This window comes from Nocardia heshunensis (assembly GCF_054782115.1).
In genome coordinates this window covers 1,352,434-1,407,248 of record NZ_BAAGTC010000009.1, presented here as the reverse complement: position 1 = coordinate 1,407,248, position 54,815 = coordinate 1,352,434, and the positions used below count along the sequence as shown (strand labels likewise).

58 protein-coding genes and 1 riboswitch (2 of these 59 only partly in view) are annotated in these 54,815 nt (G+C 68.0%); of the genes, 32 read left to right on the top strand and 26 right to left on the bottom strand.

The annotated features are described in order from the left end of the window. Positions 1–2,980: the 3' portion of an ATP-dependent RNA helicase HrpA gene (hrpA, locus tag ACYVN4_RS34750; RefSeq protein WP_460726491.1), read on the top strand. Its footprint begins 1,184 nt before the window's first position; the window shows 2,980 of its 4,164 coding nt (coding positions 1,185–4,164); the start codon falls outside the window, past its left edge; it ends in the stop codon at positions 2,978–2,980. Positions 2,981–3,071: 91 nt separating this feature from the next. On the opposite strand, the gene nrdR is transcribed toward hrpA, so the two are convergent. The 3 genes from nrdR to ACYVN4_RS34735 all read right to left on the bottom strand — a co-directional run bounded on the left by nrdR (position 3,072) and on the right by ACYVN4_RS34735 (position 5,434). Further along, a complete protein-coding gene (gene nrdR, locus ACYVN4_RS34745; protein ID WP_460726489.1) occupies positions 3,072–3,548 on the bottom strand; it encodes a transcriptional regulator NrdR in 477 nt (158 codons plus the stop codon). 102 nt (positions 3,549–3,650) lie between these two features. Further along, a complete protein-coding gene (locus ACYVN4_RS34740; protein WP_460726487.1) occupies positions 3,651–4,874 on the bottom strand; it encodes a hypothetical protein in 1,224 nt (407 codons plus the stop codon). A gap of 155 nt (positions 4,875–5,029) precedes the next feature. Then, complete coding sequence (locus tag ACYVN4_RS34735; RefSeq protein ID WP_460726485.1) at positions 5,030–5,434, bottom strand: hypothetical protein; 405 nt, start codon at positions 5,432–5,434, stop codon at positions 5,030–5,032. A gap of 243 nt (positions 5,435–5,677) precedes the next feature. On the opposite strand from ACYVN4_RS34735, the gene lexA reads away from it, so the two are divergent. After that, positions 5,678–6,469: a transcriptional repressor LexA gene (lexA, locus tag ACYVN4_RS34730; RefSeq protein ID WP_460726483.1), complete on the top strand. Its 792-nt coding sequence runs from the start codon at positions 5,678–5,680 to the stop codon at positions 6,467–6,469. 85 nt (positions 6,470–6,554) lie between these two features. Here the strand turns inward: lexA and ACYVN4_RS34725 are convergent, their stop codons facing one another. The 5 genes from ACYVN4_RS34725 to ACYVN4_RS34705 all read right to left on the bottom strand — a co-directional run bounded on the left by ACYVN4_RS34725 (position 6,555) and on the right by ACYVN4_RS34705 (position 11,671). Continuing rightward, a complete protein-coding gene (locus tag ACYVN4_RS34725) occupies positions 6,555–7,019 on the bottom strand; it encodes a DUF2231 domain-containing protein (RefSeq protein ID WP_460726481.1) in 465 nt (154 codons plus the stop codon). A 137-nt stretch (positions 7,020–7,156) separates the two neighbouring features. Then, positions 7,157–8,200 carry a hypothetical protein gene (locus ACYVN4_RS34720; RefSeq protein ID WP_460726479.1) on the bottom strand — a complete coding sequence of 348 codons (1,044 nt, stop codon included), beginning with the start codon at positions 8,198–8,200 and terminating at the stop codon, positions 7,157–7,159. A gap of 162 nt (positions 8,201–8,362) precedes the next feature. Then, on the bottom strand, positions 8,363–10,036 hold the full coding sequence (locus ACYVN4_RS34715) for an alpha/beta hydrolase (RefSeq protein WP_460726477.1): 1,674 nt from the start codon (positions 10,034–10,036) through the stop codon (positions 8,363–8,365). 257 nt (positions 10,037–10,293) lie between these two features. Next, a complete protein-coding gene (locus ACYVN4_RS34710) occupies positions 10,294–10,602 on the bottom strand; it encodes a hypothetical protein (RefSeq protein WP_460726475.1) in 309 nt (102 codons plus the stop codon). A 130-nt stretch (positions 10,603–10,732) separates the two neighbouring features. Next, entirely contained in the window at positions 10,733–11,671 is a 939-nt protein-coding gene (locus ACYVN4_RS34705) for an acyl-ACP desaturase (RefSeq protein ID WP_460726841.1), read from the bottom strand. A 320-nt stretch (positions 11,672–11,991) separates the two neighbouring features. Between ACYVN4_RS34705 and ACYVN4_RS34700 the strand changes: the two genes are divergently transcribed. After that, positions 11,992–13,029 carry a lysylphosphatidylglycerol synthase domain-containing protein gene (locus ACYVN4_RS34700; RefSeq protein WP_460726473.1) on the top strand — a complete coding sequence of 346 codons (1,038 nt, stop codon included), beginning with the start codon at positions 11,992–11,994 and terminating at the stop codon, positions 13,027–13,029. A 19-nt stretch (positions 13,030–13,048) separates the two neighbouring features. On the opposite strand, the gene ACYVN4_RS34695 is transcribed toward ACYVN4_RS34700, so the two are convergent. After that, on the bottom strand, positions 13,049–13,300 hold the full coding sequence (locus ACYVN4_RS34695; protein WP_460726471.1) for a hypothetical protein: 252 nt from the start codon (positions 13,298–13,300) through the stop codon (positions 13,049–13,051). A gap of 171 nt (positions 13,301–13,471) precedes the next feature. On the opposite strand from ACYVN4_RS34695, the gene ACYVN4_RS34690 reads away from it, so the two are divergent. After that, positions 13,472–13,747 carry a YggT family protein gene (locus ACYVN4_RS34690; protein ID WP_460726469.1) on the top strand — a complete coding sequence of 92 codons (276 nt, stop codon included), beginning with the start codon at positions 13,472–13,474 and terminating at the stop codon, positions 13,745–13,747. Positions 13,748–13,750: 3 nt separating this feature from the next. On the opposite strand, the gene ACYVN4_RS34685 is transcribed toward ACYVN4_RS34690, so the two are convergent. Both ACYVN4_RS34685 and ACYVN4_RS34680 read right to left on the bottom strand, forming a co-directional pair. Further along, on the bottom strand, positions 13,751–14,239 hold the full coding sequence (locus ACYVN4_RS34685) for a hypothetical protein (protein WP_460726467.1): 489 nt from the start codon (positions 14,237–14,239) through the stop codon (positions 13,751–13,753). 5 nt (positions 14,240–14,244) lie between these two features. After that, the gene (locus ACYVN4_RS34680) at positions 14,245–15,525 is read right to left on the bottom strand and encodes an MFS transporter (RefSeq protein ID WP_460726465.1); all 1,281 of its coding nucleotides are present in this window, start codon (positions 15,523–15,525) and stop codon (positions 14,245–14,247) included. Between the two features lie 215 nt (positions 15,526–15,740). Between ACYVN4_RS34680 and ACYVN4_RS34675 the strand changes: the two genes are divergently transcribed. Together ACYVN4_RS34675 and ACYVN4_RS34670 are read left to right on the top strand one after the other, a co-directional pair. Next, entirely contained in the window at positions 15,741–16,262 is a 522-nt protein-coding gene (locus tag ACYVN4_RS34675; RefSeq protein WP_460726463.1) for a mycothiol transferase, read from the top strand. A gap of 75 nt (positions 16,263–16,337) precedes the next feature. After that, on the top strand, positions 16,338–16,742 hold the full coding sequence (locus ACYVN4_RS34670) for a VOC family protein (protein ID WP_460726461.1): 405 nt from the start codon (positions 16,338–16,340) through the stop codon (positions 16,740–16,742). 55 nt (positions 16,743–16,797) lie between these two features. Here the strand turns inward: ACYVN4_RS34670 and ACYVN4_RS34665 are convergent, their stop codons facing one another. Continuing rightward, positions 16,798–17,763 (bottom strand): oxidoreductase, encoded by a 966-nt coding sequence (locus ACYVN4_RS34665; protein WP_460726460.1) that lies wholly within the window; start codon positions 17,761–17,763, stop codon positions 16,798–16,800. Positions 17,764–17,839: 76 nt separating this feature from the next. Between ACYVN4_RS34665 and ACYVN4_RS34660 the strand changes: the two genes are divergently transcribed. From ACYVN4_RS34660 to ACYVN4_RS34650, 3 genes are all read left to right on the top strand, one after another. Further along, the gene (locus ACYVN4_RS34660; RefSeq protein ID WP_460726458.1) at positions 17,840–18,040 is read left to right on the top strand and encodes a hypothetical protein; all 201 of its coding nucleotides are present in this window, start codon (positions 17,840–17,842) and stop codon (positions 18,038–18,040) included. Between the two features lie 27 nt (positions 18,041–18,067). Further along, positions 18,068–18,658, top strand: a complete 591-nt coding sequence (locus ACYVN4_RS34655; protein WP_460726456.1) for an SRPBCC family protein — start codon at positions 18,068–18,070, stop codon at positions 18,656–18,658. 105 nt (positions 18,659–18,763) lie between these two features. Next, on the top strand, positions 18,764–20,014 hold the full coding sequence (locus ACYVN4_RS34650) for a KasA/KasB family beta-ketoacyl-ACP synthase (protein ID WP_460726839.1): 1,251 nt from the start codon (positions 18,764–18,766) through the stop codon (positions 20,012–20,014). Here ACYVN4_RS34650 and ACYVN4_RS34645 read toward each other — a convergent pair. Then, on the bottom strand, positions 20,008–20,835 hold the full coding sequence (locus tag ACYVN4_RS34645; RefSeq protein ID WP_460726454.1) for an SDR family NAD(P)-dependent oxidoreductase: 828 nt from the start codon (positions 20,833–20,835) through the stop codon (positions 20,008–20,010). The two genes, ACYVN4_RS34650 and ACYVN4_RS34645, sit on opposite strands and share 7 nt — an antisense overlap. Before the next feature lie 95 nt (positions 20,836–20,930). On the opposite strand from ACYVN4_RS34645, the gene ACYVN4_RS34640 reads away from it, so the two are divergent. Further along, positions 20,931–21,932 carry an SDR family NAD(P)-dependent oxidoreductase gene (locus ACYVN4_RS34640; RefSeq protein ID WP_460726452.1) on the top strand — a complete coding sequence of 334 codons (1,002 nt, stop codon included), beginning with the start codon at positions 20,931–20,933 and terminating at the stop codon, positions 21,930–21,932. Between the two features lie 146 nt (positions 21,933–22,078). Here the strand turns inward: ACYVN4_RS34640 and ACYVN4_RS34635 are convergent, their stop codons facing one another. Together ACYVN4_RS34635 and ACYVN4_RS34630 are read right to left on the bottom strand one after the other, a co-directional pair. Continuing rightward, positions 22,079–23,416 (bottom strand): ABC1 kinase family protein, encoded by a 1,338-nt coding sequence (locus ACYVN4_RS34635; protein ID WP_460726450.1) that lies wholly within the window; start codon positions 23,414–23,416, stop codon positions 22,079–22,081. Between the two features lie 101 nt (positions 23,417–23,517). Then, positions 23,518–24,294, bottom strand: a complete 777-nt coding sequence (locus ACYVN4_RS34630) for a GntR family transcriptional regulator (protein ID WP_460726448.1) — start codon at positions 24,292–24,294, stop codon at positions 23,518–23,520. Positions 24,295–24,484: 190 nt separating this feature from the next. Here ACYVN4_RS34630 and ACYVN4_RS34625 point away from each other — a divergent pair, with 190 nt between their 5' ends. From ACYVN4_RS34625 to ACYVN4_RS34585, 9 genes are all read left to right on the top strand, one after another. Next, positions 24,485–25,933 (top strand): ABC1 kinase family protein, encoded by a 1,449-nt coding sequence (locus tag ACYVN4_RS34625; protein WP_460726446.1) that lies wholly within the window; start codon positions 24,485–24,487, stop codon positions 25,931–25,933. Between the two features lie 65 nt (positions 25,934–25,998). Further along, the gene (locus ACYVN4_RS34620; protein ID WP_460726444.1) at positions 25,999–26,568 is read left to right on the top strand and encodes a DJ-1/PfpI family protein; all 570 of its coding nucleotides are present in this window, start codon (positions 25,999–26,001) and stop codon (positions 26,566–26,568) included. Between the two features lie 278 nt (positions 26,569–26,846). Then, on the top strand, positions 26,847–27,989 hold the full coding sequence (locus ACYVN4_RS34615; RefSeq protein WP_460726443.1) for a TDT family transporter: 1,143 nt from the start codon (positions 26,847–26,849) through the stop codon (positions 27,987–27,989). Between the two features lie 159 nt (positions 27,990–28,148). After that, positions 28,149–28,721 (top strand): RNA polymerase sigma factor, encoded by a 573-nt coding sequence (locus ACYVN4_RS34610; RefSeq protein WP_460726441.1) that lies wholly within the window; start codon positions 28,149–28,151, stop codon positions 28,719–28,721. Next, positions 28,718–29,413, top strand: coding sequence for a QcrA and Rieske domain-containing protein (locus ACYVN4_RS34605; RefSeq protein ID WP_460726439.1), 696 nt, complete (start codon positions 28,718–28,720; stop codon positions 29,411–29,413). The genes ACYVN4_RS34610 and ACYVN4_RS34605 overlap by 4 nt, the downstream gene beginning before the upstream one ends. A 114-nt stretch (positions 29,414–29,527) precedes the next feature. After that, positions 29,528–30,040 carry a cupredoxin domain-containing protein gene (locus ACYVN4_RS34600; protein ID WP_460726437.1) on the top strand — a complete coding sequence of 171 codons (513 nt, stop codon included), beginning with the start codon at positions 29,528–29,530 and terminating at the stop codon, positions 30,038–30,040. After that, complete coding sequence (locus ACYVN4_RS34595; protein WP_460726435.1) at positions 30,037–30,975, top strand: metallophosphoesterase family protein; 939 nt, start codon at positions 30,037–30,039, stop codon at positions 30,973–30,975. Before ACYVN4_RS34600 ends, ACYVN4_RS34595 begins: the two co-directional genes overlap by 4 nt. A 162-nt stretch (positions 30,976–31,137) precedes the next feature. Continuing rightward, complete coding sequence (locus ACYVN4_RS34590) at positions 31,138–32,358, top strand: L,D-transpeptidase (protein ID WP_460726433.1); 1,221 nt, start codon at positions 31,138–31,140, stop codon at positions 32,356–32,358. A 125-nt stretch (positions 32,359–32,483) separates the two neighbouring features. Beyond that, positions 32,484–32,816: a hypothetical protein gene (locus ACYVN4_RS34585; RefSeq protein ID WP_460726432.1), complete on the top strand. Its 333-nt coding sequence runs from the start codon at positions 32,484–32,486 to the stop codon at positions 32,814–32,816. A gap of 3 nt (positions 32,817–32,819) precedes the next feature. On the opposite strand, the gene ACYVN4_RS34580 is transcribed toward ACYVN4_RS34585, so the two are convergent. After that, the gene (locus tag ACYVN4_RS34580) at positions 32,820–33,788 is read right to left on the bottom strand and encodes an oxygenase MpaB family protein (protein WP_460726430.1); all 969 of its coding nucleotides are present in this window, start codon (positions 33,786–33,788) and stop codon (positions 32,820–32,822) included. 111 nt (positions 33,789–33,899) lie between these two features. On the opposite strand from ACYVN4_RS34580, the gene ACYVN4_RS34575 reads away from it, so the two are divergent. Both ACYVN4_RS34575 and ACYVN4_RS34570 read left to right on the top strand, forming a co-directional pair. After that, positions 33,900–34,565, top strand: coding sequence for a TetR/AcrR family transcriptional regulator (locus ACYVN4_RS34575; RefSeq protein ID WP_460726428.1), 666 nt, complete (start codon positions 33,900–33,902; stop codon positions 34,563–34,565). Between the two features lie 56 nt (positions 34,566–34,621). Further along, positions 34,622–35,635 (top strand): NADP-dependent oxidoreductase, encoded by a 1,014-nt coding sequence (locus ACYVN4_RS34570; protein WP_460726426.1) that lies wholly within the window; start codon positions 34,622–34,624, stop codon positions 35,633–35,635. A 3-nt stretch (positions 35,636–35,638) separates the two neighbouring features. Here the strand turns inward: ACYVN4_RS34570 and ACYVN4_RS34565 are convergent, their stop codons facing one another. After that, positions 35,639–36,295 carry a hypothetical protein gene (locus ACYVN4_RS34565; protein ID WP_460726424.1) on the bottom strand — a complete coding sequence of 219 codons (657 nt, stop codon included), beginning with the start codon at positions 36,293–36,295 and terminating at the stop codon, positions 35,639–35,641. A 71-nt stretch (positions 36,296–36,366) separates the two neighbouring features. Then, the gene (locus tag ACYVN4_RS34560; RefSeq protein ID WP_460726422.1) at positions 36,367–37,023 is read right to left on the bottom strand and encodes a hypothetical protein; all 657 of its coding nucleotides are present in this window, start codon (positions 37,021–37,023) and stop codon (positions 36,367–36,369) included. Between the two features lie 143 nt (positions 37,024–37,166). Here ACYVN4_RS34560 and ACYVN4_RS34555 point away from each other — a divergent pair, with 143 nt between their 5' ends. Next, positions 37,167–37,565, top strand: a complete 399-nt coding sequence (locus ACYVN4_RS34555; RefSeq protein ID WP_460726420.1) for a DoxX family protein — start codon at positions 37,167–37,169, stop codon at positions 37,563–37,565. 21 nt (positions 37,566–37,586) lie between these two features. On the opposite strand, the gene ACYVN4_RS34550 is transcribed toward ACYVN4_RS34555, so the two are convergent. The 6 genes from ACYVN4_RS34550 to ACYVN4_RS34525 form a co-directional block, all read right to left on the bottom strand. Next, complete coding sequence (locus ACYVN4_RS34550) at positions 37,587–38,429, bottom strand: hypothetical protein (RefSeq protein ID WP_460726418.1); 843 nt, start codon at positions 38,427–38,429, stop codon at positions 37,587–37,589. Continuing rightward, on the bottom strand, positions 38,423–39,163 hold the full coding sequence (locus tag ACYVN4_RS34545) for an HAD family hydrolase (RefSeq protein WP_460726416.1): 741 nt from the start codon (positions 39,161–39,163) through the stop codon (positions 38,423–38,425). The genes ACYVN4_RS34550 and ACYVN4_RS34545 overlap by 7 nt, the downstream gene beginning before the upstream one ends. Beyond that, on the bottom strand, positions 39,160–39,945 hold the full coding sequence (locus tag ACYVN4_RS34540; RefSeq protein ID WP_460726413.1) for an AfsA-related hotdog domain-containing protein: 786 nt from the start codon (positions 39,943–39,945) through the stop codon (positions 39,160–39,162). The genes ACYVN4_RS34545 and ACYVN4_RS34540 overlap by 4 nt, the downstream gene beginning before the upstream one ends. A 14-nt stretch (positions 39,946–39,959) precedes the next feature. Further along, positions 39,960–40,071, bottom strand: a riboswitch (SAM riboswitch). 70 nt (positions 40,072–40,141) lie between these two features. Next, on the bottom strand, positions 40,142–41,416 hold the full coding sequence (locus ACYVN4_RS34535; protein WP_460726411.1) for an MFS transporter: 1,275 nt from the start codon (positions 41,414–41,416) through the stop codon (positions 40,142–40,144). Positions 41,417–41,515: 99 nt separating this feature from the next. Continuing rightward, positions 41,516–42,019: an FMN-dependent NADH-azoreductase gene (locus tag ACYVN4_RS34530; RefSeq protein WP_460726409.1), complete on the bottom strand. Its 504-nt coding sequence runs from the start codon at positions 42,017–42,019 to the stop codon at positions 41,516–41,518. Between the two features lie 90 nt (positions 42,020–42,109). Next, entirely contained in the window at positions 42,110–42,676 is a 567-nt protein-coding gene (locus ACYVN4_RS34525; RefSeq protein WP_460726407.1) for a hypothetical protein, read from the bottom strand. A gap of 165 nt (positions 42,677–42,841) precedes the next feature. On the opposite strand from ACYVN4_RS34525, the gene ACYVN4_RS34520 reads away from it, so the two are divergent. Continuing rightward, positions 42,842–43,765: a serine hydrolase gene (locus ACYVN4_RS34520; RefSeq protein WP_460726405.1), complete on the top strand. Its 924-nt coding sequence runs from the start codon at positions 42,842–42,844 to the stop codon at positions 43,763–43,765. Between the two features lie 192 nt (positions 43,766–43,957). On the opposite strand, the gene ACYVN4_RS34515 is transcribed toward ACYVN4_RS34520, so the two are convergent. Beyond that, positions 43,958–44,335 carry a hypothetical protein gene (locus ACYVN4_RS34515; protein WP_460726403.1) on the bottom strand — a complete coding sequence of 126 codons (378 nt, stop codon included), beginning with the start codon at positions 44,333–44,335 and terminating at the stop codon, positions 43,958–43,960. A gap of 402 nt (positions 44,336–44,737) precedes the next feature. On the opposite strand from ACYVN4_RS34515, the gene ACYVN4_RS34510 reads away from it, so the two are divergent. Next, a complete protein-coding gene (locus ACYVN4_RS34510; RefSeq protein ID WP_460726401.1) occupies positions 44,738–46,111 on the top strand; it encodes a chromate transporter in 1,374 nt (457 codons plus the stop codon). Between the two features lie 3 nt (positions 46,112–46,114). On the opposite strand, the gene ACYVN4_RS34505 is transcribed toward ACYVN4_RS34510, so the two are convergent. Further along, a complete protein-coding gene (locus tag ACYVN4_RS34505; protein WP_460726399.1) occupies positions 46,115–46,702 on the bottom strand; it encodes a TetR/AcrR family transcriptional regulator in 588 nt (195 codons plus the stop codon). A gap of 113 nt (positions 46,703–46,815) precedes the next feature. On the opposite strand from ACYVN4_RS34505, the gene ACYVN4_RS34500 reads away from it, so the two are divergent. The 8 genes from ACYVN4_RS34500 to ACYVN4_RS34465 form a co-directional block, all read left to right on the top strand. Beyond that, complete coding sequence (locus tag ACYVN4_RS34500) at positions 46,816–47,985, top strand: hypothetical protein (protein WP_460726397.1); 1,170 nt, start codon at positions 46,816–46,818, stop codon at positions 47,983–47,985. Positions 47,986–48,196: 211 nt separating this feature from the next. After that, positions 48,197–49,606 (top strand): amino acid permease, encoded by a 1,410-nt coding sequence (locus tag ACYVN4_RS34495; protein WP_460726395.1) that lies wholly within the window; start codon positions 48,197–48,199, stop codon positions 49,604–49,606. Beyond that, a complete protein-coding gene (locus ACYVN4_RS34490) occupies positions 49,603–50,700 on the top strand; it encodes an alpha-hydroxy acid oxidase (RefSeq protein ID WP_460726393.1) in 1,098 nt (365 codons plus the stop codon). The genes ACYVN4_RS34495 and ACYVN4_RS34490 overlap by 4 nt, the downstream gene beginning before the upstream one ends. Next, positions 50,697–51,056 (top strand): RidA family protein, encoded by a 360-nt coding sequence (locus ACYVN4_RS34485; protein WP_460726391.1) that lies wholly within the window; start codon positions 50,697–50,699, stop codon positions 51,054–51,056. Before ACYVN4_RS34490 ends, ACYVN4_RS34485 begins: the two co-directional genes overlap by 4 nt. Then, the gene (locus tag ACYVN4_RS34480; RefSeq protein WP_460726389.1) at positions 51,053–52,057 is read left to right on the top strand and encodes a hypothetical protein; all 1,005 of its coding nucleotides are present in this window, start codon (positions 51,053–51,055) and stop codon (positions 52,055–52,057) included. The genes ACYVN4_RS34485 and ACYVN4_RS34480 overlap by 4 nt, the downstream gene beginning before the upstream one ends. 103 nt (positions 52,058–52,160) lie before the next feature. Beyond that, on the top strand, positions 52,161–53,039 hold the full coding sequence (locus ACYVN4_RS34475) for a PIG-L deacetylase family protein (protein ID WP_460726387.1): 879 nt from the start codon (positions 52,161–52,163) through the stop codon (positions 53,037–53,039). Beyond that, positions 53,036–53,986: an alpha/beta hydrolase gene (locus tag ACYVN4_RS34470; protein WP_460726385.1), complete on the top strand. Its 951-nt coding sequence runs from the start codon at positions 53,036–53,038 to the stop codon at positions 53,984–53,986. The genes ACYVN4_RS34475 and ACYVN4_RS34470 overlap by 4 nt, the downstream gene beginning before the upstream one ends. A gap of 31 nt (positions 53,987–54,017) precedes the next feature. Next, positions 54,018–54,815: the 5' portion of a glycosyltransferase gene (locus tag ACYVN4_RS34465; protein WP_460726383.1), read on the top strand. The gene runs 288 nt beyond the window's last position; only the first 798 of its 1,086 coding nucleotides appear in the window; its start codon is at positions 54,018–54,020; its stop codon lies off the right edge, out of view.

The window sequence follows — 54,815 nt, the reverse complement described above, 5'->3', positions numbered from 1 at the left end:
GATCTCGCAGGCATCGGCGCGCCAGCGGTCGGGCCGCTGTGGTCGTGTCGCGGACGGTATCGCCATCCGGCTCTACTCCGAGGACGACTTCGAATCCCGGCCGCAGTTCACCGAACCGGAGATCCTGCGCACCAATCTGGCCGCCGTCATCCTGCAGATGACCGCGCTCGGGCTCGGCGATATCGAGAGCTTCCCGTTCGTCGAGGCCCCCGACGGCCGCGCCATCCGCGACGGCATCGCGCTGCTCGAGGAGCTCGGCGCGCTCGCCCGCCCGGAGACCGAATCCAGTCAGCGCCAGGACATTCCGGATGCCGGACTGACCCTGACCCCGATCGGCCGCGAAATGGCGCAGATCCCCGTCGACCCGCGCATGGCCCGCATGCTCGTCGAGGCCAACCAGGGCGGCTGCCTCGCCGAAGTTCTCATCATCGTCGCGGCCCTCTCCATCCAGGACGTCCGCGAACGCCCCGTCGAACATCAGCAGGCCGCCGACACCAAACACGCCCGCTTCATCGTCGAAGGCTCCGACTTCCTCTCCTACCTGCGCCTCTGGGACTACCTCCGAGAACAACGCAACGCGCTGTCCTCCAACCAATTCCGCCGCCTCTGCCGCGACGAATTCCTGCACTACCTCCGCATCCGCGAATGGCAGGACCTGCACGGCCAACTCCGCACCATCACCCGCGGCCTCGGCTGGAACACCGAAGGCTCCGACGCCCAATTCGACCGCACGGCATCGGATTCCGAGGACGGCGGCAACCGCCGCGGCCGCAACCCCCGCGGCGGCCGACGTGGCAACGCCACCGATCGCGGCGGCCGGAACGACGCACGCAGTGCTGCATCCGGCAGTCCCAGAGCGGAATTGGCGGAGGCTGTCGCGGCGAAGGCTGGGCTGGACAATGATTCGCTGCCTTGGGATGTGACGTCTATTCATCAGGCGTTGCTGGCGGGAATGTTGTCGCATCTCGGGGTGCGGGAAGCCGAGACTCGGGAGTTTCTCGGGGCTCGCAATGCGAAGTTCATGATTTTTCCGGGGTCGTCGCTGGCGAAGAAGCCGCCGCGGTGGGTGATGGCGGCGGAGCTGGTCGAGACGTCGCGGTTGTGGGGGCGGACGGCGGCTCGGGTGGAGCCGGAGTGGGCCGAGCGGCTGGCCGGGGACTTGGTGAAACGGACGTATTCCGAGCCGCATTGGTCGGCCAAGCGGGGTGCGGCGGCGGCCTACGAACGAGTCACGTTGTACGGCCTACCGCTGGTGACGCAGCGGCGGGTGGACTTCGGGCGGATCGATCCGGAGTTGTCGCGGGAGCTGTTCATCCGGCATGCCCTGGTGCAGGGTGAGTGGCAGACCAAGCACGCGTTCTTCGAGCGCAATCGCGAATTGCTCGACGACGTCGCCGATCTGGAGCATCGGGCGCGGCGGCGCGACATCCTGGTCGACGATCAGGTGCTCTTCGACTTCTACGATCAGCGGATTCCGGCCGACATCGTCTCGGTGCGGCACTTCGACAGCTGGTGGCGCAGCGCCCAGCGCAAGGACCCCGACCTGCTGGACTTCACCGCCTCGACAGTGGTGAACGAGGATGCGGCACTGCTGGATCCGACCGCTTACCCGGACCATTGGCGGCAGGGCGAGCTCACCTTCCCGGTCACCTACCAGTTCGAACCGGGCCAGGCCGACGACGGCGTCACCGTGCACATCCCGATCGCCCAGCTCGCGCACGTGCGCTCGGTCGGCTTCGACTGGCTGGTGCCGGGCATGCGGGAGGAGCTCGCGGCGGCATTCATCAAGACGCTGCCGAAACAGCTGCGCCGCACCGTCGTTCCGGCCCCGGACTTCGCGAAGGCGGCCCTGGATCGGCTCACCCCGCGCGCCGAACCGCTGCGCACGGGTCTGGCACGGGAGCTGTCGCAGCTGGGCTCGGTCACCATCACGGCCGCGCACCTGGATCCGGCGGGCCTGCCCGACCATCTGCGCATGACCTTCGCCGCCGTCGACCCGTCCGGCACACTGGTGGCCCGCAGCAAGAGCCTGGCCGAGCTGAAAACCAAGCTGGCCGAACAGGTCTCGAAGTCGGTGGCGCGCGCCAACAATGCCGCCGAACGCGCGCCCGCCACCGTGTGGACCTCGGAATCGCTGGGCACGCTGCCCGCCTCGGTCAAGCGTCAGGTCGCGGGACAGACGATTACCGGCTATCCGGCCCTGGTCGCCGAGTCCCAGGGCGTGGCCGTGCGCGTGCTCAGCTCCCCTGCCGAGCAGGCCGCCGCCATGCGCGCCGGAACCCGCGCCCTGCTGCTGAGCGCGATCACCACCAATACCCGGTCCGTGACCGCGAGCCTGCGCCCCACCGATCGTCTTGCGCTGAGCCAGAATCCGTACGGTTCGCTCGACGCCCTGGTCGAGGACTGCCGCGCCTGTGCGGCGGACGAACTCATCGCGGCCAATGGCGGTCCGGTGCGCAGTCCCGAGCAGTTCAAGACGCTCGTGGAGAAGGTGCGGCCGCAATTCACCACGGCCGTCGCGAATATCGTCCGCTCGGTGGTCCCGGTGCTGGCCGAGGCGCATCGCCTGCGCGCCGCGCTCGCGGAGTCCCGTGATCGCGACGCGGGCGACGATGTCCGCCAGCAGCTCGACGAGTTGATCTTCGAGGGCTTCATCTCCGAATGGGGCAGTACCCGGCTGCGGGAGCTGCCGCGGTATCTGGATGCCGCCCGGCTGCGGTTGGAGGCGCTGCCCGCCTCCGCCAATCGCGACCGCGCGGGCATGGCCGAACTCGATCGGGTGCATGCCGCCTACGACCGGCTGGTGGCCAACCTGCCGGAGAACCGCCGGGGCGGGCGCGACATCCTCGAAATCTGGTGGATGATCGAGGAACTGCGGGTCAGCCTGTTCGCCCAGCAGCTCGGCACGCCGTATCCGGTGTCGGCCAAGCGGATCGAGAAGGCCATCGACGCGGCGCGTAGGCCACCCCAGCAGCGCTGAACCGACCGACCAGCTGCTTCCAGCCGCTCAACCGAACGGTCCGGCCCCGAAACTTTCGGGGCCGGACCGGAAATCGGTGTGGAGCGAGCGCCTACTCGACGATCGCACCCACGGCGGTCTCGGCGCGATGCGCGCGCAGGTCGGCGATCTCCCGCTCGAAATCCTCGGCCGAACTGAAGGATCGGTAGACCGAGGCGAAGCGTAGGTAGGCCACCTCGTCGAGATCGCGCAACGGGCCGAGGATGGCCAAGCCCACCTCGTGGCTGGGGATCTCGGGAGAACCCTTGGCGCGCACCGCATCCTCGACCTGCTGGGCGAGCAGGTTGAGAGCATCGGAATCGACCTCGCGGCCCTGGCAGGCCCGGCTGACGCCGCGCACCACCTTCTCGCGGCTGAACGGTTCGGTGACGCCGCTGCGCTTCACCACCGACAGAATCGCGGTTTCGACTGTGGTGAACCGGCGCCCACACTCCGGACAGGCACGCCGCCTCCTGATGGCGCTGCCTTCCTCGGCTTCACGTGAGTCGACCACCCTCGAATCGGGATGGCGACAATACGGGCAATGCATCCGGGATCCTTCGTCGATGCCTGGGATCAGAAACCTCGAGCAATCTCGAGGATACCGTGGCCGGTGTGGATCCCGGCGTCCGCCCGGGTCACCCGGCCGGAATCAGGTGGTCACCTGCCATTGCGCGGTCAGATCCGCGAGCACGTCCGGCAGCCGCTGCACCAGCCGTCCATTGCTCAGCATGGCCGGGAACGGCACCGCCAGAACCGGTCTCGCGACGGCCGGATTCGCGCACAGCTCCAGGTAGCGGGGCAGCAGGTCGTGGGTGATGTAGTTCCACCGCGTGTCGCGATCGGCCCAGTCGAAGTCGGGCAGCGGGGCACGCAACGACAGGGAGCCGACGGTGAGCGTGGTGGGCGCGAACACGCCGGGAGCCCGCACGCCGGGAACCGCGGCCTTACCGGCGATGGTGCTCACGTAAGTCATGACCCGGCCCATGTCCCCGCGACCGTGCGAGGTGACGTCCCACTGGTCGGCGATGATCTGGTTCTGCTCGCGATCGGTCATGCGCAGCGCGGCATCGGACAGGCCGTCCCCGGTGCCGGTGGCCAGTTCCCGCCAGGCGGTGACGGCGTTCTCGTCGAGGACGCCGGCCCGGTACATCTCCTCGACCCCGGCCAGGCCGTCGGCCGCGTATGCCTCGTGCATGGGGACCTGGTCGATGAAGATGTGCTTCTGCATGATCATCAGCCGGGTCTGGTACCAGGCCAAGTCGTCGGCGGTGAGCCGCTCGCCCTCGGTGCCCAGCGTCCGAATGTCGGCCGGAAGCGGATCCAGCAGTTGCTGCGGGGTGCCGCGCAGCAGGTCGGCGACCGCGCCGCCGAGCTGGTGGACACCCGGCACGGTGAGGATCGCCGAGACGTCACCCATGTCGAAGAAGCCCGAGGCGAACGAGCCGCCCGCCAGACCGGCCAGGCCGGTCCACCAGAAGTCCGGGTGGGAGTTGTTGAGCCGCAGGTAATTCACATAGACCTGGGTAAAGGTGCGGGTATTGGCCGCCACGCCGCGATCGGGATCCCACGCGGCCAGGTCGATATCGGCATTGCGGGTGGCCACGACCAGCCAGTACTGATGCAGCAGTGTCGCGTAGTGCCGTGGCTCGACACCGGCGGCACGGGCCTGATCGAGGGCGTCGCGCAGCACCGCCGGATCGAGCGGCAGGGCCGGGTTCAGGCCGCCACCACCCGCGCCGTCGCCATTGACCGACGGCAGATCCAGGTATGCGGCATAGGCGGATTCGGCGTGCGCGGCCGGAGCCGTCACCAGCCCGATCATCAGGCAGGTGAGGACCCCGACCGTCCGGATCAGCCCTCGAAGTTTCGGCATTACGCCCCCTGTCGCAGTGGTAACCGCTGTCACATTCAGGGGGACGGTAGCAACGCGTTTCAGTTTTCAATCTACATTTACGGCCAGAGTGGTGGCCGTCGATCCGGATCAGGCAAACGGGCTATGGCACGGCAACCGCCGCAGCAGCTCCACCGCTATCGCGCGGGAGCGGGAGCCAGCTGCACCACGGGCGTGGTGGTCTGCGAATCGAAGTCGCCGGAACGCAATTGGGCCAGGCCGATGAGACCGGCGACGGCCAGCGCGCTCACGAGCGCGGTGATAGCCAGGGCCGCGAGACCCGCCTGCGCACGCTGCCGGCGCTCGAGCGGATGCACGCCCCGGGCGCGTCCGGCCGCGTGTCGCACCACGACATGGTCGCGTCGAACGTCGGCGCGCGCCACGGGACGCACCCGCGCGCGGCAGGGCCGATGAATGGTGGCGGGACGCGAGATCACCGCGGGCAGGTCGGCGGGCGTACCCTCCGAACGCAGCTCCCACGGGATGCTGTCGAAACCCAAATCGCTTCCGAGAGTGTCGATTTCGCTGACCACGGCGCGCATCGAAGAAACCTCCAAGGTAGGGCGGACCGAATGATGCTGGACAACTGACTCGCTCATGTGTTCGAAGAACTGATGTTCGAATTTCTACCACGGCCCACCGACAATGTCACTGATTTCCACGACATGCGTCGAACAGATGTTTGATCACACGCGTCACACGGACTACAGTCGAGTCACGAGTTCCCCGGACGCACAGAATCTTCGGATCCCACGAAGGTCACGCGGCGCCGGGAACGAATTCCGGTGAGCGACAGCAGTGAACGGAGGACAGCGGCGGTGAGCGAACACGGCGGCGCGGAAGGTGACAACGGCCCCCTTGGTCTCGGTGGAGGCGACTCCTCCGCCGCTGAACCGTCGGGCTCCGGCACGGACCTGACGGTGCGCCAGCGCAAGGTGCTGGAGGTCATCCGCTCCTCGGTGCACGACCGCGGCTATCCCCCCAGCATCCGCGAGATCGGCGATGCCGTCGGTCTCACCTCCACTTCCTCGGTGGCACACCAACTCCGCGCACTCGAGCGCAAGGGCTATCTACGCCGCGACCCCAATCGTCCACGCGCCGTGGATGTCCGAGGCCTCGACGAGACGGTGATGCGCGCTGCCGCGGGCATGCCGAAGCTGCGTGCGGTCAGCGACGAGGTGGAGTCCACCGACGAACACCCGATCCCGACCTATGTCCCGGTGCTGGGCCGGATCGCCGCCGGTGGCCCGATCCTGGCCGAGCAGGCGGTGGAGGATGTCTTCCCGCTGCCGCGCGAACTGGTCGGCGAGGGCTCGCTGTTCCTGCTCAAGGTCGTCGGTCAGTCCATGATCGACGCCGCCATCTGCGACGGCGACTGGGTGGTCGTGCGTCAGCAGAATGTGGCCGAGAACGGTGACATCGTGGCCGCCATGATCGACGGGGAGGCCACCGTGAAGACGTTCAAGCACACCGGTTCCCAGGTGTGGCTGATGCCGCACAACCCCCTGTTCGAGCCGATTCCGGGCAATGACGCCCAGATCCTCGGCAAGGTCGTCACGGTCATCCGCAAGATCTGACCGTGCCGCACTGTCGTGACCCGGTGACCGCCCCGCAGACCGGCCGCCGGGTCACGACAGTCGCTTTCTCAGCGTTCGAGCATCGTCAGTGGTTGAGCACGCCGTTCCACACCGCGTGCGCACCCGAATCCCCGACCCGGTAGGTCTGCCACGCTGCTGCGCCGCCCGCCGCGAGCGCCACGATGGCGATGGCCGCGACCGCGGCCCGGCCGACCGGCTTCCCGCTTCCCTGCCGCAGGTGGGCCATCAGCAGTAGCAGCGCCGAAATCAGTAGCGGCGCAACGAAGTACAGCATCTGGTGCCCGAGCCTGGCGTGCTCGTCGACGACGGGCGGATTTCCCAGCTGCTTCTGGAACCACTCCCCCGCCTCGATGGTGACCGGCGTCAACGCCGTCACCACGACCGCCAGCGCGGCAGTCGGCCAGATCAGCCGGGCACGCGCCGCGGGCCAGAACGCGCACAAGATCACCAGCCCCGCGGTCAGCGGCACCAGCACGACGATCACGTGCACGAGCAGGACATGGGCGGGCAGCCCATTAAATGTCGACATATATCGGCTCTTTCGAACTCGGCGAAAAGCCCGGCGTATCAGTACAACGTATGTCGACCACCAACGGTTCGGTCCCTGCCCGAGTCCGTTCGGCGAGTTCACCCGGGGCCCGGGCCAATACGCCCGGACCACACCGATCAATCGGTTTCGGTGGGCACCACGATCCGGGTGATGAGCTGCGTGGGGGCCTCGTCGGAGTGGGAGGCCGGTGCTGCTGCGGGAGCGGGGGTTTCGGGTGCGGGCGGGGCCGCGGGCTCCGGGGCCGGCGGGGCCACCGGCTCGGCGGCCGGGGTGAGATTGACCGGCTTGTCCGGGGTGCCGAGAGCCGGGATGGCATCGGAGGCGGCTGCGAGGGCGGGGCCCGGCGGGACATCGAGCGTCGGAGTCGCGGGTGCGGCGGCAACGGGCGCGGGGGCCGGGGCGACCGGGGCTGTGGGCGCCGGGGCTTCCGCGGAGAGAGCGGCGAGGCGGCGGGCGCGTAGGTCGCCGCTCAGGACCGCGGTGGCATGGTCGGCGAGGTCGGCGGGGGCGCGAACGATGCGGCGGGTGACCTCCTCGGCGGCGGGCGCGCCCGATCCAGACGAAACAGGCATGGCGGCTGCGGAGGTCAGGGGCGCCGAGGCTTCGGGTGCAGAGGTCATCGGACCGGAGGCGACGGGCGTGGAGGTCATGGAACCGGAAGCGGCGGGCGCCGAGGTCATGGGTGCGGCAGTGCCGGAGGTGGCGGGTGGGAGGGCCGCGCCGGTGGCGAAGCCGAGGACCTCGTATTGGGCGCCGATGGTCATGGCGGCCGAATTCTTGTCGTGCGCAATGTATCCCTGGTTGGTGCCCAGGACGCGGCGCAGGGACTCCAGCCAGCGGTGGTCCAGGACGCGGCAGTCGGCCCAGGGGAAGTACTCGAGACCGGTGCGGAGGTAGAAGCGGTCACCGATGTTCGCGCCGCGCAACAACTCCAGCAGCCAGGCGTCGACGAGATTGGGCTGGGCATTGCGGTAGATGCGGGTGCGCGGGGGAACGGAACCGTTCGCGAATTCGCCGAAGGAGTTCAGCAACTCACCCGGAAACTCTTCTATCTTCCCAAAACCGACGACATCCAAACCAAGAAGTTGCTCCGGAAGTTGGGCGGCAATCCTGCGCTCGTCATGCAGTTTGAACTTCCTATTGATGTTCTCAGTGCGCATTTGTCTCCGACTTCCACCTCATGCTTCACGGAACACTAGCATGAACCCAACCGTTTCAGACCAGTTTGGTCGGCCGCCCAGGGTACTCACAGGGGGCCGTCCGCTACAAACCCGCTACCAGCGGTAACGGCTATCACGGTGCAACGAACGGCCCGCTACGAGTCACCGCGGAGCACGGCCCGCAATGATTTCCCCCTGCGTCCGCAGACCTGGATTGCCAGGCTCCCAGTAGTTTCCGTGCGCGAACACATCAACCGGCAAGGCGCGCACCACCGGAAGATCGATAGTGGCTCCGGAAGATGTGAAAACTGTTGCGCGAAATTCGCGATCCGTCGGATCGATCCCGTGCACGAACTGACCGACCCGGGGTATCGGATCCGCGGGGTCGGCGGTGGCGAACACATGCGCACCGTTGCGGCCCGCAGGAATACCCGCCAATCGCAATTCCGAAACGTCCTCGACACCGACGCCGGGGCTGCCGACGAACACCACCGCGTCAGCCTCGAGCGAGTTAGCTCCCGACGCCGCCGCCCCGATCACCGTGCTCCCGTAGCTGTGTCCGAGGACGGTGTGGTGCGCGGCGGTCCCCGCATGCGAGGCGCGCAGTCCCGCCTCGAAGCGATCCAGCGCGGCCGCGCCGTCGCGGGCGCGGCGATCGCCCAGTGCCGCGCGCACATCCGGCGGTGCGTCGTAGCCGTACCACGCGATCATCGAGGTGCGGGCGGACGGATCGGCCCGCTGCGCGGCGGCCAGCAGCGCGCGGGAGCGTTCCATACCCACACCGATCGCGGTCAGCGGGGAGCCGGTGCCGGGGACGAAGGTCGCGACATTGGCGGCGGTATCCGGATTGTTCAGTGCGATCGCGCCGTGGCCGCGCTCGTCGACCGCCAGCAGCAGCCGGTCGGGCGATGCCGGGCCGAGTTGCTCGGTGAGCGCCGCGTACCCGGCGAGGCGCGTCTGTATCTCCCGGCGCTCGGCTTCCCACTGCCGCAATCGAATCCAGCCGCCGTCGGTGGTGGGCAGGTTCTCACCCCGGACCCAGTCCTGATGCCGGTCGAGCAGCCGACGGTCCGCCTCGTCGGCGAGTTCCCGCAGCCGCAACAATGCGCGCCGGTTGTAATGATCGCGGACCAGCGCAGGCAGCCCGTCGCGGGATCCGAGCAAAGGATCGGCATCGAACAACGCATCCTGATCTGCGGGCGAGAGCGAATTCCACAGCGCGCACAGCGCTTTCGGATCCTCCGGCAGCCGCACCGTGCCGTCCAGGAATCCGGCGACCCGCGTGCTCGGCTCGCCCCCGCCCGGAACGGCCCACAACGCCTCGAGCGCCGCCACCGCAGTGGCTACTCGCTCCCCCGCCCGCTCGTCAACCTCCCCCGCCGTATCCAGCAGCGGCCCCAACCGCGCCTGCAACTCCCGAGCCTTGGCGTCGAATCCCGCCTGAAAGATCAAGTCCAGCACCAAATTTCCGGTCTCCGACCGCGCCGCGTGCACCTCCCCCGCTTCGGTGATCCGGCACCCGTTGTCCCGCGCCTCCTCCGAGATCCCCCGCACCAGCCCACAAACCCGCTCGAGCACCACCGCCTCGGTGAGCGCCTCCGCAACCTCGAGCAGCGCGGCCCCCAGATGATCCCCCGCCAACCGATCCCCCACCGCCCGCAACGCCGCCGCCGTCCCCGCCGCCCCTTCCCACCCACCGACCGCCACCTCAACCAACCGCCCGACCTGCGCCATCGCCCCGCTACACACCTCGTCGGCCTCCGCCACTGCCGCCCCGGCAAGCTCAACCGCGTCCGGTCCCCATCCGAGCACCTGCGACACTCCCGCACGAACCATGGATCTCCCCCGCCGCTAGTGCTCCCGCCAAGCCTGTACGCCCGGTCCCTCGACCCCGCTCTTGCACCGGCGCGTCCTCGCCGACGTGACCGGCGACTGGTCCACCTCGATCACCAGATCGAGCTGAACAGCGAACTACCCTCCACCGCAACCATTCTCGTGGTCCGGGCGCGGGCCACGGGCATGCTCGACAACCCGGAGAACGGCATGTCCATGCCAACTGTCGCCCGGCACGAACAATTCGCCGCGAGCCGAGGTCAGGCGGTGGGGTGTAAGTAAGCGTCGAGTTGGGTCTTCAGAGCTTGTTCGGTGTCCTCGTAGGTGGCGGTTGCCTGGTCGGTGGCGTCGGCGAGGGAGTGCAGGTGGTCGGCGAGGTGGTGCAGGGTGGCCAGCACGGGTTCGGCGACGGTCGCGGCGGCCGAGCCGAGGGCTGAGTTGGGCATGGAGCGGGCGACTTTCGCGATCAGATCGATCGGGTCTACCGCCGCGATGGTGTCGGCCTCGTTGCGGATGCCCGCGGCCATGATTCGCAGCGCCGTCACATCGGCGCGCAGCAGTTCGGTCATGCTTTCCCCCCACTTCGCTTGATCAACTCGAGCGTTGTGGTCACACCCTAACCGGGGTGGGGCCGGCAGGCGGGGTGAGAAAGGCGGGGGTGTGGACAGCGCGGTGGCTGTTCACATTTCGGGGCCGGGGTTAGCGCGCGGCGCGGGCGGCGTCGCGGGCCAGAGCGCGGTCGCGCTGCTCCTCGAAGCGGATGACGTCCTTGGCCATCTTGTCCAGGAAGGTGGCCAGGCCCTCGCGGATGCGCTCGCCGCGGGCGGTGAAGTCGGTGCGCTCGAAGACATTCCATTTGCGCAGCACCGGCCAGATCACCTCGTCGAGGTGTTGACGCAGGTCGTAGATGCCGTGTTTGGCGATGAGCACGCTGTTACGCCGGAAGTCCGGCATGCCCGCGCCGGGCATCCGGAAGTTCTCGATGACCGCGCTGATGGCGGCGAGTGCGTCGTCGGGGACGAGGTCCAGGGTGGCGCCGCAGATATTGCGGTAGAAGACCATGTGCAGGTTCTCGTCCGAGGCGATGCGCGTGAGCATGCGGTCGGCGATCGGGTCCTGGCAGGCCTTACCGGTGTTTCGGTGTGAGACCCGAGTGGCCAGTTCCTGGAAGGTCACGTAGGCGACGCCGTGCAGCACGGCATGGTTGCCAGTGCCGGTGGGGTCGTCGACCCCCTGTGACATGCACGTCATCCGGGCCCGTTCGAGTGCGACCGGGTCGACGCCGCGGGTGACGACCAAGTAGTCGCGCAGCACGATGCCGTGCCGGTTCTCCTCGGCGGTCCAGCGGTCCACCCAGGTGCGCCAGGCGCCGTCGCGGGAGAAGGCGTCGGAGATGAGCCGGTGGTAGGAGGGCAGATTGTCCTCGGTGAGCAGGTTGGTGACCATGGCGGCGCGGGCGACCTCGCCGAGCCTGGATTGCCCCGGCTCCCAATCGTTTCCGCCCATGGCGGCGAAGTTGCGGCCCTCGTCCCAGGGCACGTAGTCGTGCGGGTGCCATTCCTTGGCCAGCGATAGGTGCCGGTTCAGATTCGCTTCCGCCACCGGTTCGAGTTCGGCCAGGAGTGCTTCGGGCGTCATGGTTACGGCCACGTCGGGTCCCTGCTGTACGACTTGTTTTCGCTATTTCGGTCTGCCTCGACCTGTCCCCGTTCGCGAGCCTACCCGGATATTCGAGGTATCGCCTTGCCACCGCTGGAAGACGACCGTTCGATTTCGATCTTCGATTCGTGTTCAATGTGACGGGCATCGTGTTCGATGCGACCATCGATCGAATTCCCGCATGCCGCGAATCCACGCGACTATTCGGGCAACACCCGCTCGCCCGCGGCTGACCGCGTTAATGTCGATCTGCGCGTGCGCGATTCACCGGGGAAATATGTGATACCTGAGGAGGGCAGATGGCGGCCGTTCCCGCAACTGCGAGAAAGGCACTACCCACCGTCGTCTTCACCGCGCTGGTCGCGGCCGCCGCCGTCTGGCAGCGGGATGCGGTCCTGTCCGGCGTGCACGCCCTCGCCGGAGCCGACCCGCGCTGGCTGCTGGTCGCCGCGCTGGCCACCCTCGCGCTGTGGCCCACCTCGGTTTTCATGCTGCGCGGTTCGATTCCCGCCGATACCTCCGCCCGGCAGTTGTTCGCACTGCAGCTCGCGGTGCCCGCGATCGGCCTGGTGCCCGCCGCGTCCTTACTGCTGCGCGTGCGGTTCCTGCGCCGCACCGGCCTGTCACATGCCGGGGCGGTCGGTTCCATGGCGTTGATGGGATTCGCCGCGTTGATGGTGCGGGTTCCGCTGGTGATCATCGCGGCCTTGGCCGCGCCCGGCCTGATGAGCCGCAATGGCGCGCAACCGCCGTGGCACGGCCTGGGCGCTCGCATCGCGGGCTGGTGGCACCACACTGTCACCGACAATCCTTGGCGCACAGCCGGATTCATCGCCGCCGCGGTGGCCGTCGCCGCGATCCTGGTGGGTCTCGCGGCGCTGGCGTTGAATCGCCGGGTGCGTGAGCACGGCGGGTGGCGGGGCCTCCCCGCTCGGGTGCGTCACGCCCGCTCGGATGCCCTGACCGCGTGGAAATCGGTGGCCGCCACCGCGATCCGCCCGCGCCGCGCCGCCGCGCTATGGATCTGCGCCTTGATTCAGCCGCTGCTGATGGTGGTGGCGCTGTGGGCGGTGCTGCACGCGGTCGGCGCCGACCTGAGCCTGCCCGATACCTTCGTCGTCGAACTGGTGACCGTGGCCTTGGCGCCACTGCTGCCGTCCCCGAACGGCGTGGCCACCAAGGAGATCACGATCGCGGCCGGTCTCACCGCGGTCGCCGGATTGACCGGCGGGGTGGCGGTGGGCGTGGCCCTGGGGTTCCGGTTGCTCACCTTCTGGTGCCAGATTCCCCTGGGCCTGGCCTCGTTCGCCTATCTGAACCACCGCCGGGCCATTTGATCCGGCCCGGGTGGTGTGACTACTTGTTGAGCTGGCAGTCGATGGTCGAGAACTTGGCGACACCACCCCAGGTGGTCTGGGCGACGCCCTGCGCCTGACGTTTGTTTCGCTTCGCCTCCACCGTGAGGGTCGGCAGCGTCTCTCCCGCCCAGGTCTGGGCATTGCAGGTGTAGGTGGCGACGTCGGCCTGTGCGGGCGCGTCGACGGCGGCGACGGCCGGGGCCAGTGCGAACACGGCGACGGGCAGGCCGATCAGATACTTCTTGCTCACTTCGGACTCCTTGTGCGATCTCGGGGTGAGCCGGGGAAACAGCAGCCTGGATTCTCGCACGACCTCGGCGAGCCCGCCGACGAAGCGCGCGATCATGGTCGACGATGGGGGCACTTTCTACGGCCTCGGACCGTTGATCACGGTAAGGCGGCCACTACGAAGGAGTTCGCCATGTCGTTCATCGGGAGCCTGCTCGGGCTGGCTCTGACCCTTTTCATGCTGGTGTTGATCGCGCGGCTGATCCTGGATTGGATCACCACGCTCAGCGACAACCCCCAGGGCATTCGCAAGCCCCGAGAAATCGTCTACAAGATCACCGAACCGGTGATCGCCCCGGTGCGCCGGGTGCTCAAGCCGATCCGATTGGGCGGGGTGCAGATCGATCTGGCGTTCACGGTGGTGTTCATCGCGGTGCTGATCCTGCGTGCGGTGGTGTTCAGCCTGTAGCGATCAATGCGTGGGATTGATCCGTACGAGTGTCGTGTACTGGGCCGCGGCGACGATATCGCCGGGGTCCGGGGTGCCGTCATCGCGATTGCGCACCCCGTAGTACTTGGAGTCACCGGGCATGGCGCTCAAGAACTTCCCGAGACTCTGCGCGACCGCCGTGGGGTCGGTGATCGGGGTGGCGACGGCGTTCACGGTGCGCCCGGCCAGCAGCAGTTCGACGGGCGCTCCGCCGCGCAGGTTCTGCCACCACTTGCTGTCGGTGTAGCAGTTCAGCACGTCCCCGTCGGGGAAGTAGCGCACGACGGCGGTGTAGCGGTTGCCGCTCTTGCGACCGGTGAAGGTCAAAAGCATGGTGTTGCGGCTCATGACGCGATGCAGCGGCGAACGCAGCAGGGCCTTGACGATGACATTGACATAGCCCGGGACCGTGGGCGGGGCGGTGGTGGCGCTCATGCCCTCCACCGAACCACCGGCCCGACCGGCGCACATCGGGACTATCCCTGAGATCCGCCCGGATTCGCCGACACCATCGGTTCGACGGCGGTCTCGGGAAATCGATTGGGGCGCAACAGGAGAATGGTCGCGAGCCCGAGCAACCCCGCGACCGCGATGGCGATGCGGGCACCGGTCAGCGTGGCGAGCAAACCACCCAGCGCGGTCAGCGCGGCGATGGTGGCATTGCTGCTGATCGACCAGGCCGACAGCATCCGGGTGGTGCGGTCGGCGGCCGTCTGTTCCAGCCGGAAGGTGGCGTAGACGGGATTGAAGATTCCGCAGCAGGTGATGAGCCCGGCTTCCACCGCCACCACCAGCAGCAGCCCGCCCGTTCCCGGGCCGACCAGCCCCAGCGCGGGTAGCCAGCAGGCCCGCAGCATGCCGGTCCCGAGCAGCACCGAGCGCTGACCGAATCGCTCCACCAGCGGAGTCGCCAGCCGCGAACCGAGCAGGCCACCCAGGCACGGCAGCCCGTAGGCCAGCCCGTATTGCCACGGCGCGAAGCCGAGATCGCGCAGCATGAGCACGGCCAGCAGCGGCGCGGTCGTCATGATCAGCCCGTTGACCAGCACGGAGTTGAAGAACAGCGGTCGCAGGGTGGGATGGGTGAGGATGTAGCGCCAGCCTTCGGCCAGGTCGCGCAGCCGGAATCCGGTACTGCCGCTGGATGATTCGTCGTTCGCGGCGCGTACGGGGTGCGCCTCGCCGCCACCGATGGCGCGAATACCCAACGCGGACAACAGAAAGCTGAGCGAATTCGCCACGACCGTCAGCATCGGCCCGAAGATCCCGATCGCCGCGCCCCCGAGCGGTGGACCCAGCACGGCGGCGGTCCACATGGTGGATTCGAATCGCCCGTTGGCGGTGAGCAGGCGCTCGCGGGGCACCAGCATCTTCAGGTGGGCTCCGGAGGCGGCCTTGAATACCAGGTCGGAGGCCACGACCAGGACCGAGACCACCAGTAGTTGCGTGAAGGTCAGCACCCCCGCCGCGAAGGCCAGCGGCACACTGAGCACGACCGTGAAGCGCACCAGGTCGCTGGCAATCATGACCGGCCGCTTGCGACGGAATTCCAGCCACGGCCCGAGCGGCACCGTCAGCAGCGCGCCGACCGCCAGTCCGGCGGCCGCCAGCAGCGAGATCTGTCCCGGTCCGGCGTGCAGGACCAGCACCGCGATCAGCGGAAACGAGTCGAAGGCCAGCCAGGTTCCGGCGGTGCTCACCGCGAATGCGGTCCACAGCCAGCCGAATTGGCGCCCCAACGATCGTTTGCCCGCCATACCCGTCCGCCTCCACACCGTCGACCACTCACCCGTTCTTCCGCGAGATCGAAGCAGGTTCGCGGCGACCGGATCAAACAACCGCCTCCCGCGCGAGCCACAACCCGCCGTTGTACGCGCTGCTGAGCGGCCCGTACCGAGTTCCGGCACGGGCCGTCGCGAGATCGGCCGCGTGTCCCGGAATATCCTCCCGCCGACGGTGATTGGATCCAGGCATGACGAGCGCTGACTTGCTGGTGGATGGCTTCGGACGGATCAAGGAGAACGTGCACGGCGCACTCGCCGACCTCACCCAAGAAGAATTGGGTGTCCGCATCGACGGGACAGCGAACTCGATCGCCTGGCTGATCTGGCATCTGACCCGCGTGCAGGACGACCATGTGGCCGATGTCGCCGGTATCGAGCAGGTGTGGACGGCGGAGGGCTGGGCCAAGCGCTTCGAGCTGCCCTTCGACGAGGCCGCGCACGGTTACGGGCACAGCTCGGCGGATGTGGCGGAGTTGGCCGGGGTTTCGGCCGAATTGCTGCTGGGCTATTTCGACGCGGTGCATTCTCAGACCATTGAGTATGTTTCAAAGCTCACCGATGCCGACCTCCCCCGCATTGTCGACACCCGCTGGAATCCGCCCGTCACCCTCGGCGTCCGATTGATCAGCGTGATCGACGACGACGCCCAGCATTCGGGGCAGGCGGCGTTGCTGCGCGGCATCCTGTTGCGCCGCCGCGCATCGCATTGATCGGTATGACCGTTTTCACCGAACGGCGAGATCGATACCGTTGATCATGAAATCGATCGGGCGGAGAATACCGAAATGGCTTTCTCCGTCGATCGATTCGATCATGTGGTGATCAACTGTTCCGACCCCGCGGCCACCGCCGACTGGTACGCCCGGGTGCTGGGCATGACGGTCGAGAAATTCGGCCCCTCCGGGCGCACCGCCTTGCGCTTCGGCAACCAGAAGATCAACCTGCGCCCGCTCGGCGCATTGGACACCGATCCCGCGTGGACCACCGCCGCCACCGAAGCCGCAGGGGCACAGGACCTCTGCTTCATCACGACCGCCTCCCCCGACGCGGTGGGCGCACACCTCACCGCGTGCGGGGTGACGATCGAGCAGGGCCCGGTGACCAAGATCGGCGCACTGGGCGAGATGACCTCGCACTACTGCCGGGACCTGGACGGCAATCTGATCGAGATCGCCGTCTACCCGTCCTGAACCAGGCGACACGACAGCGGTTTCGGACACCGATCAGCCCCCGACCACCGCGGGATCACACGGTGGTGGCGTGGGCGTTGGGCCAGGCGTACTGGGTGTCGGTGAGTCGTTCGCTGAGCTGCCAGAGCCAGCGCGCGTAGGCGCGACTGTGGGCGAGGGGGTTGCGGAGGGTACGACGCGGGTAGCCGGCGAACTCGAAACCCGGGCCGATGTACGTGTTTCCGGGGAGGTCGGGGGCGGTCGCGGCATAGAGCTGCGGCAGGGCGCCCATGCGATCGGGTTGGGCGAGGGCGAAGAGGATCTGTTGGGGGATGGCGGCCAGGGTGCCCATCAGACCCCGTTCACCGTCGCGGTCGTAGAGGTGGGTGGCCGAGAGACCGGGGTGCGCGGCGGCGGCGGTGAGGGCGGTACCGGCGGCGCGGGCGCGGCGGTCGAGTTCGGCGGTGAACAGCAGATTCGCCAGCTTGGATTGGGCGTAGGCGGGCCAACGCAGGTACAGCAGACGCCAATTCGGGTCGGCGGGGTTGATGGCCCCACCCCACGCGGCGATCGAGGACACGTTCACCACGCGCGGCTGCGGGGCGCGCAGCAGGGCGGGCAGGATCGCGCCGGTGAGGGCGAAGTGGCCGAGGTGATTGGTGCCGAACTGGGCATCGAAACCGTCGGCGGTCTGCGAGCGCGGCACCGCCATCACCCCCGCGTTGTTGACCAGCAGGTCGACCGTGCCGACGCTGACGTCGATGTGGTCGGCGGCGCGGCGCACCGAGGTCAGGTCCGCCAGATCCAGCGGCAGCACTTCGGGTTTGGGCCCGGTGGCCGCCGCCGACACCGCCTCCACCGCGGCGGCCGCCTTGATCTCGTTGCGACAGGCCAGCAGCACGCGAGCGCCCTTGGCGGCCAGCGCTTCCGCGGTGCGCAGCCCCAGACCGCTGTTGGCGCCGGTGATGACGGCGGTCCTGCCGGTCTGGTCGGGAATATCGGCCGCGGTCCAGCGGCGCGGGAAAATCGGAGCCGAGTTCATGGGTGGATGCCCCCTTGCGACAAGGATGTTCGAAATACGCTCACATCGGAGCCCGCTGTCCCAGACAAGGTATCCGATGACGCCGGGATACGACAGCCCGGTGGCCTGCGACGAGATGAAGTGGCGACCGGCCGGATTGGACGGCGCCGCACAGCGCGACATGCTGCTGGACACCTCCGCCACGACGCAGCGGATTCTGCTCACCCCGGTCCGATCGTTCCTCGGACCTCTACGTCCATCTGGAGACGAACGAGGACTACTGACGTATTCTGTCTGAGACAATCAAGGGGAAGGGGACTCGGCAATGTCCACCATCATCATCGTCGCGGTCGTGATCATCGTGCTCGGCGCGGTCGGGGCGGGCATCGCCGCAGCGATTCTGCGCGGCTGGGCGCGGGCGGTGCTGGCCGGAGGTGGCTTCTCGGTGAAGCCGCTGACCGCAGCGGAACTCGACGCATTTCTCACCGACGCCGCCTTCACCGTGACCGCCCGGCGCGAATTCCCCTACCCCGCACACAAAGTCTGGGATGCCCTGCAACTCAATGGCACCTTCTCCTGGATTCCGTTCGTCAACGGCATTCGCTATCGCGACGACCATCGCCGCGAAGGCGCCTTGCGCAGCTTCGACGGAACGCTGTTCGCGTGCGAGGAAAAGATCGTCACCCTGGCACAGAACACGCGACTCACGGTCACAGGCACCAGGATTTCGATTCCCTTCCTGATCAATGCCTTCGCCCAGGATTACCGGCTCACCGAGGATGCGGGCGCCACCACGCTGACCTGGACCATCGCCTTCAGCCCGCGCATCGGATCCTTCTTGCCGCTGCGCTGGGCGGCGCCGTTCGTGCGGCCTTTTCTGGCGATCGGCATCAAGGGGTTGGCGGCTCGCATCTGAGTGTCGTCCTGCCGCAATGGGATTCTCGGGTTAGCCTCGCAGCAGCTCGCGAATACTCTGCAGGACTTGCCGATTGCTGGAAAAAGGATACGAAAAGTGAATAGCCTGGCAGATTTTTCCACCCGCAACGGCGGATTCCGCTCCGTCGTGGTGACCGCGGTCGAGATGACCACGTCGATCGCCGCCGATACGGAAGGCACCTGGGAGGGTCTGCTGGCCGGGGCCAGCGGCATCGCCACCCTGACCGATCCGGAAATGACCAGGCTCGCACTGCCGGTCACCATCGGCGGCAAACTCGCGGCGGATCCGACGAACGAGCTCGACCGAATCAAGAAGCGCCGCATGTGTTACGTGCAGCAGATGTCGTACGTGATGGGCAAACGCCTCTGGGCCACCGCGGGCGGCCCCGAGGTCGACAAGGACCGACTCGGCGTGTGCATCGGCACCGGACTCGGCGGTGCGGACACCATCGTGGACGCCAATGACGCCATGCGCGATCACGGTTACCGCAAGGTGTCGCCGTTCGCGGTGCCCATGTCCATGCCCAACGGCGTCTCCGGCGTGGTCGGGCTCGAGCTCGGGGCACGCGCCAGCCTGGTCACCCCGGTCTCGGCGTGCGCGTCCGGCAACGAGGCACTGGTGCACGCCTGGCGCTCCATCGTGCTCGGCGAGGCCGACATGGTGGTGGCCGGTGGCGTGGAGGGCTACATCAATCCCGTTGCGATTGCCGGATTCTCCATGGCGCGCGCCCTCAGCACCCGACTCGACGAGCCCGAACGCGCCTCCCGACCCTTCGACCGCGACCGCGACGGGTTCGTCTTCGGCGAGGCCGCCGCGCTGCTGCTGGTCGAATCCGAGGAGCACGCGCTCGCTCGCGGCGCCAAGCCATTGGCCCGGTTGCTCGGGGCCGGGCTCACCGCCGACGGCTACCACATGGTCGCGCCCGATCCGGAGGGGCTGGGCTGCGCGCGGGCCATGCGCCGGGCACTGGAATCCGCCGGTGTCGCCGCCGCCGAGGTCGACCACGTCAATGCCCACGCCACCGGCACCAGCATCGGAGATCTGGCCGAGGCCAAGGGCATTGCCGCGGCCATCGGCAATCATCCGTCGGTGTACGCGCCCAAATCCGCGCTGGGACATTCGGTGGGCGCGGTCGGCGCACTGGAGGCCATCATCTCGGTACTGACCCTGCGCGATCAGGTGATCCCGCCGACGCTGAACCTGGAGAACCAGGACCCCGAGGTCGACCTGGACGTGGTGCACACCAAACCCCGTCACACCGATGTCGAGTTCGCCATGAACAATTCGTTCGGCTTCGGCGGCCACAATGCCGCCGTCCTGTTCGGCCGCTACTGATTCTCGAATCGCTCGAGTTTGCGGGCCAGATAGTCGTCCATCCGGGTGAGCACTCCGCGGCTGCTCACCCGGGCACGCAGGCCGACGAGCCTGTCCGGCTCGAGGATCCGCGCCGCCAGGCGCGCGCCACCCGGTGAGATCCGGGTGGCGAGGTAGTGCGCCCGCGCCTCGATGGGCGTCGGAACCACGGCGGGATTGCGCGCGGCCACCCGAACGATGGTGCGGGCGATGCCGTCCGGACTGTGCGCGACAAAGCGCTGCGCCGGGCAGACGGCGGTGACGCCTACCCCGGTCCCGGCGAACTCCAATCGCAGTCCCTCGGTGAGCATTTGCGCGGCAGCCTCGGTGGCACAGTAGGCGGTGCTGAGCGGGATCGGCGTGAAGGCGGCCACCGAGGTCACATTGACGATGCGGCCGCCGCGACCGGATTCGCTCATCTGCCGCCCGAAGTGGGTGCAGCCGTGCACGAGTCCCCAGACGTTCACGCCCATCAGCCGCTCCCAGTCGTCGAGGGTGTGCTCGAGAAACGGTCCGGTCGTGGTGTATCCGGCATTGTTGACCAGCACCTTCGGGGCGCCGAATTCGGCGTGCACGTCCTCGGCGAAGCTCTCCATGGCGGCGGCGTCGGCCACGTCCACCGCGAACGGCGTGGCGTCACCGCCGAATTCCGTGATGCTCTCGGCGGTTTGGACGGCCAGGTCCTTGTCCAGGTCCGCGACGATGACCACGGCCCTTGTGCGCGCGAAGCGCTGCGCCACCGCGCGCCCGATACCCGCCCCGGCACCGGTGATGACGACAACCTCGTTGTCGAAGCCTGTCATGAATGGTCCCCTGTTTCCGCCGTCGCGGTGCCGCTCTCGGTGGCGTCTACTGTCCCAGACAGTGTACACTCTGATCTCTCCACCCGAGGAGCAGAATGCGGAGACCATTTCACTCACGAAGACCACTGCACCCCGAGATCGCCGTGGTGACCGGCGCGGGCAGCGGCATCGGACGCGGCACCGCCAAGGCCCTGGCCGCCCGCGGCGCCGAGGTCGTGGTCGCCGACATCAACTATGCGACCGCCAAAGACACGGTGGCCCTGATCCGTTCGGCCGGAGGTGCGGCCGTCCCTTATGCCCTGGACGTCGGTGATCCGCTGGCCCTCGAAGCCTTCGCCGACTACGTTGCCACCGCGCACGGCGTCCCGGACGTGGTGGTCAACAATGCCGGAATCGTGGTCGGCGGACCGTTCTTCGATATCCGCCCCGCCGATCTGCATCGCATTGCCGACGTCAACCTCACCGCGATCGTGCACGGCTGCAGGCTCTTCGGCGCGCAGATGGCCGCTCGCGGCCGTGGCGGGCACCTGGTCAATGTCTCCTCCATTGCCGCCTTCACCCCGGTCCGGCTGGGCACCCCCTACGCGTTCACCTCGGCCGGAATCAAGCACTTCAGCGAAACTCTGCGCACCGAACTGGTTTCCGAGCGCATCGGGGTGACGGTCGTGTGCCCGGGCCTGATCGCCACCAATCTGGCGGCCACCGCGACGCTGGCGACCCTCAGTCCCGAGCAGGTCGCCATCGCCCGCCAGATTGTGGTCAAGGGCATGAGTCTGATCGGTATGCACCCGGATCGCGCGGGCGAGAAGATCGTGGCGGCCGCCGAGAACAATCGCGCGCTGCTGGCCCTGCGCGCGGAATCGTGGCTGGCCTACGTGCTGACGCGGGCGTTCCCCCGCAGCAGCCGAACCCTCATGCGGGTGATCAGCGGACCCGAGGTAGAGCGGGTCGCACGATTCGTCATCGACCACCCCGGTTTCCTCGGCGTGGCCCGGGAAGCGGCCGAGATAATGCCCCAACGTCGCGGACTCCAAACGTATTGGGAGCCGCCCGAATACGATGACCCTCCAGCACCCCCGATTCCCCTGAGGAGATGACGTGAATATCGATCAGCCGCCCGCCGAGCCACCGACCCGCGGGGCCCGGGTGATCCTGGTCGTCATGGCCATAACGGTGATCACCGCGCTGGTCACCGCCGCCATGATGGCGGGATGACCGGCGCGGCCGCACCTTCCGGGGTGTCCTAGGCCGCTTCACCCTCCACGGCGTAACCGGGCAGCCACTGCTGCACCAGCCCGACGAACGGGCCCTCGGCGTCCAATTGCGCACAGACTCCAATGATTCCGCCCAGCACCCGACCCAGCATCACCAGGTCGGGCAGCTCCGGCGGGGTCCGGACCGCGAAGGTGTTGTTCATCGACATGTTCTTCACGTCCATCGCGCGGGTCATGTGTTCCTGCAACATGCGACGGCTGATGTGCACGGTGTCACCGCTCAGATCGGCGATGATCGGTGCGACCACGTTCTTGACGGGATCCAGGTCGAGTTCGTGGCCCGGGCGCACGAAACCGTTGGCGCGCAGCGTCGCCAGCAACAGGTCGTAGTCCTCGGCCATGGCGTGGCGGGCCAGCTCGCCCACCACCGGCGGCAGGCCGTCGGGCAGGGCGACGGTCGCACCGAAGTCGATGATGCCGAGTCGACCGTCGGGCAACAGTTGGTAGTTGCCCGGATGCGGATCGCAGTGCAGCTGGCCGACCCGTGCCGGGCTACTGAGCCCGAACTCGGCCAGCAGCAGCCCGGCTCGATTGCGCTGCGCCACCGTGCCTTCGGCGATGATGCGACTCAGCGGCACCGCGTCCATCCACTCGGTGACCAGTACCTTCGGGGCGCTGGCGATGACCTTGGGCACGAAGAAGCGCGGGTCGTCGGCGAAGGCGCGCGCGAAGGTGCGCTGGTGGTCGGCCTCGATGCGATAGTCGAGTTCGTCGGCGGTGCGGGCGATGAATTCGTCGATGAGCGATTTCATGTCCACGCCCGGCATGAAGACGCCGAAGGTGCCGGTGAGCATGCGCAGCAGTTTGAGATCCGACAGCAAAGCCACGTCCGCGCCGGGGTATTGGATCTTCACCGCGACGATGCGGCCGTCCTTCCACACCGCGCGGTGCACCTGGCCGATGCTGGCCGCCGCCACCGGCTGATCGTCGAATTCGGTGAAGCGCTCGCGCCAGCGGGTGCCGAGCTGTTCGTCCAGCACGCGGTGCGCCTGCTGAATCGGCATGGGCGGGGCCTGATTCTGCAGGCGGGTCAGCGCATCCCGATAGCGGTCGGCGAATTTGGGCGGCACCGCGGCCTCGGCGACGCTCAGCGCCTGCCCGAGTTTCATGGCCCCGCCCTTGAGTTCGCCCAGCACGCGGAAGATCTCGTCGGCGGCCTTGTCGATGAGCGCCTCGTCGACGGTGCCGCGTTCCGCGCCGGTCATGATGGCCTTGCCGGTGGCAGTGATGCGGCGGGCCATGATTCCCATCGGCAGGGCGGCCAATTTCGCCGATCTAGCCAGACCGGTTCGTCTCTTGCCTGCCATGGGGTGCCTCGATTTCCGTGCGTGCCAGCGGGACACCCCGAACATAAATTGTCTGAGACAATCAGTCAATCAGTGTGTGCCACACCACTTTCACGGTGCGATCAGGCGGTCGCGATGTGCTGCTGCTCCTCGGAATCGAGCTCGAGGCCGACCAATTCGTCGAACCGGGCCAGCACCTTGGTGTGGAACATGGCGAACAGATCCTCGAACAGCGCCAGCTGCGCCTGCGACGGCCCGGTCTCGGACTCCCACACCGCCAGCAGCGCCCGCCACACCAGCACGTGCAGATCGGCCGACACCGCGAAATACGCCTCCACCGCCTCCGGCACCTCGAACAGCATCTCCCCCACCGAGTTCAGCACCGCGCGCTGCAAGGTGTGGCCGAGATCGGTGAGCACCGTGCGCACCAGATCGACCTCGAGCTCGAGCATCCGGGCGTGATCGGGTTCGGCGCTGCGCGCCTCGGTCTCGAGTTCGTCGACCGCGGCGGTCAGCACCGAGAAATCGGCGGGCCGCTCACTCGCGGTGTAGTCGAGCAGGGCTTCGAGCACGATGGCGCGTTCGGCCGCCACGATATTGCCGAACATCTCCGCGGCCACCTCGGGCGCGGGCATGGACAGCCGGAACAAGCGGCGGTACACATCCACTCCCCCGGCCCGACGCACATCACGCACCGTGAAACCGCGGCCGCGGTGGGCGTCGACGAAGCCGTAGGACTCCAGCCGACCCAAGACCAATTGCGCCGTGGCCCGATTCATCTCGAATTCCTCGGCGACCTGGCGGACCGACGGCATCAGATCGCCCGGCGCGAGCTCCCCGGTCGCGACACGGCGGGCGAGTTCGTCCGCGACATCGGCGACCACCGTCTGGGCACCCATCCCGTCACCTTTCGACAACTATCGGATACGTCCCAGACAGTTTATGCTGTTGTGTGCCAAACTGCACGTGCATACGCGCCCGTCGCGCCCGGAATCTGCTCTGACGATCGCCACGTATCGTGGAAACGGACGGCACCCGGGCAGCGCGAATCCGGGCGGGCCGTAGGCCGCGCACACGATGAGGTGAGCAATGTCGATTCGGCGGATCGGTGGACGCCAAGGGGAGGACGGGGGCCGGCCGCCGGTGCGCGCGGCGGTCCGCAATGCCAGAATCGCCAGTCTCCCCGTCGCTTTCGCCGGACGTCAGGCCGCCGGGGTGGGCAAGCGGGCGCTGGGGAAATCCGCCGCCGAGGTCAATCGCGACATCCAACTGCGTACCGCCCAGCACATTTTCGAGGTGCTCGGTGAGTTGAAAGGCTGCGCCGCCAAACTCGGGCAGCTGCTCTCGCTCTACGAACTCGCTCTGCCCTCCGAGCTCGCCGCACCGTACCGGACGGCATTGACCCAGCTGCAGGATTCCGCCCCCACCATGCTGCCCGCCACCGTGCACGAGGCGATGGCCGCGGGTATGGGCGAGAACTGGCGTTGGCATTTCACCGAATTCGACGATCGCCGCGCCGCGGCCGCCTCGATCGGGCAGGTGCATCGCGCGGTGTGGCGCGACGGCCGCCCGGTCGCGGTCAAGGTGATGTATCCCGGCGCCCGCCAGGCCGTGCTCGCCGACCTGGAACAGCTGCGCCGGATCTCGGTGCTGGCCACCGTCTTCGCGCCCGGCGCGGACGTGCCCGCCGTGACCGAGGCCATCTGCACCTGTGTCCGCGAGGAACTCGACTACGCCGCCGAGGCCGAACATCAGCGCCGCTTCGCGGCCGCCTACGCCGACGATCCGGACTTCGTGGTGCCGAACGTGCTCACCCAGCGCGGCGACGTGCTGGTGACCGAATGGCTCAACGGCACACCGGTTTCCCGGATCATCGAATCCGGCGCACCGGAGGAACGCAGCCGGGTCGGCATGCTCATCATCCGATTCCTGCTCTCCTCGTGGTCACGCACCGGACTGCTGTACTGCGACCCGCACCCGGGCAATTTCCGGGTGCTCCCGGACGGGCGGCTGGGCGTGGTGGATTTCGGGGCCTGCACGCCCTGGCCGCCCCCGGGATTCGAGGAACTGGTCGGCGAGGTGATGGATGCCGCATTGAACGGCGGCACAGCGGAATTGGACACCGCGATCCGGCGCCACCGCTTCGTGCGGCCCGGCCGCAGCTTCGACGTCGAGGCCCTGGCCGAAGGTCTCGACGCGGCCGGTGAACCGCTCACCGCAGCCACCTTCCGGCTCTCCACCGCCTGGCTGCGCGGCCACGTCCGCTCGGCGCTGGCGCCTCGGCTGTCCAACGTGAACCGCCAACTCGACATGCCCGCCTATTTCACGCCCTTCGCGCGCTCGTTCCTCACCGCCCTCGGGGTGGTGTGCCAGCTCGACACCACGGGCCCGATCCGGGCCGAATTCGCCCGCTGGTCACCGGAATTGGCGGCGGTGTTCGAACGCTACGACAGCCGCCGCGCCCAGCCGACCGATCTGGGCATCGTGCGGCACCTGCGAGCGGTGCCCACGCAGCAACGCGCCTCCTCGGTCGGCTGAACCGGGCCGGCCGAAAACCCGCTGGCGCACAGCGCATCCCGATACCATTTCCTGGGAGGTGCGCCATGACGAAGGTGCTCGTGATCACCGGTGACGCCGCGGAAGACCTCGAGGTCATGTACCCCTACCAGCGCCTGCTGGAAGAGGGCTACGAGGTCGAGATAGCGGCCCCCACAGCGAAGAAACTCCAGTTCGTGGTCCACGATTTCATCGACGGCTTCGACACCTACACCGAAAAACCCGGCCGCACTTGGCCCGCCGACCTCGCCTTCACCGACGTCGACCCCACCGCCTACGCCGCCCTGGTCATCCCCGGCGGCCGCGCCCCCGAATACCTCCGCAACAACGAGGACTGCCGCCGCATAGTCCGCCACTTCACCGAAACCGACAAACCCATAGCCGCCCTCTGCCACGGCCCCCTCATCCTGGCCGCCGCAGGCGTCCTGCACGACCGCACTTCGAGCAGCTACCCCGCCCTCGAACCCGACATCCGCGCGGCCGGCGCCACCTGGATCGACAGCCCCGACCACATCGACGGCAACCTGGTCACCGGCCGAGCCTGGCCCGACCACCCCCACTGGATGCGAGCCTTCCTGGAAGTCCTCCGCAAATCAGCACCCCCCACCGCCCCCTGACCGTCGAGTGGCACATCCTGGAGGGCCCTGCCCGTTTTGTCCTCCAGAATGTGCCACTCGACGATTGATCCCGGCTGCCACGCCGGGATGATGCGCGGCCGCACGTAAGGGGGCTGGGGCCGGTGGGGGGTGGGCTCAACCCGGCCACCTTCTCCCCCTTCTCCTGGCCGCTTTTGTCTTTTCTGCTCTTCCGACCGCAAGCCCCCATAGAACCGGTCTATGTATCCATCGAATCATGGCCGCTACCGGGGAATCTCCACCTGACAGAGGGTGGATGCATGACCACAGTGACCTTCCGCCGGACCGAAGCCGCCGCCCCCGCCGCCTCTCGGCAGGCGTCCGCGGCGGCCGTCGAGGGGCGGGAGCTCCTGCGCCACCTGGCCCCGAACTGGTTCGCGGTGGTCATGGGTACCGGCATCGTCGCCAATGCGGCTGCCACTCTGCCCACTCAGTTCCCCGCCTTGCGGCCCGCCGCCACCGTCGTTTGGGCACTGGCCGCCGGACTGCTGGTCGTGCTGGCCGGGGCCTGGCTGCTGCACTGGCGGCGCTACCCCGAAGAGGCACGCGCCCACGGGCAGAACCCCGTGATGATGCAGTTCTACGGCGCTCTGCCCATGGCCCTGATGACCGTCGGCGCGGGCACTCTGCTGCTGGGCAAGGACGTCATCGGGCTCTCCGCCGCCGTAGCCGTCGACTGGGTGCTCTGGTCGGTCGGCACCGTGATCGGCCTCGGAACCGCCGCGAGCATCCCCTACCGGATGATCACCCGCCACAACTTCAACCCCGACTCCGCTTTCGGCGGCTGGCTGATGCCCGTGGTTCCTCCCATGGTCTCGGCCGCCCTCGGCGCCCTGCTGGTCCCCCACACTCCCGAAGGCCAGCTGCGACTGACCATGTTCGTGGCCTGCCTGGCCATGTTCGGCCTGAGCCTGATCGCCGCCTTCGTCACCACCACCCTGATCTGGTCGCGACTGCTGCACCACGGTCTGCCTCCCGTCGGGATGGTCGCCACCGTGTGGCTGGTGCTGGGTCCCCTGGGCCAGGGCGTCACCGCCGCCGGTTCGCTGGCCAATGTGGCTCCCAGCGCGCTGAAGTCGAGCGACGCCGCCGGGTTCCAGCTGTTCTCGCTGCTGTTCGGCATTCCCACCTGGGGTTTCGCCATGCTGTGGCTGGCACTGGCCGTGTCGGTCACCTGGCACGCCCGCAAGTCGATGAACTTCAACATGACCTGGTGGGGCTTCACCTTCCCCGTCGGCTGCTGTGTCACCGGCAGCACCGCCCTGTTCCAGCACACCGGCGCCGACCTGTTCGCCGTCACCGCCGTCGCCCTCTACGCCCTGCTGGTCGCCGCCTGGGCCGTGGTCGCCGCCAAGACCGTGTCGGCCGTCCTGCGCGGGGAGCTGTTGGCAACCGCCCGCTGACCTGCGCATCTACCCTCGTCCCGGAGTGATCGGAGAGATCATTCCGGGACGATTCGTGCCGCAAAGCACCGAAACCTCCCCGCTGTAACCCCTTTCGCTATCTACTGACAGACGTGAACACGCGTCGATGTTTCCGGTGGATGCAGAAAGCGGCGGTTCATGGTGCGACGGGTCGAATCCGAGCGCCGGACGCAGCCGGTCACGAGTGCTGGCTCGGGTCGGGAGTTGCGGCTGGTGTCCGGTGACAGCTACGCCAGCTGGGATGCGGTGTACAAGGACAATGTCACCTGGGTGTACGCGTTGATGTTCGGCAAGGTGGGCAATCGCCCCGATGCCGAGGATCTCACCACCGAGGTGTTCATGGCCGCTCTCAAACCGCTGCGCATCACGGCCACGGTGCCCGAGGTTCGGGCCTATCTGCGTGCCACCGCACGCACCGTCCTGGCCGCGCACTGGAAGGCGCGCATGGGCCGGGAGATCACCACCATCGACGGCGACATCGCCGACGATCCACCCGAGGAACTGCCCGACTCCGGGGCCGAAGCCCGCGCCAAGGCGGTGCTGTCCGAGCTCCCGGACCGATATCGGAGCATTCTGGAACTGAGATTCCTGCAAGGACTTTCGGTGAAGGAGGCGGCGGCGAGCCTGGGTGTGACGGTGGCGAATGCGAAGGTGTTGCAGCATCGGGCGTTGCAGATGGCGTCCCAGCTGAACGAGGGAGGTGTGCGGTGAGCGGGCGGGAAGTGCGGCGTTTCGTCGACGAGCTACTGGCCGGGAAGAAGGCGACCGGTTTCCGGCCCGACGAGGTCGAGGCCGAGGAGATGCGCACGGCCATCGAGCTGCGTTCCGCGCGGCTGGGCAGTGACACGCCCAGCGAGGAGTTCCTCAGCGGCCTGCAACGACGGCTCGCCGCCGAACTGGACGAAGAGCCCGCCGAGATCCGGCCGGTCAACGGTTACCGCCGCCGCAATCTGCTGATCGGCACGTCCGCCGCCGCGGCCGCCGCGACGGTCGGCGCGGTGGTGGATCGCAGTCTCATCGGGCACGGCCAACCCGCAGTCCCGCCCGCCGCGCAGCAAGCTCCGCTCGCCCCGAATACCGGTGCGTGGCTGCCGATCGCGCGGTCCACGGATCTCCCGGAGGGGTCGACGATCGCCTTCGATGTCGGCACGGTGAACGGATTCGTACGCCGCGACAAGGGAAACCCGGTCGCGGTTTCCGGCGTGTGCACGCATCAGGGCTGCAAGCTGTGGCTGGATGCGCCGGCCGAGCGCTTGCGCTGCCCCTGCCATTCGACATCGTTCTCGATCGAGGGTCAGGTGGTGGCGCACCAGTTGCCGGTGGCACCTGCGCCGTTGCCGACGGTTCAGGTGCGCGAGAACAACGGCACCATCGAGGTTTTCGCGCCGACCGAGCCCGCGTAGCGGCCAAAGCCGTTCGCGGACACAGGTTTCGGCTCGTGTAACCCCCGCCCCTATCTAAAGATGACCGGTTCGCAGCAGCGAACGGACTCATTTCGGATGGAGGCCCGGACACCCATGAGACCCACCCGCAGCCCACGGCGCAACGCAGTGCCCGTCAAGCGCACCGCCATCGCCGTCAGCGTCGCCGCGGCAGCCCTGCTGACGGCGAGCGCGTGTAGTTCCAGCGGTGGCGGCAATGCCCCCGACAATGCCGCCCCCGGTTTCACTTTCGCTTCCGGCACCGCTACGCCCGGCATGGTGCCGGACGGCAGCGGGCCGACCGGTATGCCCGGCATGTCCATGCCGAGTACGTCCGCCGCAGCGGCGGCACCGGCCGGCCCGAATGCTGTCAATATCGACAACTTCGCCTTCGGACCCAGCTCCCTGACCGTGAAAACCGGGACCACGGTGACCTGGACCAACAAGGACGAGGAACCGCACACCGTGGTCGCCAACGACGGCAGCTTCCGCTCGCCGACCCTGGGCACGGGCGCGACCTACACCTTCACGTTCACCAAGACGGGCAGCTTCGCCTATGTCTGCTCGATTCACCCGTTCATGCACGCGACAGTGGTGGTGACCCAATGAGCTACGACGACGAGGCACACGATCCGCAGAAGATGACCCGCCGCCAGCTCATGCGCCACAGCGCGTGGTTCGGTGCGGCGGTGGGCCTGGCGGTGGTGGGCGGTGAGGTGGTCTCGCACGTGGCGGGCACCGCCCTCGCCGCTCCCGCGCGGCCGACGCTGCGGTTCGCGCAGGTCAGCGACAGTCACATCGGCTTCACCGGCACGGCCAACACGAGCGTGACCGACACCTTCACCGAGGCGATCTCGCAGGTGAATTCGCTGGGCTATGAACCGGATTTCGTGATCCACACGGGCGATCTGACCCATCTGTCCACCCAGGAGCAGTTCGATCAGTGCAAGCAGATGATGCAGGGGTTCAAGACCCCGCACGTGTTCACCGTTCCGGGAGAACATGATTCGAGCGACGACGGTGGCTCGCGTTACCGGTCGACCTTCGGTGGCGGAACGCGCGGTGACGGCTGGTACAGCTTCGATATCGCGGGCGTGCACGTCATCGGACTGGTCAATACGTTGAATCTCAAGAATCTGGGACATCTCGGGCAGGATCAGCTGGATTTCATCCAGAAGGATGTGGCCGGATTGTCCAGTGACACACCTCTGATCGTGTTCAGTCACATCCCCCTGTTCGCCATGTACCCCCAATGGGGCTGGGGCACAGACGATGCCACCCAAGCGCTCAGTTACATGAAACGGTTCTCCTCGGTGACCTGCCTCAACGGCCATGTGCACCAACTGTTCACCAAGACCGAGGGCAATGTGACCTTCTACAGCGGCACCACCACCGCGTATCCGCTGCCCAAGCCCGGTGACGGGCCCGCGCCCAAGCCCGTGACGCTGCCCGCGGGGCAGCTGCATCAGGCGCTCGGGATCCGCGAGGTCACCTACCAGAAGGGTCAACAGCAGCTCGCTATCAAGGAACAAACCCTGAAATGACCGCAGCGCGACGGCGTGTCGTGCGCGGGTCTCACAACGTTGTGATTTCGTCAGCCCGACCTGGCGCTGGAAGATCGAAAACGGAGGGTAATCTACTACGCTGGGCAGTAACAAGATGCTGTGCAGCAGTGCGGCGCACGGCGATTACAGGAGGGAGAGCCAATGCCACCCCGCCGTTTTCGGACGAACGCCGCCGCGAGCGTTTTAGTGGCGCTCGTTCTGGTGGTGACGGCATGCTCGTCGAACCTTCCGGGGGGAACGGTCGGTCCGCGCACTCAGGTTGCGCAGTCCATCACCGTCAAGCCCGCGCAGGGGACGGACAAGGTCGATCCGTCGGCGCCGGTCGAGGTGAGCACCACCAGCGGTGTGCTCACCGATGTCAGCCTCACCAATGAGGATGGCAAGGCCATCGAGGGGACGTTCACACCGGACAAGACCGCGTGGAAGCCCAACGAGCAGCTCGGCTACGGGCGCACCTACACGCTGAAGGCGTCGGGCGAGGATCTGACCGGTCTGACCGGACCGGTCACGTCCACGTTCACGACCATCACACCCAAGAACCAGACCAAGGTGTATCTCAACACCACCGGCGGTCAGGCCATCGTGGACGGCAACAGCTACGGCGTGGGCATGGTCATCGTCGCGCACTTCGACGAGGACATCCCCAACCGGGCGGCCGCCGAGAAGCGACTGGTCGTCACGGCCGATCCGCCGGTCGAGGGCGCCTGGTACTGGATGGACAACCGCAACGCGCACTGGCGGCCCAAGGACTACTGGAAGTCCGGCACCAAGGTGAGCGTGGCGGCCAACCTGTACGGCATCGAGGTCGGCAACGGCCTGTTCGGCCAGGAGGATTCCAAGGCCAACTTCGTCATCGGCCCGTCCCACGTGTCGATCGCCGATGACAACACCCACCAGGTGCAGGTCTTCGAGAACGGTCAGCTGATCCGCACCATGCCCACCTCCATGGGCCGCGGCGGCAGCGAAACCATCGCCGGCAAAACCTTCACCTTCTGGACCATGCCCGGCACCTACACGGTCATGGACAAGGCCAACCCGGTCATCATGGACTCCTCCACCTACGGCCTACCGGTCAACTCCCGCCTCGGCTACAAGGAAGCCATCAGCTGGGCCACCCGCATCAGCACCGACGGCATCTACCTGCACGAGCTGGACACGACAGTCTGGGCCCAAGGCAACACGGACACCTCCCACGGCTGCCTGAACCTCAACGCCGACAACGCCCAATGGTTCTTCAACTTCGCCCAACCCGGCGACGTCGTAGAAGTCCACAACACCGGCGGCGCCCCGTTGCAGGTCTGGCAAAACGGCGACTGGACCCTGAGCTGGGACGACTGGCTCGCCGGCTCCGCGGCTCACTGAGTTCTCTCGCGCGCGGCGGCACCCCCGCCGCGCGCGAGAAACCCACTCGCACAACAGCATTCGCAGCTCTCCACGCAGGTCGAAAATCGGTGGCCCACCCCGCGTCCCGACCGTACGCTCCCCACATGTGCATCTACCCGAGCCGAACACACCTGGTGTGTCTCCCCTGCCGGGTCTCTCACAAATCCACGATCGGACAGGGCCCCGCCCGCTGCCCGCAGTGTCAGGGCGAATTCATCGACGCCGGACCCGATCTCGCGGTACCCAGAAAATCTGACCGAGCAGGCTGGCGAGCCCTCGAAGCAGTCCTCACCTCCGGCCTGACCTTCTACGGCGGCTGCTGCGGCACCGGCCCCGGCTACCGTCCCCGTACACCGAGTGAAGTCCGAGCGCGACTGGCACTCGCCGAACGTTCGGGCATGACGATTTCCGAGGCGCTGGTCCGCGCGGACCTCTGAGCGCTAGGCCGCGACGGCTTGTAGGCGGCGGGCGTTCGAGGCAAGTTCGAGGGCGTCGGGGCCGCTGATTCGGCGTTCTATGGCTTCGGCGAAGCGGTGGATGGTGAAGGCGCGCAGGGCCGGTCGGGTCAGGGTGAGGGATAGATCGAGGATGGGGTCCAGGACGGCGGGGATGCCCAGGTTGCGGCGGGCTGGGCGGGGGATGGTGGCGATCAGTTGGGGAGTTATCAAGGCTGACAGGAGGAGTGGGGCCAGCTCTGGGAGGTGGGAGGGGGTGAAGCCTCGGAGTAGGGCGAGAGTGGGGGCCAGGGCTGCGGCCGGGGTGAAGGATTCGATGACGCCGTAGCGGTGGGCGATTCCGGCGTAGTAGGTGGCGACCTCGGCGCAGGTGGTGGGGATTTCGTCCGGGGTTGCGCCCATGAGGAGGCCGAATTGTTTTGCCTCCAACCAGAATTGGTCGCGGTCGGTGGGGGCCAACCGGCGGGGGCGGTGGCAGCCTTCGTAGGCGAGGTTTTCGTAGCAGAGGAGGGCGGCTTGCATGATGGTTACGTGGGCGAAGAGGACTAGTTCGGGGCCTTGGGCGGCGTAGGGTTCGGCGGTGCCGGGGAGGGTGCCGGTCATGGGGCGGTGGTAGCGGCGGAGGTGGGCGGCTACGCGGTCGGCGGTGGGCTTGTCGCCGAGGATGATCGGGACGGGGACGCCTATGGTGCGTTGGGCTCGGCGGACGGCCATGATCGGGCTCATGCTGCGTTGAGTTCGGTCGGCGAGGGGGTCGTGGTCGAGCAGGACCGCTTGCAAGGGGATGTGCGGGAGTTCGAGCAGGGCGGTCACTTGCGCCAGGAAAGGTGTGACGGCCGGGTGTAGGAGGACTCGCCAGACTTGGGAGCCGGGGCCGAAATAGCCGTAGTCGGTGGGGCCTGCGGGAGTGGGGGCGGGGCCGCGTCGCCAGATCCGGATGTCGTTCGATGCCATGTCGATCACCTCGTCGTGATTCCATATCGACTCTGGGACAAGGGTATTGACCAGTCGGCCGACTTTACAAGTCGAGTGACTTGTTCGTTGCCGGAACGGTATCGTGGGCGCATGCCGGTCTCGACGGGAAATAGCAAGCGCGACAAGCCCGAAGGCCCGGCCGCGAAGGCCGGGCGCAGCCGGGCTGAGCAGCGCGAAGACACTCGCGTCGCGATCCTCGATGCCACTCTCGCCAGTCTGGTGGAGCACGGGCATGCCGCCACCACCACGCGCGGTGTCGCCGAGCGCGCGGGCGTGAGCCAGGGCGCGTTGCAGCACTACTATCCGACCCGCGCCGAACTGCTGGACGCGGCGATCCGGCATATCGCCGACATCATGGCCGACGCCGTCGTCGAAACCTATTCCGCGGTAGCAGGTTCCGACCGAGAGCGCGTTGGCGTCCTGGTCGACGAGCTGTGGACGCTCGCGCAGGTCGCTCCCGTCAGCGTGGGGTTCGAGTTCCTGGCCGCGGCCCGCACCGATCCCGAGATGTCCACCACCGTGGCGCATCTGGCGGAGCATCTCGAGGCCACGGTGTTCTCGGTGGCCCAGCAGATCCTCGGCGAGCTCGCCGACCGCCCGGGTGCGCGGGAGTGGATGCGCATCACGCTCATCACCATCGCGGGTGTCCTGCTCACCGCGTCGGTGCCCGCGGCCACCAGCCTGGTGCCGGATTGGGCGGTGGTCCGCCATCACATCATGACCAGTTTCGATACCTGGCGCGCAGAACCGTCCTGAGCCTGGGCAACAATGTCCAGAATGGAGGGATCGCCCATCGAAAGGTCGTTCCGACGATGAAGTCAACCCGCATAGTCCTGGCCTCCCGCCCGATCGGCATGCCCGAGCAGGAGAACTTCCGCACGGAGACGGTCGAGTTGGAGCCGCCGAAACCGGGTCAGGCTCTGTTGCAGACGCTGTACCTGTCGCTGGATCCGTACATGCGCGGCCGCATGAGCGACGCACCGTCGTATGCCCCGCCGGTCGAGGTCGATCAGACCATGTGCGGCGCCACCGTCTCCCGGGTGCTCGAATCCACCGATCCCGCACTGAATCCCGGCGATATCGTGCTCGGCTACGGCGGCTGGCAGACCCATTCGGTCGAGTACACCGCCGGGTTGCAGAAGCTCGACCCGGCGCTGGCCCCGCTCACCACCGCCCTCGGCGTGCTGGGCATGCCGGGCCTCACCGCCTATTCCGGCCTGCTGACCATAGGCAAACCCAAGCCCGGCGAAACCGTCGTGGTGGCCGCCGCCACCGGCCCGGTCGGCGCGACCGTCGGCCAGATCGCGAAGATCAAGGGCGCGCGAGCGGTCGGCATCGCGGGCGGCCCGGAGAAGGTGGCCCTGCTGCGCGAGCACTTCGGCTTCGACGCCGCCATCGATCACCGTGCCCCCGATTTCAAGGAGCAGCTGGCCGCCGCCACCCCCGACGGCATCGACGTCTACTTCGAGAATGTCGGCGGCGCGGTCTTCGACGCCGTCCTCCCCCGCCTCAACCAGTACGCCCGAATCCCGGTGTGCGGCTTGATCGCCAACTACAACGACACGGATCTCCCGCCCGGACCGGACCGCCTGCCGCTGATCATGTCGAGCATCCTGCGCCGCAGCCTGACCGTGCGCGGTTTCATCGTGTCGGAGTTCATGAATCAGGCCGCCGAGTTCATCCCGGCCGCCGCACAGTGGCTCGCGGAGGGCAAACTCACCTACCTCGAGGATGTCGTCGACGGCCTGGACCACACCGTCGAGTCCTTCCAGGGTCTGCTCACCGGCAAGAACCGCGGCAAGCTGGTGATCAAGGTGTCCGACTGACCCCTATTTCATGGCCGTGATGTAGGGCCGCAGGCCGAGGGTGATGTCCACGCACGCCCCCAGCAGGACGTCACGCTCGACCGGGTCGAGCGGGTGTTTCAGCCACAGTCGAGTGCCCAGAATGGGCACCGGCATCGGCTGGCCCGCCCGATCCCACCAGAACGTTTCGTTGTAGAGGTCGCTGACAATGCGCCGCACCGTCCAGCCCCCGACCGTGCGCACCACGTCGAGCCGCGCGGCCTCCTCCCCCATCCGGTCGAGCACGACCATGCGGAACAGCTCCGGGGTGCGCGCTTCCTCCGAGTCGGGCACGAAGTGGAAAAGCGTTCCCGCCGTGGACCCTACGGCCGTCGAGGTGTCCGCACGCTGGATGGTGCCGATGGCGGTGCCGTCGCCGCGACTGAGCACGGTCGGCGCGGCATCGCGCGATTCCACCCACACCACGGAGCCGTCGGCGTAGGTGATGCGATGCTTGCCCGCGCCACCGTTCTTGAACCCGAAAAGGATGGCCGTCTTGGCCCCGAACCCGTTCCCGGCGCCCTGCACCCCGACGGCGAGCGGATCACCGGGCCCGGCGTTGAACGTGATCTTCAAGGCGTTACTCGCCTTGTGAACGACCCGGCCCTCGATCATCGTCGAGCCGTCCTGCGGCGCTGACATCGTTCGATGGTAGGCCCGCCGCAGCTGGTCCGAGGGGGTTTCAGGATGCCACGCCGGACGCGGCGCGCCGTCTATCCGTTCGGGAATCCGACCTTGGCCAGTGCCGTGGTCCAGTCGGTGGCGATGGCCACCTGGGCGTCGACGAGCGCGACCTTGCCGCCGCAGACCAGGGTGTGCAGCTTGTTCTCGACGCCGTCCTTGGGATTGTTGGGTCCGGCGCCGGCCTGGTGGCCGGGTGACGGCGGTTCGACCCAGATATTGCGGGGATCATTGGGGTCGCCGCCGAGTTCCAGCGAGATCAGGTGGTCGTACTCGGCGTCGTGGGCGTCCCCGGTGTAGTCGTAGGACTTGATGTTGGCGGCCTTCTCGGTATTGGTGACCGAGCTGCTGGGCCGAATCGTGGCCGTGTAACCGGATTTACAGATGGTCTCGGACAGATTGGCCGCTGTCACTTTGGGATTGGTGGCACCGGGGGTGCAGGCCGGGTCCGGCAGCGGCTCACCGGCGGCGGTCTTGCGGTAGTGACAGCTACCGGGTGCGGGCTGAGCCGCCGCGGTGTAGCTGGACTGCGGACCGGGACCGACCGGTATGGTCCCTTCCTTCTCCTTGGCCGCGGGCTGCGGAACCTCCTGTGCGGGAGCATTGGCGGGCTTGGCCGCCTCCTTGGAACATCCCGCGATCAATCCCACGACCAGCAGAGCTATCGCAAGCCCTTTGTGCGCCTTCATAACTTCCCCTGCTCGAGCCGGACAGCAGCCTAATTGTGCGTTACCACTTGGCGATCGGCTACCCGCGCCGACGACACACCGGAGAGAAACGCGGAAAACGGCACCCACCCGGGCAATACAGACCGACCAGTTATGCTGCAGCGATGGCAGCAGATCCGACCGGTAAGTCCGGAGTACGCACCCGCGCTCTCGCCCTGGGCGGCCTGCTGCTCGGCACCGGCACCTTGCATTTCGTCATCCCGAAGTTCTTCGACGGGCTGATCCCGCCCGAGCTGCCGGGCGAACCCCGCACCTACACCCAGGTTTCGGGCGTGGCAGAACTCACCGCGGGCACCCTGCTGCTGGTCCCCCGCACCCGCGGCCTGGGCGCCCGGCTGGCGATGCTCATCTTCCTCGCCGTCTTCCCCGGCAACGTGCAGATGCTGCGCGTCTGGTGGCCCAGCGATATGCCCATGATCATGAAAATCGGTGCCGTGCTGCGGCTTCCGCTGCAGATTCCAATGGTGACCACCGCGCGCAGGGTGTACCGCGACGCGCGGTGATCGACCGGTCGGAGGCGGTACTCAGTCCCGGGTCACGAACTCGTCGAATACCGGATCGGGCAGTTTGAGCTGGGCGTGAATATCACCGCCCAGTCCGAAATGCCCTATCGCGCCGCCGTAGTTCTGCTGATAGCTCTGCCACAGCACCACCACGCTGATGATCCGATTCGCCCCCGGCAGCGCCGGATCCGGGAACGGGTTGGGCAGCACGGCCCGGTAGGTCCCCGCCCCGTCCGCATCGGTGATGAAGACATTCGGCACACCCAGCGGCCCGGGCCGGGTCGGTGCGTCCCGGTCCAAGTCCTTGGCGCGCAGCGACATCACCGTATAGAGCGAGTCCGGGATCAGCCCCGTGAACTCGAACCGGAACTCACCGTGGCGAGCCTCGTTGTCGACCGTCACCTCGAGCGTTCCCCGCGCCTGCAACCAGTCCCCCAGCGTCACCGCCGTGGTGAGCTTGCGCCCGTCCTCGGGACGGATATCCGGAATCGGCGTCTCGTGGAACGGGTAGCTCGGCCGCCGCACCGTGTCCGCGTCCGGCCGCTGATCGGGCGCGAACACCATCGGATAGTTGTTGGCGGGCAACGGTAGTGGCAGCGTGTGCAGCACGCTCGCCGCGTCGGCGTCCGACAGCTCGTCGGGCAGTTCCCGCACGATCGTGTACGCCGCCAGATCACCGAACTTCGGGACGGCAGTGTCGGCGGCGACGATGGCCCGCCCCCACCGCCGGGTGACCGTCCCGTCCGGCCCCGGCACGGTGAGGTAGCCGACGACGATAAAATTCCCGTCGGCGTCGAGCACTTCGCTCGGCGGGTACAGCGGCCCCTGCGTGGTCGGGGTCAGGTCGTAACTCTTGCTCACCATACGGACAGCGCTTCCTGTTCGGAGAGAAGGCGACCCGGATCGTCGACGGTATCGCCGACCCGATCGCCGAGATGGATCCACCCGGAGCCGTCACCGCGGTCTGGACGGGCGTGCGCGGTGAGGACCGCGTCGTCACCGCGAAAACCCGGATGCCCCACGGCTTGCAGGAACGGCAGATCGCTGGCGTGATCGCCGTAGCCGTAGCTGTGCTCGCGGGTGATGTCGTGCTCGCGCAGATACTCCGCGACGGCGGCGGCCTTGGCGGTGCCGATCATGGGCCGCCACACCTCACCGGTCAGCACGCCCTGCTCGTCGACCACCGGGGTGGTGGCGATGACGTGGTCGGCGCCGAGCGCCGCCGCGACCGGTGCGATGGCCGCCGGGAACGAGCCGGACAGCAGCACCGTGTCATGCCCTAAATTGCGGTGCGCGCGCAGGGTTTCCACCGCTTCGGCGTAGTAGACGCCGCCGCCCGCGGCGAACTGGTGGAACCAGCGCCGCCCGGCCTCGGCCAGCGCGTCGGCCCGCGCTCCGCGATAGGCCCGGTAGTAGTGCCGGTTGACTTGCTCCCGTGGTGTTCCGGCTGCGGCCCGCTGTTTGATCTCGTCGCTGAGCCGCGCGTATTCGCTGCCGTCGTCGCCGTTCTCGGCCAGCCAGAAGCGCTGGAAGGCGAACATGCTCTTGACGGTGATGAGGGTTTCGTCGACGTCGAAGAACGCCGCGCCCGCCGTCATGCCACTTCCAGGTAGGCCGCGATCGCCTTGGCCGCCTTGTGCCGTTCGATTTGGGAGATGCGCTCGTTGGGCAGGGCCGCGTAGGTGATGCGGGTGGTGGCGACGCTGCGGTCGAGTTGGCGCACATCCACCTCGATCGCGAACTCCAGTTTGGCCGGGTCGGTGACCGAGATCGGGGTGAGCACCGCGTGCAGGGTGGCGGGCAGCGGGAACAGGAAGGACTTGAACTCCAATTCGATGCTGTTCCACACGATGTAGAAGTGCTGTTCGGGCCAGCGGCGACCGTACTCGAGTTCGAACGCGCCGAGGAACAGCTGCCGCACCGCCTCCACGATCACGATGCCCTGCACGTGCTCGCCGGTCTGATGGTCGAGCAACAACTCGTTGTCGCCGTGGATGCGCAGGTCCGCCCGGAACTCGGTATCGGACTCGCGAATCAGATTGGCCAGCAGCACATTCGAGTGCTGATACTTGTGCACCTGGTGGCGCGGAGCCGGTTCGTCGACCGGTCCACTGACCCGCAGTCCGGCCGGGGCGTGCACCAGCGCCACGTGCTCGACGTAGTCGAGATCGTGGCGGGTGACCCCCTGGCCGAGCCGCACGGTCAGCGGCCGCTCCGACGCCCGCCACCGGCCGCCGCGCAGTGCGGCCACCAGCCCCGACACCGTGAAGGCCCGGTCGTCCGCGGCGATGCCGCGGAAGCGGTCGGCCACCAGCAGCACCTCGCCGACGGCCACCTCCTCCGCCACCGCGGACACCGAATCGAGCTGGGCTACAGACATTTTCCCTCCGAGAAGCAAGACGCTTATGGCGACGCTCGCCGCCATCCGGTCGTCACCCGGAGCACCCCGCCGCCGTGGAGGGTTGCCGCCCAGCCAGCCGGGGCTTGAACACTGGAACTCATGACCGTCATCGGAAAGTTATGCGCCCCAACATCTTTCCCCTACGGTTTCAACCACACCGATTGAAACCCGCCCTTCACTCCACCGCCGCACCCGCACGCGTCGCTGCAACGGCCAGCACCGCACCGACGGCCGACAGCACCGCGATGGACAGTGCTACGGCCGAATAACCGTGGTGCGAAACAAGATTGGCCAACTGCGGCCCCGCGCCGGCACCGACGAACAGCGCAAAGGTGTACAACGCGGTGGCGGTACCCCGTGCCGCACCGGCATGCACCGCGATCGCCTGTACCGCCGCCGGAGCCGCCACCGCGATCGCCGCAACGAATACGAACAGCCACACCGCAACCCACACGCCACCCCACGGCACCGCCGTGACCGCCGCCGCACCCGCCGCGATCGCCAGAGCGGCGATCAACCGGGTCGCCGGAGCGATGACCCCCAACCGTCCAGCCAGCAACGGCACCGCCACCATGGCCGGAATCGCGCTGGCGCGCAGGGCCAGTAGCGCGGCATTACCGGAGCCCACCCCGTGGGGCGGAGTGAGCTGGATCCCGGTGTAGATACCCACGAACGAGCCCAGGATAGCCAGACAGCTCAGATACAGCAGAGCTAACCGGGTCTGCCGCAGCAGCATCCAGAAAGGCGCGAACACACTACGCATCGTGTCCACCCACCCGGAACCGTCTACCGCCGCAGCGTCCTGCACCGCGACCGGCGCCTGCAATACGACGCGCAACAACACCGCCGAGAGTGCGAAAGCGATTGCGCCCGCGACGAAGATCGCATGCCAGCCCAGGGCGTTGCCGATGAGCTGGGCCAGCACCTGTGCCACCACCCCGGCCCCGAGGAACGAGCTGGTCAGGCAGGTCAGCGCGAAGATACGACGCTGCGGGGCAATACGTTCGGACAGATAGGCGAAGGCGGCAGGCGCGAAGAAGGAGGCCGTTAGCCCCTGCAGGATTCGCGCCGACAGCCCACTGACGAGTCCGGGCGCGACCGCCACCAGCAGCGAACTCACCACCGTCGCCAGCAGCCCGCCCACAATGACCGGCCGCCGCCCCCACCGATCCGACAGCGGCCCGGTCACCAGGAACCCCGCGCCGTAGGCCAGCCCGAAGGCGGTGGTCGTCCAGGTGGCCGCGGACTTGGACGTATCCCAGTCCGCCGCAAGCCGATTCAGGACCGGCAGCACCACATACAGCTGCCCGACCACCAGAATCCCGACCGCGCACACCGCCGCGACCGTCCGCCCGGTCGGCGCCCATTCCGGTTCGGCGGCAGCGCCCTGCTCGAGAATTTCGTCCGCGTCGGGCGCGGGGTTCGGTTCAGTAGTCGGCGGCGAGCTCACGGGCGCGCTCCTGGGCTGCGGTGAAGCCTGCTTCCGGGTTGTCGGTGAGGACGGTTGGGGCGAAGCGGATTTCGGTGATGTCCTTGATGCCGACGAAGTTCAGCCAGTCGGTGACGAAGGGGTGGCGAAGTCGGAGCCGAATTCCACCGGGACGCCGGGCTGGTGGACGCCGCTGGTGTAGACGGTGAGGGCGCGTTTGTCGGTGAGCAGGCCCGAATAGCCGGTCTGCGGATCGAAATTGAACGCCCAGCCGGGCTGGGTGACGATGTCGACCCACTGCTTGAAGATGTAGGGCACGCCCGCATTCCAGATCGGGATATTGAGGACGTAGAGGTCGGCGGCGGCGAACCGGTCGAAGACGGTGCGCGCCAGCTCCCAGGCCGCGAGCTGCGGCGGCGTCTGGTCACGACCGGTGAACAGCGCCAGCTTGGCTTCGGCGGCATGGGTGCCGAAATCGGGCAGCTCGGCGTCGAACAGGTCGAGGGTGTCGACGGTGAGTTCGGGGTCGCGGGCGCTCAACCCGTCGATGAAAGTCTGGGCCAGTGCCCGGGACTGGCTGTGCGCACCGCGCGCCGAGGCATTGACATGCAGCAGGGTGGTCATCGAATTCCTTTCGTGGACAACGAAGTCCACGTCTATCAAGATCCACCCACCCGGCACGACGGTTACGTGCGCACTGATCCGAAGACCGGCTCAGGCCAGGATGAAGCTGAGCTGCAGGGCGTACCCTCCGCCCTGGCGCATCCACGAGTACCCGAACCACACGCCCGGGGTGACCTCACGGATTTCGTCGTAGAGCTGCGGGACCGGCGACGGCGCATAGTCGAGCACCCAGGTCGGGCCACCGTCCACCACCGAAGGTCCGGTGAAGACATTCGCCTGGAACGCCTCGATCCCGGCCCCGGTGAGGCGGTTGAACAGGTACCCGCCCCCGTGGTTGGTGTAGAAGTCCTTGCCGATCCAGAACAGCGGCGCCCACGACTGCATGTCCCGCGGCGACGCCACCCACCCATCCTTCGACCCGATCGGGACATCACCGCGCGGGGCGTCGCGGTAGATCGCGTCCTGCTGCGCGGGGCTGCATCTGAAGCGCAATGAGTCCACTGTTGCTGATGTGTTGTCGGGGAACAGAACACAGCCGCCGCCGTAGTCCGCGTCGGCGTGGGCGACCACCGGGACAGACAACAGCAGCACCCCGAATCCGAGGGCGGCGAGGCTTTTTATCAGGGCATTTCGGAGGAACTCACGAGCTGTACCCATCACTGTCTCCATCGGGATAAGTCCCGACCCACCAGTGATCTTAGTTCGCGGCATATTAGCTGGTCAGCATCGATCCCGAACCGAGACCAGATCGATCCGCAGTTAACAGGAAATTGACAGCCTTCCACTGGAAATGTCTCGAGGTTCGTGTCGATGTAATGGTTTATGACCTCGATTCAGGCCCGCACACCGCACGCACGGTGGACTTGGATCGCGGCCGGCAGTTTCGTCGCCGTGATCTCGTTGGCAACACTCAGCGCCCCGCGCGCCTTCGCCACTTCTCGTGACCAGATAGGTCAAGACCAGGTACCGGAGACCCCGCCGCCGGGAACGACTCTCGTCGTTCCGCATCCCATCGCGGTGACCGCGATCGCCCAGCAGATGCAGGCGGCCATCCAGGCCGCCTCGCCGGGCACCAGCGTCGGTATCGACGTGGTGGACACCACCACCGGTTCCCCGGTCGCCAGCCTCAATGCCGATCAGCAGTTCTATACCGCCTCGGTGGTGAAGCTGCTCATCGCACTGGACACGTTGAAAAGCCAGAACTGGCAACCGGATCCGGATACCACCGACCGGATCACCCAGATGCTCTCGACCAGCGATGACGATATCGCCGACGCATTGTGGGACGAGGGCGGCAACGACGCCATCATCGACCGGATGGTGAGCACCATCGGCCTGACGGCCACCACCGCTCCGGAGGACACCGCGCAGTGGGGCGAAACCCTCACCACGCCACGGGATGTGGTGGCGATCTTCCACTACATCACCGGCTCGGCCCCGGCCTCGGCCCGGGATCTGATCATCGGCGCGCTGCACAACACCTCCGAGACCGCCGCCGACGGCACCAACCAGTACTTCGGCATTCCCGACGCGCTCACCGGCGCGAGCTGGGCGGTCAAGCAGGGCTGGATGGATCTGGACTCCTCGACCACGCTCGACACCACCGGCCTGGTCAGCCCCGCTCCCGATCAGCCGTATCGCTATGCGGTGGTGGTGCTTTCGCAGCAACCCGCGGGCACCAGCTGGTCGGTGGCGGGCTCGGCGCTCACGGCGGGTGTGCAACTGCTGCACACCGTGCTGAAGTGAGGCTCAGCCACTGCCGCACCCGCGCAAGCGGGTGCGGCGCGGGATCAGGACACCGGCATGGCCGCGCCGATGCCGATGGCGGCGAGCGGCACGGCCGCGATGGCGGCCAGCGGCACCCAGATCGGCGAGGTCAGCAGACCCAGCAGGATCAACATCGAGGTTCCTTTCGTTCGGTCGCGCAGCCTCCGCGACCTATTGACCGGCCTTCAGCTGCTGGACATAGATGATCGGCAGGTACTGGCTCACGCAATCGGCCACGACATCCTGGCCGGGGTTGAACTGCGCGTAGGCCGGCGGCGTCGAGAACCCGCCCGTCCCTTGCTGATCCGCGGGCGGCGCCCAGCGCGGCGAGGGGTTGGGGTAGGTGACCACCGGCGGTGCGCCGACCAGGAAGGGCTCCTGCGCGCTGTAGAGCGAACACTTCCACCACTCCCCCGGCGGCGACTCGATCTTGATGACGCCGCCGGGCTGCGGGGTGAGGATCGGCTGCGCCGAGGCGGTCGCTGCGGTCCCGATGAGGATCGCCCCGGCCGCACCGGCGGTGCCGAGCACTCGGAGAGACCGCGACATTACGCCGAGCCCCAGGCGTGCATCAGGTAGGTCCACTGGGCCAGGATCGAGGTGATGGTGTCGGTCAGATTGATGGCCGCCGAACCGAGATTGATGACCGGATGGTTGTTGTCCACGATGTCTCCTTCGATGCGAGGTGTCCGAAGCCGGTCGAACCGGCCGGGCTTACTGCCACGCTATTGCAGCATCACTGCAATAACCAAGAGATTGCCCGATTTTGTGACACAACGCACCGGCACGGAAATCCGGGGCACAGGCACGCACGGCAAGCCTCCTTCATCAGCTTTCAGCCAGGTCGGAACGGTCCGACCGTCCGAAAGCTACCCCGGGAACAGGGTTCGCTGGAAGGTGTCTCGAAGGTGTGTCTCGCACCGGACGCCGGGACGCATTAGGGTCGCGGCCGTGCATCCGGACACCGGCACCCGACCGGTGCGACTGCGGACCATCGCCCTGGAATGGGGCCGCATCGGCTGCCTCGGCTTCGGCGGCCCACCCGCCCACATCGCCATGCTCCGCACCCTCTGCGTCGACCGCCGAGCCTGGATCACGCCCGCCGAATTCGAGGACGGCATCGCCGCCACCAACCTCCTCCCCGGCCCCGCCTCCACCCAACTGGCGATCTACACCGCCTGGCGACTGCGCGGCACCCCAGGCGCCCTGATCGGCGGATTCTGCTTCATCACACCGGGTTTGACCCTCATCCTGCTCCTCGCCGCGATCTTCCTAGCCACCGACAGCCCCCACTGGATACACGGCGCAGCCGCCGGAGCCGGAGCAGCGGTCGCGGCGGTCGCCCTCCACGCCGCGTTCGGCCTCGCCCCCGCCAGCTGGCACCGAGCCGGACCCACCCGCGCAGCCCACGCCCGCTGGATCGCCTACGCCACAACCGGTCTGGCCGCCGCCACCTTCCTCGGCCCCTGGCTGGTACTCGCCCTGATCGCCAGCGGCCTACTGGAGATCTGGTCACTCGGCGGCGCCGGGCGCCTCAAACCACGAGAGTCCAGCCGCACCGGACCGCACGCGGACCAGGCTGGGCAGAGCGAGGAACCAGCAGGGCACGGCGCAGTGGGCGACGACCGGCCGGACAACAACCCGGCCGAGCGCCGAGAGCAGAGCCCTGGGGCGGAGACCTCTCCTGACGCGTCGTCGCCCGACCGAGCGGCTCGAGATGTGCCCGGCCCCGACTCGTCGGACCGCAAACGGTTGCGCGCGTGGCCGTTCGCGATGACCTGGATGACCGGCGGCGGGATGGCTGCCGTGGGGTGGGTGGCGTTCAAGGTGGGGGCGTTGTCGTACGGGGGTGGGTTCGTGATCATTCCGCTCATGCAGGCCGATGCGGTCGACAGGTACGGGTGGATGAGTGGGGCGCAGTTCTTGAATGCGGTTGCGCTGGGGCAGATCACGCCCGGACCGGTGGTACAGACGGTGGCGGTGGTCGGGTATGCGGCTGCGGGGATTCCCGGCGGATTGCTTGCCGCCGCGGTTGCTTTCGCGCCGTCGTTCGCGTTCGTGCTGGCCGGGGGACGGTACTTCGACCGGCTGCGTGCGGACTCGCGGGTGCAGGCCTTCCTCACCGGTGCGGGACCGGCTGCCATCGGCGCGATTGCGGGGGCCGCGATTCCGCTGGCCTTTGCGCTGCAGCACCTTTGGCAGTTCGCGGTGCTCGCGGCCGCAGCACTGTGGCTGCTGGCGGCCCGTCGCGGAGTCGTCAGCGCGCTGCTGGGCGCGGGTGCGCTCGGGGTGGTGGCCGCCGCGGCGGGTCTACCGATCGGCTGACGGTCAGACGGTGATGCCGAGGGCGCCTGCGACGGCGCGGGTCAGGTGGTCGGTGACCTCGGTGGGGGTCCAGGTGCGGTGCTCGGTGAGGTCGTAGACGACGCGCTCGTCGAAGATGGTGATCCAGAGCAGGACGGCGTAGGTGAGGTCGTATTCGGTGGTTTTGCCTTGGAGGGCAAGGGAGCTCAAGACCTCGGTGAGGATGTCGTGCAGGGCGGTGATGGATTCGTCACCAGCGGCGAGGCGTTCGATGAAGCCTTTGGAGCTGCGGATGTAGCGCACGGCCGGACCCCATTGCGCAGCCTGGTCCACCCAGGTGCGGCAGCAGCGGTGGAAGCGGTCCACCGGATCGGGTCCGGCGTCGACCGCGGCCAGCGCCTCCACCAACTGTTCGATGGCGCGGCGGTGGAACGCTTGCAAAGCGTCCTGCGGGGTCGGGAAGTGCCGGTACGCGGTGGCCACGCCGACACCCGCCGCGGCGGCGAGTTCGGGAATGGAGAAGCCGATCCGGCCCGCCCGCAACAGGCTCTGGACGGCGTCGACCAGCAGCACGCGGCTGCGCTGGGCGTCACTGCGGGTGTTCACTGGCACGCCTCCATCCTGCGCGAACGCGGGCGGTGATCGCCGCGCGGCGCTCGAGTAGAGAAGTTCTTCTCAGTTAAGTATTCTGCAACAGAGAAGATCTCCTCACTTAGGAGGCCGGGATGCGGGCAGCCGCACCGGGCGCGCTATTGGTGCTGATCATGGCGCAGCCGAACATGGCGACCGGGATGATGCCGTACTACCGGCACACCTGGACGCTCGCACCACTGCTCATCACCGCGATCTTCGCCGCCTACCTGTTCGCGCTGACGCCGACGCTCGCAGTGCTGGGCACGCCCGCCTCGCGGCGCGATTGGTGGTGGCGCATCGGCGTGGGCAGCGCGTTCGCCGTCGCCGCGGATGCCGCCATGGCCCTGGCACATTCACCGTGGCCGGTGGTCGCGGCACGGGTGTGCGCGGGGTTGTCGGTCGGGTTGGTGACCGGGTCGCTGGCCGGATTGATCCTGGAACGCCAGGGCGAACGCGGCCGCACCGCCATGGCGGTCGCGACCGTCCTGGGGTCGGCCCTGGGAACCCTTGCCGCCGCGGTGATCGCGCAGTATCTACCCGCGCCCGGGGTGACCGTGTACCTCGCGCACGCGGCACTGCTCGCGGTCGTCGTGACGGCGGTACTCGGCGATCGAGCGATACGCTCGGCGGCGACCGTGCCGGTCAGCCCGACCACGAACACCCGACCGGAGCCACGACTTGCCGGATACCTCAGCGGAATTGCCGCCTGGGTGTCGGCAGGTCTGGTGGTCGCCCTGTTGCCGAGCTACGGCGCGGAACTGCTGGGCACCACCAACCTGGCCCTGCTGGCGCTGCCGGTGACGCTGTATCTGACCACCGCCTGGCTGGCCCAGCGCCTCCTGCCACCGGACCGGCTACCCGCCGAACCGCTGGCGGCACAGGGGATGATCATCGCCGGGGTCGCTCTCGCGGCGGCCGTGTCCTGGGTACCCAGCCTGCCGCTGCTGCTGTGCGGCGGCGTGGTGGCCGGATTCGGGCAGGGCATCGCCTATCGGTCCGGGCTCCGGATCGTCAGTGCCGCAACACCTCCCGATCAGCATGCCCGGGCCGCGTCGCGCTTCGCGGGCGTGGCCTACGCGTGCGCGGCCGTCGCGACGCTCGGCTTCGGCGCGGTGGCGACCCTCGAATCCATGCGTGACGCGGTGCTGACCGCCGCGGCCGTCCTCGTACTGGTGGCCGCCGCCACCGCCCTCGTCCGCCGGCGCGCAATGGCGCGCGCCGCGGACTCCCTTCCCGTCCAGCAGATCTCGACAACCGCATAATTCCGCCCCACCATTTCTAAAAGACGAATCCGAGGGCACAATAGCTCCCGCGCGAATTCCGATCGCGCGCAATTCGGCATGCACACAGCAGATTTCATAGCCAGAATTCGACGAAACGAATTCGTTACGCTGGTTCACGGGCACATAAACTCCACGAGTTTCACTGGAATACATCAGCTTCAAAGACATTCTCTCCGAATGGATTCCAGAAATGGCAGCACAAAGCAGCACCGACGCCACCCTCACCCGCAGTCTCGGCCGGGTGGATCTCATCGCCATGGGCGTCGGCACCATCGTGGGCGCGGGCATCTTCGTCACCACCGGCATTGCCGCCGCCACCAAGGCGGGCCCCGCCATCGTCCTATCGTTCGTGCTGGCCGGGGCCATCTGCGTGCTGGTGGCGCTGTGCTACAGCGAACTCGCGTCCATGACACCACTGTCCGGCAGCGCCTATACCTACACCCGGGGGACGCTGGGCGAGGTGCCCGCGTTCCTGGTCGGCTGGAATCTGCTGCTCGAATACGCGGTGGCGGCCTCGGCCATTGCCATCGGCTGGTCCGGATTGTTCGGCGCGGCCTTGAATTCCTTGTTCGGGGTGACCCTACCCAAGGCGATTTCCGCGGGCCCCAGCGACGGTGGTGTCATCAATCTTCCGGCGGTACTCATTGTCGCCGTCGTGGTCGGCGTGCTCGTGCTCGAAGTCAAACTCACCGCCGTCGTGGTGAAAACTCTGGTGGCCTTGACCATCGGCGTTCTCATTCTCGTGATCGCGATCGGTGCGCCGCACGTGCATGCCGGTAATTGGTCGCCGTTCCTGCCGTTCGGCGTGCACGGGATCGCGGCCGGAGCGGCGCTGGCGTTCTTCGCGTACCTGGGTTTCGATGTCGTCGCGACCTCGGCCGAGGAGACGCGTGATCCCCGCCGGGATCTGCCGTGGGGCATCATCGGCTCGGTCGTCATAGCCACCGCGCTCTATGTGGCAGTGAGCGCCGTATTGACCGGCGTCGCACCGTATTCCACCCTCGGCAATGCCGCGCCGGTGGCGACCGCGCTGGCAGCGGTCGGCGCGGGGTGGATCGGCAAGGTGATCCTGGTGGCCTCGGTGGTGGCGCTGACCAAGGGCCTGCTCATGGTGTGTTACGGCCCGACCCGCCTGGTGTTCGCCATGGCCCGCGACGGCATGGTGCCGAAGGCTCTGTGCCGCACCGGTTCCCGGGGTACGCCGGTGCGCCTGAGCCTGCTGCTCGGCACGGTGGTGGCCGTGGTGGCCGGGCTGCTGCCCATCGGCACGGTCGCGGAACTGGTCAATATCGGCGCGCTGTTCGCCTTCGTGATCGTGGCGCTGGGTGTGCTGATCCTGCGCCGCACCGCCCCCGAGCGGCCCCGCCCGTTCCGGGTGCCGCTGCTGCCCGTGGTCGCGATCGCCGCGATCGCCGGATGCCTGTGGCTGGCAACCACCTTCGAGGCCCTGACCTGGCTGCGGTTCGTCATCTGGAGTGCCGCCGGAGTGGCGCTGTACCTGTTCTACGGCCGCCGCCACGCGACCGTAGAAACGAGCTCCGCACCTGTGGACACCGCCCTGACCACCGCCGTCACCGTCCCCGCCGGAGGTGCCGCGTGACCGCGCAACTCGACAGCTTCTACCCCACCCGTGTCGATTTCGGCACCCTCGAGGAGATCCATCGCGCCGCCGCGTCCGCCCTGCCCGCGGATGTCCTTGATTTCGTGGAGGGCGGCGCGGGCAAGGAACTCACCCTGCGCGACAACCGGCTGGCCTTCGATCGCTGGCGCATCCTGCCCGCCCCCATGAGCGGGGTCGGCGCGCCCTCGACCGGCACCGAATTCCTCGGGATGCCCTTGGCGACACCTATTCTCACCGCCCCGTTCGGGGGTGATGCCCTGTTCCATCCGGACGGGCATCCGGCGGTGGCCCGGGCCGCGCAGGCCCGGGGAGCGCTGTCCGTCGTGCCGGAGGCGGGCAGTTTCTCCTATCAGCGGGTGCGGGCGGCCGCGCCGCTGGCCGCCCGCATCGCGCAGGTGCATCCGTTCGGGCATGCCGCGCTGGTGGCCGAGCGGGTGGCCCGGCTGGGGTACGAGGCGCTGTGCGTCACGTTGGACTGCCCCGTCGGCGGGTTCCGCACCCGCAATATGGCCAATCGGTTCGACCCGGATCAACGCCATTTCGCGGGCAATCTGACCGGCGCGGACGGTGCGCCCGGGGTGGCCGAGGTGTTCGGTCAGCTGCTCAAACGCGGTGGCATGGTGTGGGATTGGACCGAGCTGGCGAACGCGGCGACCGGGTTCGGGCTGCCGTGGATCGCCAAGGGCGTGCTCACCCCGACCGCCGCCGAACGCGCCCTGGACATCGGCGCGAGCGCCCTGGTGGTGTCCAATCACGGTGGGCGGCAGGTGGATCCGGCTCCGGCGAGCCTGGATATGCTGCCCGGCATCCGCGCGGCCGTCGGCCCGGAGATACCGATCCTGCTGGACAGCGGCATTCGCACCGGTAGCGACGTGTACACGGCGCTGGCCCTGGGCGCGGATGCGGTGATCATCGGCCGCGCCGCCATCTACGGGCTGGCCGCGGCCGGGCAGGCGGGCGTGGATCGGGTGCTGGAGCTGCTCACCGAGGAGCTGCGGACGCTGATGATCCTTTCCGGCGCGCACACCGTCGCCGATATCGACGCCTCCCGGATCACGCGGGCGGCGTCGTGAGCGGATTCCCTTCGGCGCGTATCGCTTCCGGGCTCGTGTTCACCTCCGGCCTGGCCGCGCTCGACCCGGACACTCTCACGGTCACCGCCGACACCTTCGAAGGGCAGGCGACCGAAGTATTCCGTCAGCTCGACGCCGCCCTGACCGCCGCGGGCAGCACCCGCGACCAGGTGCTGCGCCTGGAGTGCTATCTCGCCGACCGCCGCTGGTTCCCCGACTGGCACAACGCTTTCCGCCGCTACTTCCCGACGGCCGCACCGGCGCGGATCACCACCGTCACCACCCTGCCCATCGACGGGCTGCTCATCGAAATCCAGGCGATCGCCGTCGCCCCGCTCGAGGAAGATCGATCATGACCGCAGTCACTCCGCTCGTCCATTCCCCTTCGCACATCGGTGATTTCACCATCCGGGACGTCATCGAGGGCCAGACCGCCGGGCAGCTCATCGTCGCCGCCGACGACTGGGGGTGGTGGGTCACCCTGCTCGGTGGCGACACCATCGCACCCACCACCGGCATTCAGCAGACCGTCGCCGAAGGGCTGGAGCGCGCCGGATTCCTGATCCGGCGCGGGCACCGCTATCAGCTCACCCACACCGGCCACGATGTCGGCAAGAATCGCGGCTTCGTGCGGGTGGCGGTGCGCGGCTGGGAGCCCACCTTCCGGCAGCTGTCCGACAGCCCGCACCGCGAATTCATCCCGGCCGCCACCGAACCCGGCGAAGTGGCCCGGGGCTGCACCGATATCGCCCGGCGGCGGCCGGAGATCTTCGACGCCATCGGGCGGGCCATCGCGACCGGAATACCGGGCACCACCATCGATCTCGGCTGCGCCGACGCCGGACGGGTGCTGGCCTTGTCCGGGATCGCCGGGGCGGAACACTTCCTGGGCGTCGATATCGAGGACGGGGTGATCACCGACGCGTCCGCGGAGGTCGCCGCGCGCGGGCTCGCCGAACGGATCACGCTGCTCGCCGGTTCGGTGCAGCCGGGTGCGGAGCCGCCCGCGTGGCTGGCGAGCGTGGACCGCGACGCCGTCACCACCGCCATGTCGTTCTTCCTGCTGCACCAATTGGCCAGCGACGGTGACGGTATCGCGGCGGTGCTGCGCGGCTGGATGGACTGGTTCCCCAATCTGCGGCGGCTGGTGATCGGGGACGGATATCTGCTGGAGGCCCCGTCGTGGACGCAGCAGCCGTGGTTCTCCCCCACCTACGAGATCTATCACGCCGTGACCGGGGTGCGGCTGTGGACGCGGCACGAATACGAGCAGGCGTTCGCCGAGCTCGGCTGGTCGGTGCAGCGGCGGCTCGAGGATCACACCATGTTGGTGACCAGCATTCTCGAGCGCGACTGAGCCCGGCGATCGGGCCGCACGACAACGGCTCCCGCCGGATCGATTCGTTCGATGAGGATCGGACGAATCGGTACGGTGGGAGGCGGGGCAAGGAGTGCGGTCGATGGACGTTTCCGGGATGCTCGATGCCGCGAGCCGCATTGTGGTGGTGTCACCGCATTTCGACGACGCGGTGCTGGCGCTCGGCGGACTGATCGCGACGCGGGCCGGGCGGGGACAGACCGTCGAAGTGCTGACCGTGTTCTCCGCGGCGGGAGCCGCTCTCGCGGGCGGTGTCCGGATGCGGGCCTTCTCCGACTATGGGCCGCGCGTCGGGGAGGATGATCGGGCACTGGCGCTGCTGGGAGCCCGGTCGGCCCGACTCGGGTTGTCCGAACGGCTCTTCCGTGATCCGCCGACACGCGGACCCCTGCCGCTGTTCCGCACCTCCGCCGACCTGGCGCGCGGCGCGTACCCGGAGACCGTCCGGCGCGCGATCCTGCGGATCGCGCAGGCCCCGGGCACGATCGTGCTGGCCCCCTTGGGAATCGGCAATCACGTCGACCATGTGATCGTGGCGCTGGGCGCGCTGCGCGCCGCGCGCGAGCGGCCAGGCATCCTGTTCTACGAGGACTTCAACGCCCTGTCCGAACACAACCGCCGCCGCCATCCCGTCGCCCGGTTACGGCCCTTCCCTTACCGTTCCGCGCCCGCCTGGGCGAGCCCGCGCGCCGGGTTCGAGCTCGAGGCCACTTCCCTGCTAGCGCGTGGACCGGACCCCACCACGCTCGCCGAACTGACCGTGCAGCCCGAGCAATGGCGAATGTCGGCCTCCCCGCTCGACGACGCGGCGGAATCCGCCAAGCTCCAGGCGGTGGGCGAATATCGCACGCAAACAATGGCTTTGGGTGGCGAGACCGCGGTGCGAGAACTGCTACGCCGGGCACACGCGGTGCGCGGTGGCGAGCTCGTCTGGCAGTACCTGCCGGGAGGCGATCGATGAAGTGGGTCGCGCTGCTGGCGCTACTTCTGGGGGCCGCGGGCCTGCCGGTGAACGCGCACGCCGAAACCGCCCGCATCGATCACATCGTCGCGGTCACCGATCGCTGGTTGCAGGTGTTCGTCGACTCCCCTGCGATGGCGGGCACGGTGCAGATCGACGTGCTGCTGCCCGCGCATCGCACGGTTCGCCACCCGTCGGTGTACCTGCTCGAAGGCATCGATTCCGCGCGACCGGACCAGAACGACTGGACCTTCCAGGGCGGCGCGGTCGATTTCTTCGCCGACAAGGATGTCACCGTCGTGCTCCCGGTCGGCGGCGCGGGCAGTTACTACACCGATTGGCAGCGCGTGGATCCGGTACGCGGGCAACAGCGTTGGGAGACCCTGTTGACCCGCGAGCTGCCCCCGCTGCTGGACGCCCGTTTCGACGGCGACGGCCGCCATGCCATCGTGGGCATCTCCATGGGCGCGCAGGCCGCCATGATGCTGGCCGAGCGCTCCGGCGACCTGTATTCCGGGGTGGCCGCCCTGAGCGGCTGCTACGACACCGCCGACGCGATCGGGCAGGCGGAGTTGCGCTATATCGTCAGCAGCGACGGCTCGAACCCGGACGATATGTGGGGGTCTGCCAACGATTCCGATTGGGCCGCACACGATGTGCTGGCCCACGCGGACGCCCTGCGCGGCAAGGCCCTCTACTTCTACGCGGCGTCCGGGCTGCCCGGCGAGCACGAGAACGCGCAGACACCCGATCTGCCGGATGTGGTGATCGAGGGCGGCGCCATCGAATTCGGGACCCGGCTGTGCACCGGGATCCTCCGGCAGCGGCTGGACACGCTGGGCATCCCCGCCACCTATGACCTGACCGCGGCGGGCACGCACAGCTGGCCCTACTGGCGCGATCATCTCGCCGCGGCCTGGCCGGTGCTGGCCGCCGCGCTCGGGTAAGGAAAACGTCGGGGAGAACGGGAGTTTCCGGGTGCGAGTGCTGTTCGTCGCCACGCCGCTGATCGGCCATGCCTTTCCCCTGCTGCCGCTGGCGCTCCGGCTGCGCGCGGGCGGGCACGAGGTGGTGCTGGGGTCGGGTGACGAGGTGGTGTCGGTGCTGCGCGAGCTGCTGCCCACGGTGACCGTCGCCGATCCGATGAGTGTGCGGGTTCCCATCCGCGCCTTGGCCTTGCACCCGCTCGCCGCCCGCAACGCGCTCCTCGGTTCGGCGGATCCGATGGTCGCGGCCCGCGTGTTCGCACCGGTGAACGCGGCGATGCGGGCGCGGGTGTTCGCGCTGGCCCGGCATTTCGCGCCCGACCTGATCGTGCACGAGCCGTTTGCCGCGGTCGCCGCCATGGCCGCCGATCAGCTGAAAGTTCCTGCGGTGCTGCACAATGTCGGCCTCGATCACGGGGAACGGGTCTGCGCGCGACTGCTCGAGCGGCTCTCTGCCCCGGATGTCCGTGATGCCCTCGCCCTGAGCATCGCGCCGCCCAGCATTGTCGCGATTCCGGGCCGTCCCATGCAGTACGTACCCTTCTCCACCCCCGGCCCGCCCATGCCCGACTGGCTGGCAACCCCGGGTGACCGCCCGCGAATCCTGGTCACCCGCAGCACCATGCTCGGCGACAGCCCGACGCCCTTCCTCACCGCGGTGCTGCGCGCGGCTCCCGCGGTCGACGCCGAGTTCGTCATCGTCCGCCCGGACCGGGGCGTCACCGGCCACGCCAGCTTGCCCGCGAATGTCCGCACGGTCGGCTGGACGGTCCTCAGCGACGCCCTGCGC

Coding starts and splice junctions, on each gene's coding strand:
- ACYVN4_RS34640 (WP_460726452.1), top strand. CDS start 20,931: ATGCGGAGACCATTTCACTCACGAAGACCACTGCACCCCGAGATCGCC.
- ACYVN4_RS34735 (WP_460726485.1), bottom strand. CDS start 5,434: ATGCGCGCCGTGGTCAGCGAAATCGACACTCTCGGAAGCGATTTGGGT.
- ACYVN4_RS34720 (WP_460726479.1), bottom strand. CDS start 8,200: ATGCGCACTGAGAACATCAATAGGAAGTTCAAACTGCATGACGAGCGC.
- ACYVN4_RS34540 (WP_460726413.1), bottom strand. CDS start 39,945: ATGTCTGTAGCCCAGCTCGATTCGGTGTCCGCGGTGGCGGAGGAGGTG.
- ACYVN4_RS34665 (WP_460726460.1), bottom strand. CDS start 17,763: ATGAACTCGGCTCCGATTTTCCCGCGCCGCTGGACCGCGGCCGATATT.
- ACYVN4_RS34630 (WP_460726448.1), bottom strand. CDS start 24,294: ATGGGTGCCCAGACGGTGGTCGCCGATGTCGCGGACGAACTCGCCCGC.
- ACYVN4_RS34475 (WP_460726387.1), top strand. CDS start 52,161: ATGGACGTTTCCGGGATGCTCGATGCCGCGAGCCGCATTGTGGTGGTG.
- ACYVN4_RS34555 (WP_460726420.1), top strand. CDS start 37,167: ATGGCAGCAGATCCGACCGGTAAGTCCGGAGTACGCACCCGCGCTCTC.
- ACYVN4_RS34545 (WP_460726416.1), bottom strand. CDS start 39,163: ATGACGGCGGGCGCGGCGTTCTTCGACGTCGACGAAACCCTCATCACC.
- ACYVN4_RS34570 (WP_460726426.1), top strand. CDS start 34,622: ATGAAGTCAACCCGCATAGTCCTGGCCTCCCGCCCGATCGGCATGCCC.
- ACYVN4_RS34715 (WP_460726477.1), bottom strand. CDS start 10,036: ATGGTTCGTGCGGGAGTGTCGCAGGTGCTCGGATGGGGACCGGACGCG.
- ACYVN4_RS34525 (WP_460726407.1), bottom strand. CDS start 42,676: ATGGGTACAGCTCGTGAGTTCCTCCGAAATGCCCTGATAAAAAGCCTC.
- ACYVN4_RS34645 (WP_460726454.1), bottom strand. CDS start 20,835: ATGACAGGCTTCGACAACGAGGTTGTCGTCATCACCGGTGCCGGGGCG.
- ACYVN4_RS34625 (WP_460726446.1), top strand. CDS start 24,485: ATGTCGATTCGGCGGATCGGTGGACGCCAAGGGGAGGACGGGGGCCGG.
- ACYVN4_RS34565 (WP_460726424.1), bottom strand. CDS start 36,295: ATGTCAGCGCCGCAGGACGGCTCGACGATGATCGAGGGCCGGGTCGTT.
- ACYVN4_RS34620 (WP_460726444.1), top strand. CDS start 25,999: ATGACGAAGGTGCTCGTGATCACCGGTGACGCCGCGGAAGACCTCGAG.
- ACYVN4_RS34575 (WP_460726428.1), top strand. CDS start 33,900: ATGCCGGTCTCGACGGGAAATAGCAAGCGCGACAAGCCCGAAGGCCCG.
- ACYVN4_RS34700 (WP_460726473.1), top strand. CDS start 11,992: ATGGCGGCCGTTCCCGCAACTGCGAGAAAGGCACTACCCACCGTCGTC.
- ACYVN4_RS34580 (WP_460726430.1), bottom strand. CDS start 33,788: ATGGCATCGAACGACATCCGGATCTGGCGACGCGGCCCCGCCCCCACT.
- ACYVN4_RS34530 (WP_460726409.1), bottom strand. CDS start 42,019: ATGACCACCCTGCTGCATGTCAATGCCTCGGCGCGCGGTGCGCACAGC.
- ACYVN4_RS34550 (WP_460726418.1), bottom strand. CDS start 38,429: ATGGTGAGCAAGAGTTACGACCTGACCCCGACCACGCAGGGGCCGCTG.
- ACYVN4_RS34710 (WP_460726475.1), bottom strand. CDS start 10,602: ATGACCGAACTGCTGCGCGCCGATGTGACGGCGCTGCGAATCATGGCC.
- ACYVN4_RS34515 (WP_460726403.1), bottom strand. CDS start 44,335: ATGTCGCGGTCTCTCCGAGTGCTCGGCACCGCCGGTGCGGCCGGGGCG.
- ACYVN4_RS34690 (WP_460726469.1), top strand. CDS start 13,472: ATGTCGTTCATCGGGAGCCTGCTCGGGCTGGCTCTGACCCTTTTCATG.
- nrdR (WP_460726489.1), bottom strand. CDS start 3,548: ATGCATTGCCCGTATTGTCGCCATCCCGATTCGAGGGTGGTCGACTCA.
- ACYVN4_RS34615 (WP_460726443.1), top strand. CDS start 26,847: ATGACCACAGTGACCTTCCGCCGGACCGAAGCCGCCGCCCCCGCCGCC.
- ACYVN4_RS34635 (WP_460726450.1), bottom strand. CDS start 23,416: ATGGCAGGCAAGAGACGAACCGGTCTGGCTAGATCGGCGAAATTGGCC.
- ACYVN4_RS34655 (WP_460726456.1), top strand. CDS start 18,068: ATGTCCACCATCATCATCGTCGCGGTCGTGATCATCGTGCTCGGCGCG.
- ACYVN4_RS34610 (WP_460726441.1), top strand. CDS start 28,149: ATGGTGCGACGGGTCGAATCCGAGCGCCGGACGCAGCCGGTCACGAGT.
- ACYVN4_RS34600 (WP_460726437.1), top strand. CDS start 29,528: ATGAGACCCACCCGCAGCCCACGGCGCAACGCAGTGCCCGTCAAGCGC.
- ACYVN4_RS34470 (WP_460726385.1), top strand. CDS start 53,036: ATGAAGTGGGTCGCGCTGCTGGCGCTACTTCTGGGGGCCGCGGGCCTG.
- ACYVN4_RS34705 (WP_460726841.1), bottom strand. CDS start 11,671: ATGACGCCCGAAGCACTCCTGGCCGAACTCGAACCGGTGGCGGAAGCG.
- ACYVN4_RS34740 (WP_460726487.1), bottom strand. CDS start 4,874: ATGCCGAAACTTCGAGGGCTGATCCGGACGGTCGGGGTCCTCACCTGC.
- ACYVN4_RS34500 (WP_460726397.1), top strand. CDS start 46,816: ATGCGGGCAGCCGCACCGGGCGCGCTATTGGTGCTGATCATGGCGCAG.
- ACYVN4_RS34685 (WP_460726467.1), bottom strand. CDS start 14,239: ATGTGCGCCGGTCGGGCCGGTGGTTCGGTGGAGGGCATGAGCGCCACC.
- ACYVN4_RS34560 (WP_460726422.1), bottom strand. CDS start 37,023: ATGAAGGCGCACAAAGGGCTTGCGATAGCTCTGCTGGTCGTGGGATTG.
- ACYVN4_RS34725 (WP_460726481.1), bottom strand. CDS start 7,019: ATGTCGACATTTAATGGGCTGCCCGCCCATGTCCTGCTCGTGCACGTG.
- ACYVN4_RS34480 (WP_460726389.1), top strand. CDS start 51,053: ATGACCGCAGTCACTCCGCTCGTCCATTCCCCTTCGCACATCGGTGAT.
- ACYVN4_RS34670 (WP_460726461.1), top strand. CDS start 16,338: ATGGCTTTCTCCGTCGATCGATTCGATCATGTGGTGATCAACTGTTCC.
- ACYVN4_RS34585 (WP_460726432.1), top strand. CDS start 32,484: ATGTGCATCTACCCGAGCCGAACACACCTGGTGTGTCTCCCCTGCCGG.
- ACYVN4_RS34675 (WP_460726463.1), top strand. CDS start 15,741: ATGACGAGCGCTGACTTGCTGGTGGATGGCTTCGGACGGATCAAGGAG.
- ACYVN4_RS34590 (WP_460726433.1), top strand. CDS start 31,138: ATGCCACCCCGCCGTTTTCGGACGAACGCCGCCGCGAGCGTTTTAGTG.
- ACYVN4_RS34520 (WP_460726405.1), top strand. CDS start 42,842: ATGACCTCGATTCAGGCCCGCACACCGCACGCACGGTGGACTTGGATC.
- ACYVN4_RS34660 (WP_460726458.1), top strand. CDS start 17,840: ATGACGCCGGGATACGACAGCCCGGTGGCCTGCGACGAGATGAAGTGG.
- ACYVN4_RS34680 (WP_460726465.1), bottom strand. CDS start 15,525: ATGGCGGGCAAACGATCGTTGGGGCGCCAATTCGGCTGGCTGTGGACC.
- ACYVN4_RS34595 (WP_460726435.1), top strand. CDS start 30,037: ATGAGCTACGACGACGAGGCACACGATCCGCAGAAGATGACCCGCCGC.
- ACYVN4_RS34495 (WP_460726395.1), top strand. CDS start 48,197: ATGGCAGCACAAAGCAGCACCGACGCCACCCTCACCCGCAGTCTCGGC.